Source organism: Nostoc sp. FACHB-133 (assembly GCF_014698055.1).
Classification (GTDB): domain Bacteria; phylum Cyanobacteriota; class Cyanobacteriia; order Cyanobacteriales; family Nostocaceae; genus Nostoc.
Window position 1 is genome coordinate 1 of the sequence record NZ_JACJSH010000045.1, and the last position, 57,671, is coordinate 57,671.

Genomic DNA, 57,671 nt, shown 5'->3' on the forward strand with positions numbered 1-57,671 from the left:
CAGAGAAGGGAAAATATAGTACACAGCGTATAAGATTTAACTCCAATTCTTCTGCTTAATTTTTTGTTACATACTTATAAATTTTTCCCACGGCTTACTTACTTCTTTTTCTTTAAGAGAGGCTATGATTTTTTCCTCTGCTTGCTTATGCTCGGTGATATCTTGGTGGACAGCTACAATAACGCTTCCATACTCAGGATGCCCAAAGATGGAAGCGTTTGACCTACACCAGAATGGGGTGCCATCTTTCTTAACATTATGAACTTCATAAGTAGCTTCACCATGTTGCAAGATAGCAGTCCTAATTGCCTGATTCACTTCTTCAGGTGTGGTATGTTCGTCTCCGTAGTTGACAATCGACACATGCTGACCAGTTAATTCATCAGGTTCATAGCCAAACATCTGCTCAAATTTAGGATTGGTGTAGACGAACACGCCATCTGTAGCACGAACTAGGCAAATTCCTTCTGCCATGTTGCGGGTAATTACTGCTTGCAACTCTAACATCTGTTCAGCACGTTTGCGATCGCTGATTTCAACTATCACAATGCCTATACTAATGGGTTGATCAGCTTCAGACTGAATCGGAAAATAGGAGGCTAGCCAAGTTCTGATGACACCTGGGAGTTTTGGGGTTTCTCCAGTGATTTCCAAATCCAGAATCGGTTCACCCGTTGTCGAAACATGGTGCAACACCTGCTCCAGCTTTGGTGTCAAATTGGGGAGGATTTCTGGCAGTGTTTTGCCAATATGTGCTGCTGCGGGAATGCCATTAATTTCTGCCAATGCTTCATTAACAAATGAAAAACGCAGTTCTCGATCAAGAATGCTTACGCCAACAGGTGCGCTATTGATGAAGGCATCCAATAACTTTTGCTTGTGAGCCAGTTCTCGCTCCAGAACCTTGCGATCGCTAATATCAATGATCAAGCCCAGCATCCGCACAGGGTCGCCTGCTTCGTTGTAAACGCCGCGTCCTTTCCCAGTCAGCCAGTGAACACTGCCATCGGGGTAAATCACTCGATATTCACCTCGAAAATTAATATGTTCTGCCAACGCATTGAATACAGCCTGTTCAATTCGCTCAACATCCTCTGGATGAACACGATCGCGCCATAGCTGATAGCTGGCTGCTGATGTTTCTGGCTCTAAACCTAACAAACGAAAATGGTTGTCGTTCCAGATAACTTCGCCTGTTTCAACATTCCAATCCCAAAGACCAATGTGGTTAAATTCTAAGGTTAGCCTTAGTTGTTCTTCACTTCTAGCTAAGGCAGCTTCGGCTTGTTTGCGTTGTGTAATATCTAGAACATATCCTAACAATTTAACTGCCTTCCCTTGAGGATCGTAAGCTATCTCTGCTTTCGCCTCAAGGTAGCGAACTGAGCCATCGGATAAAACAACTCGATACTCAACATTGAGAGGGGTTTTTTGAGCGATCGCTCGTTCAAAATTGGACTGGAACAGTTCCCTATCCTCTGGGTGAAGAATCTGGAGGAATTCCGGCTGGGTGGGTTCGCTTTGAGTTGGATTTAGACCAAAAATGCGAAAGGTTTCCCTTGACCAGCAACGCTTTTTCGCTTCTAAGTTCCATTCCCAACTGCCTATATGGGCAATTTGTTGAGTAGTGGCTAGTTGCGCTTCACTTTGGCGCAAGGTTTCTTCCGCTTTTTGGCGATCGCGTAGCGCAATTTCCCGTTCGGTGACATCTTGGGCAGTACCATAAAGGCGAATCACCTCTCCATCGGCGTTGAATTCTGCATATCCAATGCCCTCAAAATATCGATTAGAGCCATTCTGGGGGACACGGAGAATTTGTTTGTAGGACTCACCAGTGGCGATCGCCCGCTCAACTGCTTGGTGCAATTTCTGTCCATCTTCAGGGTGATACAATTGCAGATTTTCCTCATAGCTTGGTTCAAGAAGTGCGGGTTCTCGATTGAAGAGATCAAAAAGCCCCTTTGACCAGGTAATTTTGCCACTGCTAAGGTCAAACTCCCAATTACCAAGGCGAGCAACTCGCTGTGATTCTTCTAGCAGAGCTTGACTTTTGCGTAAGGTTTCTTCACTGTTTTTGAGATCGGTGACATCTACCACTAGTCCATCCCAAGTCACACGCCCATCCTGCAACTGGCGTGGTGTAGAACGAAAATGAAACCATTTGAGTTGACCACTAGGCGTTCGGATTCTTAGTTGAATATCAAAGATAGACAGATTTAGCCGGGACTCTTCAACGGCTTCCTGTAGACGGGGAATATCCTCTGGGATAAACTGCCGATAAAGCAGAGATGAATCTCTGAGTGCATCTTCTACTTTGATTTCCATCAGTCTTTCAATCCCCGCACTCAGATAGGAAAAGCGATCGCTCCCATCCAGTTCGCGGATCACCCGATAAACTGCACCATTGGGCAGATTATCTCCAATCAAGTGCAACATCACTTTACGCTCATGCAAAGCGAGTTCGGTTTGTTTGCGTTCAGTGATATCTCGCCCTTCTGGAATCAACAAAACGACTTTACCTGTCTCGTCTTGAAGCGGACGCAGTGAAAAATCGATTGTTGCTACTCGCTCATTTGCGCCTAGAACGTCAACTTCATAGCGGACAAACTTTCCCTTTGCAGCATGAGCGATCGCTTGTTTTAATTCTTCTTGAATTTGCGGTGAAATTGTCCACCAATGTGCTTCCCAAAAAGGGCGATTGATCACATCTTCCAGCTGAAGTCCGCCAAAGCTAAGTGCAGTCTGGTTAGCCTCCAGTAAAATACCAGATGGCGTTAGCAGTCCTGTAAATTGGAAAGTGTTATTAAAGATAGCGCGGAATCGGCGATCGCTTTCTTGCAATTTCGCAGTGCGTTCTTGTACTTTGGCTTCTAACTCAGTGTTGAAGATTTGGAGGTTGTGATAAAGTTCGGCTTGTTGAATAGCGATCGCTAATTGTACAGTCAGTTGGTTGAGCAATTCCACCTCAAATGCCTGCCATTGCCGGGGAGCAGAACATTGATGCACAATAAATAGCCCCCAAAGTTCAACTGCTGAAGTTGCTATGTTTTCTACCAGAATGGGGACAATTAAATTCGCCTTTACCTGAAACTGTTCTAATAATTGCAGATGGCATTCACTTAAACCCGCTTCGTAGATGTTCGTATTTGTCCAAATTTTTCCTTGGCGATATTTTTCCCCCTGGCTTTCTTGAAAACAGGTATCTTCAATCTCTAGTCCCAAGCTTGATTTCCATTCAGGTAACACCGACTCTGATACAATGCAACCCTGCATAAGGGTAGTCAATTTATACACCACTACCCGATCGGCACCCAATAACTGGCGGACTTCTTGAACACTAGTAGTCAGAATGTCTTGAAGCTGCAAAGATTTGCGGATATCCAGAGCGATCGCTCCTACTAGGCGCTGTTGTTCCTGTTGCCTTTCTAGCTGCTGCATTAGCTGCTTGTGCTTGATCGCCCCATGAATCGTTCGGCAAAAATTTTCTCGGGTCAGTTTTCCTTTAACTAGATAATCATTTGCCCCACTCTTGAGAGCTTGGACTGCGATCGTTTCGTCTCCCTGTCCAGTCAGCATAATTACTGAAATTTGGCTGCTGGCAGTTTGCCTCTGTAACTTAGTGAGAAATTCTAACCCGTCTAAATCTGGTAATAGATAGTCCAACAAAATCACATCCGGTATTTTCCCTTGGCAAGCTTGTAGCGCCTTATTTCCAGACTCAAATTCGTAAATATTATAAGTGTAGCGCTCGTCCCGCTCTAGGAAGCGCCGATACAAAGCTCTGTCTTCAGGAGAGTCTTCTACAAAAAATACAGTTATTGTATTGACTGTCATGTATATCAGCTCCTCAGAAAGCTGCGGCAGTAGGAGAGAAGAATGAATAATCAATAATAGCCAATACCCAATGCCCCATTCCCAATCTCTAATTTAGGAAATCCGGATTTTTTCTTGATTACAGACTACTATTTTTAGTCGCATAAACGCATAATAGAATAGTGACTGATCTGTTCGTCCCTTTACAATCTCTCAAACAAGGTGACTGGTTCAAGCTCATCTGCGGAGCTAGCTTCCAGCATTTGCCGGCAGTCAGAAATTTAACGTTAGCCTATACTTTGGCGGGCGCTGACTGCATAGATGTTGCAGCTGATCCAGCAGTGATCGCAGCAGCGCAAGCAGGGCTACAAGTAGCTAAAACTCTAGCTAAAGATGCCCAACAGCGAGGCTTTGACTACAAAGGCAACTTACCCTTTTTAATGGTCAGCCTAAACGATGGAGAAGACCCCCATTTTCGCAAAGCAGAATTTAATCCTACTGAGTGTCCTAGAGACTGCCCTAGACCCTGTGAACGGATTTGTCCGGCACAAGCAATCGTATTTGACAATATCAAAGAAGATTTTTCAGGAGTAGTATCCGAAAAATGTTATGGCTGCGGTCGTTGCATCCCAATTTGTCCTTATGATATAATTTATACAACTTCATACGTGACAACGCCAGGAGCGATCGCGCCATTAGTAATGTCAACAGGAGTAGATGCCGTAGAAATCCATACACAAGTAGGGCGGTTGGCAGAATTTCAGCGATTGTGGCAGGCAATTTCACCCTGGGCCGATCAATTAAAGGTACTAGCCATCAGCTGTCCCGATGGCGAGGGGATGACTGATTACCTAAGAGCAGTGTATGACCTGATTGCCCCACTCAAAAGTGCTTTAATTTGGCAAACCGACGGTCGTTCTATGAGTGGCGATATTGGCGATGGTACTACAATAGCCGCAGTGAAATTAGGGCAGAAAGTTTTGGCAGCGAAATTACCGGGATATGTGCAGTTAGCAGGCGGCACAAATGGCTATACCGTTGCTAAGTTAAAGGCAATGGGACTACTCCAAGAGGCAGAGAGGCAGGGAGCGGGGGGCAGAGGAGAAGAATTTTTCCCCCTGCTCCCTGCTCCCTGCCCCCCCTCCTCCATTTCCGGGGTCGCCTACGGTAGTTATGCCCGTGTACTGCTGTCACCAATTCTCGAAAAGTTAGAGAATAAGGAGGTAAGTAACACCAATATGAAGGCGACTGTTTGCCTAGAAGAAGATGAAGTATTACTTTGGCAAGCTGTAGAACTTGCCCATTCTCTCGTTTCCCAGATAAAGTCATCTCAGAGAAGGGAGAGTGAGCATTAATTAAGCATAATTACTAGGTACCAGAAGATACTGTAATTTATGTCTAATTTATGTTTGTATAGTCAAGGTAGGAGGTTTGAGCATTGAATGAGCGCTTGAGAACAGTTAGAAGCTGAAAGTATCTGATTTACTGTTGTTTCCGTCACCATAGAAAGCATGACGATTACAGACGATCTCCAAAAGTTATTAGACATTTTGCCCCAAGACCTGCAACAAGTACTAGAGAGTCATCCCAAACGAGATATTTTAGTAGAAGTGGTCTTGGATTTGGGTCGTCGCCCAGAAGCTCGCTTTCCTAATCAAGCTGAGTATCTGAGCGAAATACCCGTTACTCAAGAACAGATAGATGATTGCATTCAACGAGTCGGAATTTTTGGCGGAGATAATCGAGCAGGAATTGAGCAAACTTTGCATCGGATCAGTGCGATCCGCAACCGTACTGGTAAGATTATTGGCTTGACCTGTCGCGTTGGTCGGGCGGTATTCGGAACCATTGGCATGATCCGCGATTTGGTAGAAACTGGTAAATCGATTCTCATGCTCGGTCGTCCAGGTGTGGGCAAAACTACTGCCTTGCGAGAAATTGCCCGTGTTTTGGCGGATGATCTGCATAAGCGAGTGGTGATTATTGACACCTCCAACGAAATCGCTGGAGATGGTGATGTTGCCCACCCCGCCATTGGTCGCGCTCGACGGATGCAAGTGGCTCATCCAGAACAACAGCATCAGGTGATGATTGAGGCAGTGGAAAACCACATGCCAGAAGTGATTGTCATTGATGAAATTGGCACGGAACTGGAAGCTTTAGCGGCTCGTACTATTGCTGAACGGGGCGTACAGTTAGTAGGTACTGCCCACGGGAATCAGATCGAAAATCTGATTAAAAACCCTACCTTGGCTGATTTAGTTGGGGGTATCCAAGCTGTGACGCTGGGAGACGATGAAGCCAGACGGCGAGGCTCTCAAAAGACTGTTTTGGAGCGGAAAGCCCCTCCTACCTTTGAAATTGCTGTGGAAATGTTGGAACGCCAACGGTGGGTAGTACACGAAAGCGTTGCTGACACAGTAGATAATCTGCTGCGAGGTCGTCAGGCTACCCCACAAACGAGAACCGTTGATGACCACGGCAAAGTTGCGGTGACAAGGCAGTTAGCTGTTGTCAACGGTCGCGGTGGACAGTTAGGGACAGTGGAAGAATCTTTCCCACCGGCACGACCGTCTAATGGCTGGCGTTCTTCGGGACAAATGGTTGCACTGCCGCAATTGCCTGTAGAACGGGTGACTGGGCGTAGTGAGTTTGATCGATTGCTGGATGAATCCTTCAATTATTCTGAGAGCATTGATTTAGATGCTGCGACTAGACAGCCAGGGCCAAATGGTGAAGATTTGCCACTGCACGTTTACCCTTATGGCGTTAGCCGCCATCAACTAGAACAGGTAATTAGCGTGCTAACTTTACCCGTGGTATTGACAAAAGATATAGATAGTGCAGATGCGATTTTAGCACTGCGATCGCACGTCAAAAACCACGCCAAATTACGCCAGATGGCCAAAGCCCGTCATGTACCCATCCACATGATTAAGTCCAGCACTATTCCGCAAATTACCCGTGGCTTGCGGCGGTTGCTGAACATGGACGACCCAGAAATGACCGATGACCTCGAACTGCAACTGTTTTTGCACAGTGGTAGCGATGATGAGATGGATGCCTTGGAAGAAGCTAGACTTGCTGTCGAGCAAATTGTGATTCCTAAAGGACAGCCAGTTGAGTTATTACCGCGTTCTCCGCAAGTCCGCAAAATGCAACATGAGTTGGTAGAACATTATCGCCTCAAGTCGCATAGTTTTGGCGAAGAACCAAATAGAAGATTGCGGATTTATCCGGCATAACTTCACCCCTTACCCCTCTTTGCAGTGCAAAGAGGGGTAAAGGAACAAACCCCAAAGGACGCATTCGCGCAGCGTCTCGTCAGAGAAGAGCGCAAAGGAAGTACATATTTCAGCAATGCCAAAAAACCCGGTCATGAAGACCAGGTTTTTGTGGGGCCATATTTCCCCAAGGCTAGTTATAGAAGTTATTTATAAATCAGTGTTCTGGTAATTACTACCAAACTTAGATTATCAATTTCGGAAAATCATCGCTCAATTATCAAAATTTTCTCTCACTCACGTGTGCGATGCCTGAGTTGGGCTAGGACTACGATCATGTCTGCTATTAGCTTGATATCAGTGCGTAGGGGCATTGCTCTCTACTGATTGAAATTTAAATCACAACTTCTGTCTGAGAATTTTGCTATTATTTGCTACTTTAAAATATATGCAAATAATTGAAATTTCTCCATTCCAAGCATTTCGCCGGAGTGTGACGACGGTGATGCAAGTAGTTCCAAAGGAGCTACGCTATGTGGCTATTTTGACATTACTGGGTGGTGCAGGCCCAGGGATCGCCATTTGGCTCAACAAGACGATCATTGATGAAATTACCCGCTTATTGAGTACGGGAACAACGCAGAATGCGATCGCCCTGATACTTTCCCAATCTCTGCTACTCTCCAGTATTGCAGGTTCATTGCTGGTGAATTTGGTAAGTGATGCGATCTTAGCCCGCCGTAGGCATCGCTCCCGTTAGAAGATTTGCGATCGCGGATTGACGTAGTGATGCAAGATTACGCTCGTTTCCCGACTACTGTGCGCGAAAATGTTGCCTTTGGGGATTTACCTAAAATGCAGGATGATGAGGCGATTGGGGAAGCGATCGCTGAGGCTGGTTTAACTAGAGTAATTGAGAAGCTAGATCGAGGTTTGGAAACCCTCTTAGGCAAACAGCTAGAGGGTGGCATTGATTTATCAGGGGGACAATGGCAGAGATTAGCGTAGGCGTAGCCCGCCGCAGGCATCGCTCGTGCCTTGTTGCGACTGTCTCCAGCCGAACTCCTCATACTTGACGAGCCAACAGCGAACCTTGACCCCAAAACAGAACATGAGATTTACAACATTTTGCGTACCCTGGCAATGGGGAGAATAGCCGTTGTAGTCAGCCATCGCCTCGCCTTAGCAAAACTAGCAGACCGAGTAGTAGTACTAGAACACGGTCAAATTATCGAAGTAGGCACTCATGACGAACTCATCGCACTAGGGGGACAGTATCACCTGATGTTTACTCGTCAAGCTAGTAGTTACAACTGAGTGGGGAGTGGGGAGCATACTTCTCTACGAGAGGCTGCGCCAACGACTGCGCTCAGTAACCAGGGGAGCAGGGAGAGCAGGAGGAGCAGGGGGAGCAGGGGAAGAAGAACTATTGCCCAATTCCCAATTCCCAATTCCCAATCCCCAATCCCCAATTTTTATTCTGGTAACTTATATTGATCAACAATACGCTTGGCAAACTCTGGAACGTGCGCTTCTAATTTCTCTGGATGATTTCGCTTTACATATAAATAATTGCGAGTAAAGTGAGAATCAATGGAAAAACGCGCATATTCCAAACCTTTGGGGCCGATTTTTTCGATCACCACACCCATCAGTTTCGCTGCCCACATGGGGAGGGTAACGCCTTTATCGTAAGCGGGAATACTTTGCTGTACAGCTTCCTTGCGGTTGCCTTTAGACGTAACTGGTTGGGTGTCTAACTGGTCTTGTACCAAATCTAACATTTCCTTACCAGTGTCATTTCTAACTACAATCCATTGCCAGCCGAAAGGTGCGCCCATGTAGCCAACAACTAAATCGGCTAGGGAGTTGACGTAATCAAAGCAACTCATACAGGATGGGGCAAAGACATTTTTGAGTTTATTGGTCTTCAAGCCAAAGAAAGGCACTGTTTCTGATGAGCCATCCTCATGTTTGAAGTGAACCCGGAAGTCTTGCATGAATTCGTAATGCACAACTGTCTCTGGCGATCGACTGGTGGTTTCTAAGAATTTTTGTAGTCCGGCGCGGTTAACATTATCTACGCAAGGTGTACCCAAAACATACAGCTTTTCTAAACCCAATTGTTTTTCTACGGCTCGTAGCGCCTGGATTTGGCAACCAACACCAATTACCAACAGCCGCTTCATCCCCGATTTTTCTATCTGTTCTAATACGGAAAGGTTAGGGGAAAGTGTTGGTTTATTTACCCGCGCTGCTAGTATTTCTTCTGGAGTTCGGGCAATGATGGGCATGGGTTGAAAGCGGTCTTCTTTGGTGTTTTGCACACAGACGACACCTTCAACTAAGCCACGATTGAGCATTTCAATGGCGATGCTGCTAACAATACCCGTCCATTGTGCGCCTTCGATGGGCTGCTGTTTTCGCGCCGCTATCATGTCTTGGTGGACACCAAAGTATAGCTCATCAGGGTTGTCGAGATGGCGCGATCGCGTGTGGGTTTCTGCTTCAAGTTCGCCTATTTGCTGATTAATAAAAGCGCAGGCTTCCTTGACATAGTGAATATAGTATGTATCGCATAGTCCGCACTCGCTACAAAGTTCTTTAGCAGGGCGGCGGCTAGTAGGTTTTAAGGCTTTGGCTTTTTTGTGAGGAGAAACTGAGGTCATATAAATTTTTTGTTTTATCCAGTAATCGCTTTTATTACAATACCTTTACTGGCTATGAATTCTTTCAACTCTCCTCCTCAAAAAGAAAGCACTCAGAAAGGGAAGAACTGGAGCAAGACTGAGCCAAGGCTTCCCAAAAAGTCAACGAAACTGGGTTTCCCAGGACTTACCTTATCATTTACAGGTGTTTGCAGTTCTTTAATAAAGGCTTGGGCTGTTTGTGTTCCAGGGCCATTGTTTTGGGATGTAAACAATTTTTCAGCAATTTGGGCATCTTGGAATGCACCTTGTCTATCTAGTATTTGGTAACGGGCGACACCACGAGCTAAATAAGCACCAGCATATTCTGGTTTAATAGCGATCGCTTGATTAAAATAACTGATTGCTTGCTGTTGGTTGCCTTTTTGACCTTCCGCTATACCCAAAGCATAAAATTCTTCTGGAGAAGCAATTTGTGATGGTATGCCAACTGCACCTTGGAAGTTAGCACCATTCAAGTAAGCACCCTTCATTTCTGCATTTGCTAGATAAGTATTTCTCAAATCAGCACCCGCCAAATTTGCCCCGCTAAATTTAGCTTCGCTCAGATTAACACCAAATAAACTAGCGCCACTCAAGTTTGCACCCCGTAAATCTGCGCCGCTCAAGTTTGCACGGCTAAGGTTAGCATTTGTAAGATTAGCCCCGCTCAAATTAGCTCCAGATAAGTCAGCCATTACTAAACCTGCATTAGTCAAATCACAGTTTTGGCATTGCTTAGTTGCCAATAATTGGCTAATATGTTCAGAATTTGCTGCTTGTACGCTTGTTGTCAAACTAATCGTGGTTAAAAATGCGGCTACACCTAGAATTCGGTTCTTCATATTCGCGTAATATTTCTTACTCAATATTTAACCTTGACTGAGATGGATTTATACCTCAGCATTATGATATGAGCAATCTTTACAATTTGACCTCTGTAGTTACCTATATCACTTGTAAATTTGGGTATAAGGGTTATACGTTAGGTTTAATACAACGTGTTTACCGGGGTATACCTTCTGTTGCGCCTGGTATACGATCGCATTTCTCTATTTTATAAACAAGCGATCACATTGTAGAAAAATAACCAAGCTATGACTATCAAGCAAAATGATGTACCTTCACAATAGTCAAAAATGAGGTAACAACCCTAAACTCAGTGCAAAATATCTCTTTAAATCAAGCATCTGTGACATCCAAATAGTTAGGATTTCCTTCAAGAAAGTAAATCAGTGGAGCCGTATACAAGTCAAGGGGCAAAAAGAAAGATTTGCTTTTGTATTCCCCGATTTTAAATAAATATGAGACTATAGAAACATTAAAGCAGTCAGAAAAACGTGAGTCAGCAAGACAAAATTTTAGACAAAATTCTCTCTGGGACTTCTGATACAGACATCCCTTTTGCCCAACTGTGGCAACTCTTATATAAACTAGGCTTTGAAGAACGTATTCGTGGCGATAATCGTATTTTTGTCAAAGCCGATGTTGAAGAAATATTGAACCTGCAACAGAAAAAAGGCAAAGCCAAAAGCTATCAAATTAAACAAGTTCGGGCAGTGATTCTCAAGTATAAGCTAGGAACTAAAAATGATGTTTCGGTATGAAATTATTCTCTACTGGAGTGAATTAGATCAAGCCTTTATTGCTGAAGTACCAGAATTATCAGGCTGTGCTGCTGACGGTGATACTTATCAAGAAGCCCTGCATAATGTAGAATTAGTTATGCAGCAATGGATAGAAACGGCTAAGGATTTAGGGCGTTCAGTTCCTCAACCTAGACCACGTTTGATGTATATTTAATTGATATAAAAACCAAGTCAAACTGATTTTTTAGTATTATCAGAAATATTTGACTCCATCTACCATAATTGATGAAAATTTAGATCCCCGACTTCTCGAATAAGTCGGGGATCTAGACACCGCAAAGTGTAATTGAAAAGGTTAGCTACTACTGGCAATCTTACAAATTACCATGATATGTGATTTATATTTGTCAGTACTATATTGAATAAGTTGCAGCCCAGAACGTTCTAGTTCTTGTAAAAGTTTAGGCATCTCATGTTTATGATGTCGCCAAATAGTAATTTCTTCACCTTCAGAGATTTTAATATTTTTATCTATCCCCATCCGGCTGAAATTTATAGTGTAATCATGATTAAATTTCATATTAGCAACTATACTATCGGTTTTTAAATCATACTTTCTCACTAATTCGCAATCTTCAGATTTAATCCCAACCTTGTTTTTAACCCATCCATATATTTCTTCTACATGATACTTACAGCCACCTCTGACGTTTCCATCCCATTTAGAGTTAGAGCCAATTTCATTAGTGAACACTAAGAAATCATTTTTGCCCATGCTCTCTCTAAAATTTTTAAATACCTCATCTCTATTTTGATGGTTTCCAATAGTAACACCTAAGTGTAAAAATATTTTTGCTGTATTATCAATTTCAAGATCAGCTTTATTTTGAAATAAGGTTTTTGGTACACAATTATTTTCTATGTCAATTGTATAACTGATAAATTCGACCTTGGGAAACCATTTTTTAAAATTATTCTTTGATAAATTAAGTAATTCTTCACTAATATCTAAGGCAACATATTTATTGACCTTATTTAATTTATTAAATCTTTGAACAAAGTGTTTAACTGGATAGGAGTTTCCTGCACCAACATCTACTATATTGATTTTCTCGCCACTTTTAATATTGTCATTAAAATATTTAAAATTATTTTTTAAAAGCTCAATTTCAACATTGGATGTTCGATACCATCTAGGAATGATATATTTTTGATAAAAATCATCCCAAATTTTTGCACCTCTCCCTTTATAAGAATACTTTAATGGGATTTCTCGTCTCATTTCTAAAGCAAAAATGATTCCTAAAATTTCTTCTTCCGAAAAAATAGAGTAGAACTCAGAACTTGGCTTTGCTGTGCGACTGATAGCAGTTGACATCTCTGAGGAAACTTGGGAATTGTCATGAAAATTTTGAGCCATTATTCTTGTTCTTTGGTTTTCTTCGGTATTTGCTTGCCAAAGATGTATCTTCCCATGCCGTTGTCCCCAAATTTGAACCGAAATTTAAACTTTTCATCATAAATAGATCCCATATTTCCCATTGACCAGTTGTTTTTTTACAATCAAAGTGCGAGATAATTTTCCAAAGATAGAGGGGTGAATTCTAGTGGTTCAGCAACCAAAACTCCAGGAAACTTCGTCGATACAGTCAATGCAGCGTGTGCTGAAAAGTTTAAGCACTTACCGATGGACTTCGCTAGGAGCATTGGTCAGCCTGTTACTGTTGACGATCGCAAATGCCCTTACCCCACAACTATTTAGATGGGGAATCGATCAGGGTATTACCCAAAAAAACCTCCAAGTTGTGCTATACAGCGCCGCCTGGATGGTACTTGCCGCGATCGCTCGTGGTTTATTTAACTTTGGACAAAGCTATTTAGCAGAAGCAGCCTCTCAGGGTGTAGCTTATGACCTGCGAAACAAGATTTTCAGCAAAATTCAAAATCTCAGTTTCAGCTATCATGACCAGGCGCAGACTTCCCAACTCTTAACCCGTGTCACCAGCGATATTGAGCAGATCCGTACCTTTGTTGGTACTAGCTTAATTCAAGTCATTGGTGGAGTTGTCACACTGGTAACTATTGCAGTAATTTTGCTGGTGATGAACTGGGAACTAGCACTGATTACCCTAACAGCAGTGCCCATATCAGCATGGTTGATGGCAAGATTTGTCGGTCGGAATAACAAACTTTTTCGGCAAGTACAAGAGCAATTAAGCGACCTCAATGCTGTATTGCAAGAGAACTTGTTAGGAATACGGGTAGTGAAAGCCTTTGTCCGAGAATCAGCCGAAAGGTCGCGTTACACAACCCTAAATGATGGTCTAGTTAGGGCAAACATGAAGACCATTAGTGCCATCCATAATACCTTTCCATTTATCTTTTTACTGAGTAACTTTGTCACACTCGCGGTTTTCGGCTACGGGGGAGCGCAGGTAATTGGGCGTAGATTTTCCATTGGCGAACTGGTGGCGTTTAACTCCTACCTAGCGTTGATTCTCCAACCTATTTTGTTGATTGGATTTGCTGCACCTGCGATCGCTCAATCAGCCGCTTCTGCTGAACGAGTCTATGAAGTTGTCGATGCAGAAGTAGAAATTCGCGATCGCCCCGGTGCTGTTCCATTTGAAAACTGCGTTGGTAGAATCACGTTTGAAAATGTTTCCTTTCGCTATCCGGGAGCCACCACTGAAACTCTCAAAGAAGTTTCCTTTGAAACAAGGCCCAAAGAGCTAATCGCCGTTCTCGGAATGACTGGTTCCGGGAAAAGCACAATTATGAACTTGCTTGCCCGTTTTTATGATGTCACAGGGGGAGCAGTTCGCATTGACGGACGAGATGTCAAAGATTTCACACTCAAAAGCCTGCGATCGCGGATTGGCATTGTATTTCAGGAAACCACCCTTTTCTCTGGCACAATCCGCGAAAATATTGCCTACGCTAAACCCGATGCAACCCTAGAACAAGTAATTGAGGTTGCAAAAACCGCCCAAATGCACGATTTTATTATCAGTTTACCCGATGGCTACGAGACAATTGTGGGCGAACGGGGCGTAGGCTTATCTGGTGGACAGAAACAAAGAATTGCGATCGCTCGAACCTTACTAACCGATTACAGTATTCTGATTTTGGATGACAGTACCTCAGCCGTCGATGCCAAAACTGCTGCCCATATTCAAGCCGAACTAGATGGCTTAATGCGCCAAAAAGCTTGTACAACTTTTGTAGTAGCTCAACGCATTAGCACCGTCAAGAATGCCGATCGGATTTTTCTCATGGATAAAGGTCGATTAGTGGCCCAAGGTACTCACGAAGAATTGATGGAAACCAGCCCCCTCTACGGTGCAATTTTGGAATCTCAGGTAAAGGCGAAAGAAAAAAACGATACAAAACTAAGATAAGTAGTATTGCTTGAGAGTATTGCTTGAGATTTTTATAACAACCTTAGTAATCCAAAATCCAAAATTTAAAATTGCTATGAGAAGCACTATTCCCGTTGTTGCATCTGAGCAGGCGAGTAAGCAACTTTCTACCCTGCGGCGCTTTTTGCAATACCTGCTACTTTATCGCAAAGAAATTCCCATCGCCCTGACATTAGTATTTATTGGTGCTGTAACCCAGGCAATTGGGCCATTTTTCCTGGGTTGGTCAATCGATCGCCTAATTGAAAAAGGTAATTTACAGGGACTCCTACTGTTATTAGGGCTACTAGCCCTGAACTACGGACTTGGCGTTTTAGCAATCCGGGGTCAAATTATTCGAGTCGGCTGGATTATGCAGCGATTGCTGGCTCAACTGAGGCAAGATATTTTTCTCAAAATCCAAAGTCTGCCCCTCAGCTTTTTCGATCGCAGCGAAGCGGGCGATTTAATGAGCCGTCTGCTGAATGATGTCAATACTGTCAATCAGGCATTTGGACTGACGATCGCCCAAATGCTGGGCAACATTTTCAGTTTGGTTGGTATCATCATTGCCATGCTCTCAATCAACCTGCAACTTGGTTTGTTGAGCAACCTGGTTGTGCCACTGATGATTTTTACCACAAGTTTGTTTGCACGTTGGGCAAGAGCCAGGTTTCGCGTTACCCGACAGACCATTGGGGAGCTTTCCGCCAAGTTGGAAGAAGATATTGGCAGTGTCAGAGAAGCACAGGCATTTAATCGGGTACAGACAAACATCGCCCAATTTGACGTTCTTAACGCTGCTAATCGTGATGCCAACGTCGAAGCTGTAGCAATTACTTCAGCCTTTTTGCCCTCCATCGATTTTCTCAATACACTTGCAACCGCAGGTGTACTGGCTTATGGTGGCTATCTTGCCGTCACTGGGGCTGTAACAGTGGGTGTGGTGACATCGTTTTTACTTTACGTCCAGCAGTTCTTTCGCCCTATCCAGATTCTCAGCCAGTTTTACACCCAAGCTCAATCTGCCTTTGCCGGGTTAGAGCGAATCTTTCTATTACTAGATGAACCGTCAGAACTCAAAGATGCACCCGATGCGACAGAAATGCCGCCGATTCAGGGGGAAGTGAGATTTGAGAATGTCAAGTTTGGCTATAACCCAGATCAATTGGTTCTCAAAGGGGTGAATTTGCACGCCTATCCAGGGCAGATGATTGCATTAGTCGGGCCGACCGGTTCGGGAAAAAGTACAATTATTAACTTGATTTTGCGCTTCTACGATGTATCTGGTGGTGCAGTAAAAATTGATGATATTGATGTGCGTAGTGTTACCCAAGCAAGTCTGCGCCGTCAAATTGGCATCGTTTTACAAGATAATATTCTGTTCAGTGGTACTGTCGCCGAAAACATTGCCTTTGGCGCTCCTCATACTACCCAAGCTGACATTGAAGCGGCTGCACAACTGGCAAATGTACATGAGTTCATTACCTCACTACCACAAGGCTATACAACCCAATTGGGTGAACGAGGAGCGCCCCTGAGCCAGGGACAACGACAACTGATCAGTATTGCTCGTGCGGTATTAATTAACCCACGAATTCTGATTCTTGATGAAGCCACCAGCAGCATTGACACGCGCACAGAAGCGCTAGTACAAAGTGCGATCGCTCGTTTACTACAAGGTCGTACCAGTTTTGTAATTGCTCACCGCCTCAGCACAGTTACTCAGGCAGATCAGGTATTAGTAATTCAGCAGGGACAGATTGTAGAGCAAGGTACTCACGCCGAACTCATCAATCGGCAAGGTGTATACGCCAACCTCTATGGTCTACAACTGGGTGCAGCAGATACAACGGTTCTTCAAAACGAAAAGTAAAATATATATAGCTCAAATTTATCAATTGTCAGAAAAGGAATGAAGCTACCTAACCTCGATTCAGAAACTATAAATCGCATTATTGAGATGGCATGGGAAGATAGAACATCTTTTGATGCGATTGAGGCTCAGTTTGGACTGCTGGAGAAACAGGTAATTGCCTTAATGAGGCGTGAAATGAAAGAATCTAGTTTTCAGATGTGGCGAAAGCGAGTTACCAAACGCAATACAAAACATTTATCTAAGCGAGAATTTATTGCAGGTCGGTTTAAATCGCACAATCAAAAAACGTAACTAATTGAAAGTAAAATGACGAAAGTTACGCTCTATATTGCAGCTAGTTTGGATGGCTACATTGCTCGCAGCGATGGCGGAATTGATTGGCTATCAATCCTTGACATAGAAGAGGAAGACTACGGTTATGGTGCTTTCTACTAATCCATTGATGCTATTGTTTTGGGCAGCAATACTCATGAAGTAGGACTTGGTTTTGATAAAATCGAAAAAGCCTTAACTGAGCAGTATTGCACTTCGTTCTGAAGTTGAATGCAAAACTAACCAAGAAACCGTTTGCGAAAGTGCAACTAGGGTTTTAGAAAAGCTGGAAAAGTTTGGTTATATAGTTATGAATGTTGATGAATTATGAGTTAAAGCAATTTTTTAACTCATAACTCTTACTACGATGCCAATAATTGCCGAATCAATCTAGCTACAGCTTTTTGCGTGAAGCGGTTGGCAATTTGTTGACCTAAACGTTGTACATCTGAATTTACCAATAACTGAGAAATTTGAGTCGCAAGTTGCAGTGGGTCAAAGCCTCGTGTTTCTCGGAGAATACCTAATATATGTTTGATATGCTCTAAGGTTTGTTGTTGCTCAACTGTCGCTGCTGGAGTTTCATTAACTGCTGTCAATCCAACTCGTTCCCGTAATAGGGAGGTGAAGTTATGCAAAACGTTTTTACTTAAAGCATCGAGTCCATTAACAGATTCATCTACTAGCTTGTCAAGGATGAAAGCACCACGTTCTGATGACAGAAATTCTATTCCCTGATTCAGCACTAAATTCAAGTCGTAGTCTTGACTGTTACGTGCATTACGTAACAAGTTCTCTAAGCGATTCCAGCGAAATCTGCCATCTTTAAAGAGCAAATCTTGCAATGATGCTCTTAATTGCGGTGCTTGGTCTGTTAACAGGCGTTTCGAAACGTAGGGATAAGCTTCGCTGAGGACTTTAAAGTTGGGATCTATAAATATTGCAATCCCTTCGAGAGTAACAAGGGAACGAATAATTAAGGCGTAGTAGGGCGGTACGCGGAAAGGATACTCATACATCAAAGCCGATAGTTCATCGGTGATGCTTTTAATGTTAAGGTCGGCAACGCTGGCTCCTTGGGCATCAGCAAAGACTCTGGCAAAAGCTGGGATAATTGGTGTTAAATCGGTTTCTGGCGATAAGAAGTCTAATTTAACGTAGTCTTTTGCTAATCCTTCAAAGTCACGGTTGACGACGTGGACGATCGCTTCAATTAAACCATAACGCTGTGGTGGCTTAATTTCGCTCATCATTCCGAAGTCGAGATAAGCCAATTTGCCATCTGGTGTTGCTAATAAATTACCAGGGTGGGGATCGGCGTGGAAAAATCCATGTTCTAGCAATTGGCGCAAGGAACACTGGACACCCACTTCAATGAGATAACGAGCATTTATACCTTGGGCACTAATTTCTTCTGTCTGGGTTAATTTAATACCGTTAATCCATTCCATCGTCAAAACGCGACGATTGGTATATTCCCAGTAAATTTTTGGTACGTAGATGTCTTTTATGTGACCGTATAACTCGAAAAATCTTTCGGCATTTTCACCCTCGTGAATATAGTCCATCTCTTCAAAGATGCGATCGCCTAATTCATCGAGAATCCCAACTAAATCACTTCTTACCCGTTTGACTGTTTTCTGCACCCAGGCGGCGATGTTACGCAAGATATACAAGTCGATGGTGATCCGCTCTCTTAAGTCGGGGCGTTGGACTTTTACGGCAACTTCTTCACCAGTTTTTAGCTTACCTTTATATACTTGTCCCAAGGAAGCCGCAGCAATTGGCTGGGCCGAGAGTTCGGCGTAAACCTCTTCTGGAGGTGCGCCTAGTTCTTCTTTGATAAACTGGTAAGCAAGTTCGTTAGGAAAAGGTGGTAATTGGTCTTGTAGCTTAGTTAATTCTTCTAGATATACGGTAGGAACGAGATCCGGTCTAGTGGACAAAGCTTGTCCAATTTTGATATAAGCAGGCCCCAGTTGAGTCAGCAATACTCGAAGCTGAGTAGCTCGGCGGCGGTCATTTTTGACGACAATTCCCCGTTTACTATCCGACCACAACCCAAAAGCAAAGGATAAAGTCGGCCCCAACACGGCGAAAATCCGCCGTAAAACTTGCAGGGGTCTGTTTTGATAATGCTCCGCTATGCTTACGGGATCGTAAAGCGTCTCAGGTTCGGCTGTTGCCCCGATCTTTTGGGCTGCTAAGAGTCTTGGCGAACGTACAACTAAGCTCGGTGTACCATTTTCTTCTGGCACTATATCTATAACGTCCAGTTCACCTCGGCTATCTGTGCCGTTGCTACTGTCCTCCTGAATCGGTCGGGAACTAGGGGGAAGTGTCTTAACAATCATGAAAAAGGCCACCAGTCAGAACGATCACATTAAGTATTGTAACAATATCTTTACGAATTGGGAATTAGAAATGGGGCATTGGGGATTAGAAATTAGCAGGATTCAACTAATTTTTTCTATTACCCATTATCCATTACCCATTACTCAAAGGTTTGCTACACTTAAACGGGCATACTAGTTCAATAGTATTAGGTATTGCTAGTTGCTGGAAAATCATACTTATTGTCTTGTAAATTAGAAGTATCCGGCATCTGCCCTTATGGAGAATTTGGCTTGATGTTGCTTTGCCTGCGAATTGAAAACTTTGCCTTAATTGACCAACTGGAATTGGAATTTGGCGCGGGACTAAATGTGCTGACAGGTGAAACCGGCGCGGGGAAATCGATTATTTTGGATGCCATTGATGCCGCTTTAGGCGGTAAAGTCTCTAGTCGAGTCATTCGCACAGGGACAAATCGAGCGATGGTAGAAGCAACTTTTACCTCAAATGCCCCCCTAGCCGCTTGGTTGACTGAACAAGAAATAGATTTGCTTGATGAAAACTCCGTAGTTATTAGCCGAGAAATCACAGCCACTGCTACTAATATCCGCAGTCGATCGCGGGTGAATGGTGTGTTAGTAAATCGGCAGATTATGGGAGGAATGCGCGATCGCTTAGTAGAAATCACAGCCCAAGGTCAAACGGTACAAGTGGGACAATCAGCCCAAGTCCGCGACTGGTTAGATTTATATGGCGGCGACTCTTTAATGCAGCAGCGCCATAAAGTCGCTACGAGTTTTAATACTTACCAACAGGCGCATTTAGCATTAGAAAAACGCCGGACATCAGAACGGGAACGGTTGCAACAACTAGATTTGCTCACTTATCAAGTGCAGGAATTGGGAGCAGCTAATCTCAATGAACCTAATGAATTGGAACAGTTGGGACAAGAACGGGAACGCCTGAATCATGTCGTCGATTTGCAACAGATGAGTTACAAGGTTTATCAGGCTTTGTATCAAAACGATCATGAAACCCCAGCCGCAGGAGATTTACTGGGAGATAGTGAGGCGATATTAAATGACATGGTGGAGTACGATACCCAACTGCAACACCTGTTGGAATTGGTTAGGGACGCGCAAGCTGCGGTAATGGAAGTGGGAAGGCAAATTAATGCTTATGGGGATGGTTTGGAAGCCGATCCGCAGCGATTGGAAGAAGTGGAAGAACGGATTCAAGAATTAAAGCAAATTTGCCGCAAGTATGGGCCGACACTTACCGAAGCGATCGCTTATTATCAACGTATTCAAGGGGAATTAGCCCAGCTTAACGACAGCGAACAATCTATTGAAAATTTAGAACAGCAAGAAAAAGCGTGTTTTGAAAAACTCACCCAAGCTACTAATCAGTTAACTCAATTGCGGAGTAAGGCGGCGGCCAATTTAGAATCACGTTTGATAGCTGAACTCAAGCCTTTAGCGATGGAAAAGGTGAAGTTTCTGGTTGAGATAGTGCCTGCTTTCCCCACGGTTATGGGAGCAGATAAAATAACCTTTACATTTAGTTCTAACCCTGGAGAACCACTGCAACCTTTAACGGAAGTTGCCTCTGGTGGGGAAATGAGCCGCTTTTTACTAGCGCTGAAAGCTTGTTTTTCTCAGGTTGATGTGGCTGGGACAATGGTTTTTGATGAAATTGATGTTGGGGTTTCGGGAAGAGTTGCCCAAGCGATCGCGGAAAAATTACACCAGCTGAGTCAACGCAATCAGGTATTGTGTGTTACCCACCAGCCTTTAGTTGCGGCAATGGCCGATCGCCATTTCCGCGTCGATAAGCAAACTATCAATCAAGGCAAAGGTAAAAAAGCTAACAATGAGAACGCTGAACAGCGTACCGTTGTTAGAGTTACGACCTTGGATAATTTAACCAGTCGCCGGGAAGAATTAGCACAGTTAGCTGGTGGTAAATCTGCAAGTGATGCGATCGCATTTGCCGAATCTCTTTTACTACAAGCTGCTAACCACCGTCAAAAAAATTAAAAATTAAAGATAAATCACTGGTCTGTCAACTTAGTTTTGAGCGGTAAAGGAACGAACCACATAGACGCGGAGCGGCTTCCCGCAGGGTAGAACGCATTCGCGTAGCGTCTCGTAAAGCCTGCGTTTAAAAAAGATGTTTTAGGGACAATTTTTCAAGTCTGATTTATACCAATTTAAATGAGTTTAACCTGCAAATTCCAGTAGAAAAAGTATCTAAATATTGGACATAAGCATCTAAAGATTTTTCATTGTAAAAATCATTTAATTTTTATATGTTTTTTCAAGTAATTAGCGTTAATTAAAGGTTTTTTGGAAAGTAAATTTTATGAAACCACTATGCAATACATTCCAAAAATCTCAAGATTAGCAATTAAAAAACAGAACAAAAGTTACTAAGAAAGCTTAAGTGTGCTTCCTTGGCATTTCTTGATTACACAAAATTTATGTACTAATAGGAGGATTGACTCTAATGGAATTTGATGCAAACTCTTTTCCTGGTAATGCCTTGGATAGTCTTTATCCTGGCAACCTCAGTGATCCGTTTGCACCTGGAGGAGCATTCGGCATACCAACGGCTGCTAGCTTCGACCTTGCTAAGTATGGTATTCCAACTGATGGCAACTTTAATTTGGGTAGCTTTGGTATTCCAACTGATGGCAGCTTTAATTTGGGTAGCTTTGGTATTCCAACTGATAGCAGCTTTAATTTGGGGAGTTTTGGTATTCCAACTGAGGGCAGTATCCCAAATTTTGGTGCTGATGCGGGCGGGGGAGGTTTTCCGATTATTTAGTACCAATTCTATAACTTTTAGGGCGAATTGAAGTCAGATACAATCTCAAAACTTTGAGTTTGTCTACCTTTTAATTACGTAATCTGCAACTTGCGCTAAACAAAAATCCCACTCTATGCAAAAGCTACGAGATTGTGATTCTTATCTCTTGCTGCGGTGGGACAAATATTATCTATGGAAAATAGATAAGTATTTCTATTTATATTCCTGTAAAGCTCCTAACTTACGGATTCCTGGCCAAATCATTGCCGTAGCAATCACCACTACAATTGTGCCAATTCCACCACCCACAACGGAAATCACTGGGCCAAATAAAGCAGCAGTCAAGCCTGACTCAAAGCCCCCCAACTCATTGGAGGCACTAATAAACACGCTATTAATAGCAGCAACTCGACCACGCAAATGATCTGGTGTTCTGATTTGAACCAATGTATGGCGAATCACAACGCTAATGCTATCCAGTGCGCCACCAAGGATCAGCATCAACATAGATAGCCAAAAGGAACGAGAAAGTCCAAAGATAATTGTGACAACTCCAAAGCCAACCACTGACCACAATAAGGCTGGGCCTGCTTTGCGTAACGGTGGTAAATACGCCAGGGTAATGGCCATAGTCAAAGCACCGATGGAGTGAGCTGCTTGGAGATATCCCAACTCCACTGGCCCCACGTGTAAAATATCTTTGGCAAAAATCGGCAGAAGCGCGATCGCACCACCCAACAATACAGCAAACATATCTAATGTAATCGCTGCTAAAATCAACTGATTCTGCCAAACAAACTTAGCACCAGCTGCAAGTGCTTTAAATGAAATTGGCTCAGTTGCACGAGTGACTTTTTGCTGTTTGATCGCCAGCGTTAAAATAAAACACAGCAATGCTGCGATCGCTGCTACTACATAAACTCCTGTAGCACTTCCTAATAGCGCAATTCCAAATCCCCCCAAGGCTGGGCCGATAACTGCGGCTAACTGAAAACTACTACTATTCCAGGTGGCTGCATTGGTAAAAGCTGTGACAGGTATTAATTGCCACATCAAAGCATCACTGGCAGGTTTGAGGAATGCCCTAGCGACACCTGTTAATACTAAGCACGCATAAATTAGAAAAATTGCACCCTGAGTATAGGAAAGCACCCCTAAAGCTAGGGAGCAGAGGGCTAGCAACATTACCGAGAGTAACATGGTCACTTTGCGATCGCGGCGATCGGCAACATCTCCGGCAATTAAGGTGAGAATAATCATCGGTAGGACTTGCGCCAGCCCTACACCGCCTAAAGCGATCGCTGAGTTAGTCCGCTCATAGAGTTCCCAGCCAATCGCTACAGTTTGCATTTGCGACCCCACGAACAGCACCAGCCGTCCGATGGTAAATAGCCGATAGTCTCGAAACTTAAAGGCTGCAAAGGGATCGTGCTGTGCAACCTCAAAGTTATGGGGCTTTGAGTTCTGTTTTCTCGAAGACATTTTTTAGTAGAGTTAAGCCTTCTTCAATGTTGGAAATTTGGTCTTCTGAAAGACCTTTCAGCAAATCGGTAATATGAGCGCGAGTTTGATCTTGGGATTGCTTGAGATGATGTTTTCCATCTTCAGTTAAATTGAGCAGCACCCGCCGCCGCTCTTGAGGATGAGCAATCCGTTTCACAAAGTCGCGTTGTACTAAGCGTTCTATGGTTGCTGATGCCGTGGCAGAGGTGACACCTAAATGCTCTGCTAAATCAGATAATGAAGCACCAGGATTACGGTTGATAAATGCTAGCGATCGCAATTGAGGTATAGATAAAAAAGCGGCACTATGGGCACGCATATCCGCTCGGATAAACCGCATCACTAATGGAACTGTTTCCATTACTCTAGCGGCACATTCTTCGGAAGTTGCACCTTGATTAGGTTTATCCAAGGTCATGGGCTTGTTGTTCTCCTAGTTACATGGCCACCCGTGGATAAAGTTTTCCACCAAGGATGGCCAAAATTATTAATGTGAATAAGAGAATTGTACAATCCAGACCAAAGCCATAGATGCTAGTGCCATTCAACAGCATGGTGCTACGTAACCCGTCAACCAGATAAGTCAACGGATTTAAATGGGAAATGAACTTTAACCAACTGGGCATTAAAGAAATCGGATAGATGGCATTGCTCGCAAAAAATAACGGCATGGTTAACAATTGTCCAATACCCGTCATCCTTTCTCGGCTTTTCACCAAACAGCCAATAATTAATGAGAAAATACAAAAGGAAGCCGCTCCCAGTATGACTAGCAGCAGTACTTGGAGAATAGCTAGGGGATGAAGATTTAGTTTGACACCTAATAAAAATGCTAATCCGTAAATGAATATTACCTGAGATAAGCACCTCACTCCACACGCCAGGGCTTTGCCCAACACCATCGCCACGCGAGGCGTAGGACTAGCTAAAAATTTATGGACAATGCCTAAATCTCGCTCCCAGATTAGCGTCATTCCACCACTAAAAATTGCCACGAACAGAATACTCTGAGCCAAGATGCCGGCAGAAATAAAGTCTAAATAGGGTAAGTTCCCTGTAGGAATCGCGCGAGTCCGGGAGAAAACTTGCCCAAAAATTAGGAGCCATAATGCTGGTTGCACAGCCCGAACAACTAAATCAGTGGGATCGTGGCGGAGTTTACGTATTTCTAATTCTGCGATCGCCAGGGTTTTCGTAACTAGCTCTTTAATTGCAGAGATCAAATTTACTCGGACAGTGGGTGGTGCTTTAACCCAACCGTTGAGCAGTACGTCTGGTTCTTGCTGTGTCACGGTAGTTGACTCCTGATGTTAACTGGTCGCCTGTATAGTGAATAAAGACATCATCCAAAGTTGCATTTGGGTTATTTAAAGAAGCTTTTAAGTCCCTTGGTGTACCTGTAGTAACGACTTCACCTTGCTGCATAATCGCCACTCGGTTACATAAGCTATCCGCTTCTTCTAAAAAGTGGGTTGTTAAAAATATAGTTGTGCCGTAATCAGCACAGAGTTGTAGTACAAGCTGCCATACTTGAGTTCGAGCGATGGGATCTAGCCCGACAGTCGGCTCATCAAGAAACAAAATTTGGGGTTGATGGAGAACTGATATGCCAATTTCCAGCTTGCGGATCATCCCACCAGAGTAGTTTCGTACCAAGCGTTTCGCCGCATCTTGCAAACCCATGTATTCTAGAATTTCATAGATGCGGCGATCGCGTCCTTTGGCAGGTATTCCATACAGCTTGGCGAAGATTAAGAGATTTTCGTAACCGGTCAGACTACCATCAGCAGAGAGCGCCTGGGGTACATAGCCGATAGCCCGTCTCACAGGATTGGGTTGACGAGCCACGTCATAGCCAACTAAGGTTGCTTTCCCTGCACTGATAGGCAGTAAGGTTGTCAACATCTTAAGAACTGTACTTTTCCCTGCACCATTAGGGCCAAGCAATCCAAATACTTCGCCCTGTTCCACAGATATGCTCAGGTTATTAACTGCGGTTAATTTACCAAAACGGCGTGTAAGTCCCTGAGTTTGCAGAATTAGCGGTTTTGGTTCGCTAGGAGGTTGCGATCGATTTATCTTTCCCGTCAGTATTGTCACAAGTTTGATGCACTTCTATTAATTAGTAAATCTAACTATTAGCTTCTCAATAGATTTACTAGAAGTCAATAGACTTCTGGCATAAAGTTGAATCAGAGTAAAAAAAAACTCAGTAGGGTGGCGGCGAGGTTATTGATAGGGGAAGTATCACTGACAAATTAACCGCAAACACTTGCTAGGGATGGTTAATAGGTAAAAATTTTCAGAATGCCTGAAGATGGTTAATGGCGGCGAGGTTATTAATGGGTGAAGTATCACTGACAATGATCACAGTCTACCCATCGCCCGTAAGTTTTCTATATCTTGGTCAAAATCCTCGACCCCATAATGCACTGAAATTTGACGACTTGCGAGTAGATGCTGAAATGCTATACGATTCATGCCTGCAAATCGGCTGGCTTGAGCAAGGGTTAACTTTTCTTTTTGAAAGAGCATCACCGCAATTTCCTGCTTCATTTTGCCTTCAGTCATCCGAGTTGCGGTTAATATTTCATTAGGAATGATGACGTTCATAATTATAATCCTCTCTATCACTACTATTCTAAGCAGCTTGGGCATCGCCAAGTGATAATCAGGTAAATAAACCGAACCGTATCCTTTTTATAAATCTTGTTCATGTCATAATGTAACGCTTTGTTCTGGTTTGGGAACCCTAAGAATAATACTTGAGTACTGAATACAGTCTACATGACAATAAAGGATGTTCTTGCAGATTTCGAGGGAGATGATTTCGTCCCTCCCAGAATTATTCGTGCTGCTCGCAGTTTTAATGGTCAAGGTACTTCACTTTATTACTATATTGATGGTAAAGATTCTGATGGGCTTGTTGCTGGTCTAAAACTAGACTTCTTTAAAGAAGTTCGTTTTACTAACTTTAAGAAACCTCATCCAACAGAGAAATATAAACCTTATTTTGATAAATTCATTTCTGGATGGTCTTGTAGCCATGATGATGTGTTGCAATGTTTTACATCATCGAATTCAGTAACAAAAGTGCAATTAGACAAGATGGCTAGACATTGGGAAATTTCTGTAGAGCAATTTATCAATACCTTGTTACTTGCATATATGTTGTTGTGCGATGCTGAAGATGATGGCTGGCTTGATGGATCTGATTGGGACGGCGGAGACTTCGGGGGTTTTTTGCCTCCACCAAAGCGATGAAGCATTAATAAAATTGATTTATATTTTTAAATATCCTCAGATTACTAAACAGCATTGAGTTACATATCTACTTTTAGCCTAGATTAAGCTCATATCTATCTATAAGAAATTGCTCGTTTCCCTTTATAGAATCTAATTGTCTGGTCAACAAAAAATGGATGCTAATGATAACATCCATTTATCGCTTTCATTTCATTAATTTCATGATTTTGGAAAACATACATTACAGACTAATACAATTCTCTCAAAAAATAATTAGATAGTGAGTGAATTATATCAATATTGTTCCTATATGAATTCCAAAGCTTTACCTATGCTATTTCTAGTCATGGCTTACTATTGGTCAAGCCTAAAACCTAAAACTAGGATGGGAATTTGATCCCCATCAGCAGTGGTCAGATTCCCGGTTATTCTAATATCAGGATTACCTTGCATATCACGATTACGTCGCCTTCTTGAAAATAATTGTCCTCCAGACAGATGTTGCTGTTGGTCTGAAGGTATCTCCACAAATAACTCTTGTTGTTTGGCTATAATTGACATAATTACCTCACTTACGTACATAGGTATTGAATACCTATATGATTCTTTATAAGGATATTTATTTGAAATTAAATTATCCAAAAGTAATAATTTTGAAACCTATGTATACCTTGATTTTTTCATCTAAAAGCATTAGAGCGCATCTAGCGGTTAGGGGATGGCAAAGTAGAATATGGAAATAAGTTATCAAAAGCGTCCATTCACCCAAGCCAGTCGTAAATATAACAAATGATTAAAACCAGACTCACTCCATCACATTCCAACACCTTTAAATCTTGGCGTTCATCAACCATTTACAAGCACTTTCAACTCATGCCACTTCCCAACAGCAAATTCTACTCAGTAGAAGAGCAACAGGTACAGGTATCTGTTGTAACGTTCATTAAGTGACTCTGCAAGAGTATCGCTCATCGCAGCAAAGTATACTGACCATGAATGCAACTTGGTAACAGCGACACTGATGTCCATTCCTGGTAGAAATGCTACATAATAACGCTGATTATAGTGATCGGTGCGATCGCATTAAAAATTATTCAATCATTGAGCGCTTGTAAAAAAATCCTTCTTGGTAATCAGAATGTAATTACTGAAAATTATGAATTATAAATTTTCTAAACATCTCTGGTTATCTTCAACATTTTATTTCCACCAGGCTGTAGCTCATATTCAACATTTTCAATATCGATCTTGTAACCCATTGAAGTGTAATATTTTACTATTTCATCTAAATGTTGAGAATGTTTCCACATTAAAGTTATCAGGGGAAATATTCTGATTTCTTTAGCAATACGTAGCATCTCGCCTACAGAATTTAGGTGAAAGTTGTAATCTAGATGGTCTGAATATAAAAACAATAAATGTGAACACAGGGCTATATCAAACTCTTGATCTTTAAATTCTAATTTTGGAAATTCATCAACTATATATCTGTTGCTTTTTTTGCCATTTTCATAATCAGAGAGAAATTCTTTAATAACTTTGACTCGATTGTGTCGCAAATCATCTGGAGATTTATGATAGCTCCATACCCAATCTTTCGATGTAGCCTTGACTTGGCTAATAATGTTATCTACCACTTCATTAAATCGTTGCAATATCTCATCACCAGAAAATTGGTATAGTGGATCAACAGAAACTACACTTTTACCCTGACGTGTCATTTCTGCATTAAAGCTTGCCGGGCCATCCCCAATTCCAAGGATTTTTTTATTTAAATCTGCGTCTGTTAAATTGAATATTTTTATATATTCATCCATTGATCTCCCAAAAGGAACTACTTTATCTAAAACCATTGCCATAGAATTTACCTCGCCAAGAGACTGATTAAACAGGTTGATAGCAAAATCAAAAAACTTTATGTATTGCTAGACGGCAATCATTTAGAAGCAATTCAAGTTCTTTTACAACTTTCAACGGATTTCTACCTATAAATACAGCAGCTAATGCAGCTTCATAAGGATTTCTACCTGTTTTCTTGACAGCAGCGATTGCAGCTTGATTTGATAATCCTCGGACACTAACTAGCCATGCCGCTAATACATGTCCAGTACGTCCAACTCCACCAGAACAATGTACAACGACTTTCTCATTTTGTTTATCTGCTTCTATTAAGAAAGGAAGTATTTTTTGTGTGAGGGTTTCTAAATCAGATAGATGTAAATCTACAATTGGTGCCCAACATACTAGCTGATTACCAAATTCCTGTTTGTAGCTATCCAGAAGATTAGAATAATAAGCTAGCTGTTGATTGGGAAGAAGGCAACAAACTCGCTTAATATCTTGGCACTTCATGAATTCTATCCAATCCTGAACCTTATTGTTAGTGTATCCAGGTCGCGCAGCACCAAATACTATTTGCTCGTTCTCCCAAGCCGGGGCAAACTTATACATCTTTAAGTAAGTAGGCACAAATAATTAATTTGATAACACCACATCTTTACGCAATTTGAGATTTTGAATGCGAGTATCTTCTGCGGGTGGCACATCCCCTTGAGAAAAGGGAATCTGCTTAAAGTTAGCAGCTAGATATTCGGCTAATGTATCTTGCTCGGAACCATCAGCAGCAAAGGTGGCTAAACCTGTGCGTTTGTTCTTATCAGCATCTTTTGATATCAAATCAACCCGTTCTGTTTTCGGAAAAGGATAGCCATCGCCACCAGTTGCAAGGAAATTGAGGGTAACAGTGCGGAAGATCCGATGAGGATCACCCACTAACTCGGCATTTTTAACTACTACATCAATAATTTTGCCCTTCTCATCCTTGATAGCAAGGGATTTGACGCGCTTACCTGCTGGCAAATCTGGGTCAAAGCTAAAGGTTAATCCCGCTACTTGGGGAAAACTGCCAGGGGTAGCGCTGGGTGCGATCGCTGCTACGCTATGTTCAATGACCGCTAGTAGTTCTTTTGCACTCAGAGTAACTAAAGTCAAGCCATTGTTGAATCGTAGCGCATTGGTGATATCAAGTTGGGAAATTTCTTTTGCTTTCTTACCTGCTACAGGATTTGCTTGAGGTGGTAGTTTGATAACATCTTGTGAGCGAGTCGAACCAGGGGGAAAGGTGTAGATACCGATATTGTCACGGATACCACCGCCATTTTTGATGGAAATGACTGTTTTAGGATCGTATCGTTTAGCGATCGCTAAATTAGCTTCGGCTGTCAAATTCCCTAAATTGGTTTCTTGTGTGCGGACATCACCGCGCCAGCCATTGAGGAAGACGTTGGTTTTCCCAAAAATTTTACCATCTTGGGCAATAATCACTTTTTGAAGTGCCTCTGTAATGGCGACAATTTTAGGATCGGGTTTCCCGCCGACAGTTGCTACACCTTTAGAATCAGTCGCATAAGCACCACTGATTTTGGAGTCAATACTAAACGGAATAATCACTCCATTGGCATCAAAGTTAACTACTAGACGACCAACATAACGATAGTTTCCATCGGTATTAACTACGGCTATCGGATTACCATCTGCTGCTTTTGTGAGGATTGGATAAGTTCCAGCAGATTTATCACCGACTCGTAGACGGTCTGTTTTGTCGGCTAGTAAGGTATTAGAACCACCAGCAACAACGATATCTACTCCTTTGAGTAATTTTGCTAGCTTTTGCTCAATAGCAATTTGCTGCATGTGCGCCAACAGAATAACTTTATTAATATCTGGGTTTTTTGTCAGCAGCGCATCGACAGAAGTTTGAATTTCAGCAGCTAAGGCGGCGATGTCTGCGGCATTACGATTGTTAAATTCTTTAGGCAACACAGTCACATTACCGGGAGAAGAAATCGTCCGCAGAGTGGGAGTTGTCGCGCCAATTACACCAATCTTTTCACCATTGAGGGTAATGATGGTACTACGGGCAATTTTATTAGGAATTTTACTTGCCTCTTGTCCATCAGCAGTAACTAATTTTGCCAGGTCTTTATCAGTGCTGAAGTCTAGATTTGTGCTGAGATAAGGGAAATTTGTACCTGGGTAATCTTTTTTAGCACCGAGTAAATCGGCAACAACACCCGTACCTAAGTCAAATTCGTGATTACCAAAGGCGATCGCATCAAACCCTAGAGCATTTAAAATTAAAATATCTCCTCTTCCCTGTCCACCAAAAACTGGATCACTAGCAAATAAGAAGGGACTGGGAATATAGGCATCTCCAGATGAAAGGATTAAGGTATTAGGATAATCAGGCTCACCGTCACGATTAGCATCCTGATTTTTGAGTGCATTCAACACTGCCGAAAAGTTTGGTGCATCCTTCAGTGCTGGAACACCTGCTTCTTGGTCGGAAGTATGTAAAAGTTGCAGTGTGAATTCCGGTTTAGGTGTTGTTCTGACTTGCGCTACACCAATACTAGTTCCCAGAGAGAATAATATACCAAATATAACTAACGAACTTAACTGGTTAGTACTTAAATTTAGGCTATTAAGCTTACCGAAAAATATATTTTTGGAATTTAACAAAGGCATAATAACTTTTAAACGTGTTATGTTAACTTGTAACATTATTCGGAATTCAAAAATCATTCTTCATTAATTATTCACTTTTCATGGCCAAACAATTTCTTTAACTTTGATTTCTTTCGGGATCAACTTAATTTTGTAGAAGGCATCTGCAATCTCTTGTTGTTTAGTAATCACTTCATCTGTGAGCGGAAGTACATCATATTCATGTCGCTTTTCTGCTATTTCCAACACAGGAGCATCTATACCCAAAGCAGGGGAAAGAAGTTTAGCAACTTCAGTAGGATTATTTTTTGCCCAGTCACTAACTTTCTTCACCCTATCCAAAACTATTTTCAAAACATCAGGCTTGGCATCAACAAAAGATTTTGCAGCTAGATAATAACCACGATTGGGAGCTAATTCCGTTGCGTCTGCTAAAATGCGTGCGCCTGTTGCTGCTTCTGCTGCGGCTAAATATGGGTCCCAAATTTCCCAAGCATCAACCTTTTTTCCTTCAAAGGCAGCACGAGCATCGGCGGGTGGGAGAGTTGCTGCTTGGATGTCACTGTACTGTACCCCTGCTTTTTCGAGCGCTTTTACCAATAGGTAGTTAGCATTAGAACCTTTGGCAAAAGCAACTTTTTTACCCTTGAGTTCAGCCACACTTTTAATAGGTGAATCCTTGGGTACTACGATGGCTTCGGCTTTCGGACTCCAAGGATCATAGGCAACATAAACTAGAGGAATAGCCCCAGCTTGGGCAAATATTGGTGGTGATTCTCCGGTATAGCCAAAATCAATGCTACCTGCATTCAATGCTTCTAGCATTGGAGGCCCAGCCGGAAATTCTGACCAAGTTACGGAAGATCCTGAAGTTGCAAAGGCTTTTTCTAATTCTCCTCTCGCTTTCAGTGCATAGAGGACAGTTGACGCTTTCTGGTAGCCTATACGAATTGTAGTACCGCTAGCTACAGCGCTGGGGCTAGCGATTTGAGTTGTTCCATTGTTACTTGCGCTTGGAGAGCAAGCAGAGATAGCCAAACTTAAGCTAAGTCCTAATGCAAATAATAGGGAAAAGGTGTGGATTCTTTGCTGTTTGAACCTTTGAAGGAATGCAAAAGCCATACCCAAAAATCGACTTGAAGAGAACTTAGTAAACATCTTCATTCTGCTTTCAGGGGTAAATAAATATCAGATTTCAGCTACTTAACGGTGAATCTACGATAAGTTTATTGATTCACCGTATTATTATGTAATGATAAAAATATCACATAATTACAGATGAAATGCAAGTTTATTCATTGAAGAAAAAATCTTACTGAAAGTCATAGCAATGTCAAATATAAATTCAATCGGATCAGAAAGGACGCGATGACAGATAATATTCTTCAACAACAGATTGAGTACTATCGTGCTAGAACCAATGAATATGATGAGTGGTTCTATAGGAAAGGACGCTACGATCGCAGTCCCGAAATCAACCAGCGCTGGTTTAATGAAGTAGCTGTGATAAAAAATACATTACACCAAATTGGTTTGATGGATGATATTTTGGAGTTAGCATCTGGAACAGGTATCTGGACGCAGGAGCTTTTAAGGATCGGTAAAAAGATTACTGCGATCGATGCCTCTGAAGAAATGATTGCAATTAATCGCTCGAAGTTGAATTTACTGAGTGTTAAATATCACCTAATTGATTTATTTACTTGGCAACCCGACACTGAATATGATTTAGTGTTCTTCGCCTTTTGGCTATCTCATGTGCCACCAAAATTACTCGATTCTTTTTTGACGAAAGTCTACCAATCTGTTCGCCTTGGTGGGGAAGTATTTATCATTGACTCTTCCTTTGAACCGACATCCACAGCTAACAATCATATCCTTGAAGACGACGGAAACATATATAAAACCCGTAAATTAAATGATGGTCAAGAATTTCAGATTGTCAAAATTTTTTATCAGCCAGATGAACTTAAGGATAAGCTAAAAAAAAGCAGGCTTTCAGGCTGAGGTAAAAGTGACAGATAATTATTTTATCTACGCACAGGGAAAAAAATTTGAAACAATTCGTAATTCAGAATCTGTAATTATTTAAACTACACCCGATGTATTACTAATTAAATACTATGGGAATATCAGACGTATTTTTTCTTGTAGAGACATTAATTCAAGATGGCATCAGAAAACATCTTCCTACTATTTTCTCTGACATACTCCTAAAACTAGGTACTGTTGCAAAATCTATGTATATATATTGGTTATAGCTATACAGATGACTTATGTGGGGCTAAAGGAGTAGAAATGAAATGTATTTTGATTGACTGCGAACAACATTATCAAGAGCTAGATGAACAGAGGATTAAAGACCTTTTCAAGTTGAAGATAGACTATTTCTTGATCAATCTTAGTTAACTATGATTGCTAAGTAAGCAAAATAAAATCCATTAGCTGCCTAATAGACAGTTTGCAATGCAAATTCTTAAAGTATTAACCAGAGTCTATCTTAGTCCGGTAGACTTGGATGAGGCGATCGCTTTCTATGAAAACCTTTTTACAGAAAAATGTTGGTTGTGGTTTCAATATTCCGAGGCCGAGTTAGAACTTGCAAGTGTGGGTTCTATTCTTTTAATTGCTGGTTCGGCAGAAGCACTCTCTCCATTCAAGAGTACACACGCAACATTTCTTGTGGACTCACTCAATGATTTTAAAGAAGCACTTATTCAGCAGGGTGCTGTGATTCTGGCGGAACCGAACAAAGTTACCACTGGAGCGAATATGCGAGCGATGCATCCTGATGGAACCATTATTGAGTATCTTGAGTTTGGATAATGGAATGGAAGGTTTCTAGTTGATGTGATATGAAGTAAGTGATTGATACTCATCGATTCCACAAAATTCTCGTGTTATGGAAAGTGCTTAGTTTACCGCCGTAGGCATCACACCAAAATATTATTGATATTTCTTTGGAAGAATTTGCTTGGTTAGCTTTTTTTGATCGCGTGTGAGTTTCTTCTTCAAGTTCGCCTATTTGCTTATTAACAAAAGCGCAAGCTTACCTGACATAGCGAATATAGTATGTATTGCATAGTCCACATTTGCTACAGAGTTCTTTCGTAGGGCGGTGGCTGCTAGGTTTTAAGGCTCTGGCTTTTTTGTGCCTGCTAGAATCAATTGAGGTCATATAAATTTTTTGTTTTATCCAGGAATCGCTTTTATTACAATCACTGCCTTACCTATGAACTTCACGATAGAGATTGAACAAGAAGAAGATGGACGCTTTCTGGCTGAAGTGATTGGTTTTCCTGGTGTACTGGCTTACGGTCAGACACCAGAAGAAGCAGTTGCTAGAGTTCAAGCATTAGCTCTGCGTGTGTTAGCAGATAAGCTGGAACACGGAGAAGTAACTCTAGAGTTAGTCAGCGTTTCATTTGTCGCAGCATGAGTGAGTGGTCTAGCACAAAGGCAAAGCGTGTCCTAGCTGCTTTGCTACGTATTGGTTGTGAGATTAAAGCGCCGATCAGACTATTAGGCTTTGGGATTTAAAAACTTGGGAACAATGGTGGGAAATATTAGGACTAAATCAGAGTGATAATGTCAACTTTGTTAAACTTGCGTATCGTCGATTAGCAAGACAATATCATTTTGATATCAACAGTTCTGCATCGCAAAACCTTTAATGCAAGCAATTAATCAAGCTTTTGATACTTTCAGGTCTAAAGATGCTGAGATTATTTAATCAACGAGCCAAGCTACTCCGTGTCTTTACACCTCTCTGTGAGACTTAATTACTATTCTTAGACATACTTTTATAAACACCTCATGTCATCTGCCAGTGGGGTAAAAAATTTAACCCTTCAGAAGTATTGACATTTGAAATTTTTCAAGAATTCATCTTGCATATTCTGAAAAAAAGTTATAAATTATTATTCTATAGGGGAATAATCTGACCTCTTAGTGTCAAAAACTAATTCTGCTCAAGTAAATATACTGCAACCAGTTTTAACTTCACACAAACCATAAGCAGCGCTGAAGATATATTTTTGTTTGGTAAAGCAAAGCTTCTGGACATGAAACAGAACAATAAATAATCTAAAAATATATCTTGTGTGACTGTTTGAAGAATTATATTACTACTCTGGGTGAATAAAAACAACTATAATTCACCAATGCAGTAATCGATTATAGGGCAATTAACTAATAATAATGCTGTAAAAATTTCAGCAGATTTATTTCTTGTTAGTTGATTAACTTTCTCCAAATTATGCTATTCAAATAATCCTTTTTGTTATGCTGAGAATAGCAAAAATAAGGAATGAAGACGCATCTACCACAAATTCACAACCCGAATGGAGTTATTCTGGCGATGCACCTAAACGAATTGGAAACTACTGAAAATTTGAAAGAAGTGGAAGAAGCGTGGCTAACACTAGAAAAATCAATTCTCTATTATCAAGGCCGCCCCGTTGGTACTGTAGCCGCTTATGATGCATCTGTAGAGGCTCTCAATTATGACCAGTGCTTTGTTCGGGATTTTGTCTCTTCAGCTCTGATTTTTCTGATCAAAGGTAGAACAGATATTGTTCGTAATTTCTTAGAAGAAACCTTAAAGTTACAGCCTAAAGAAAAGGCATTAGATGCCTATAAGCCTGGACGAGGATTAATACCAGCTAGCTTCAAAGTTGTATCAGACAATGGGCAAGAATATCTAGAAGCAGACTTTGGCGAACATGCGATCGCTAGAGTTACACCTGTTGATTCTTGCCTATGGTGGATTATTTTGTTACGTGCCTATGTCGTCGCCACTGAAGATTTTTCTCTGGCTTATCAACCTGAATTCCAAAATGGCATCAGGTTAATTATGGAAATCTGCTTGGCGAATCGCTTTGATATGTACCCAACGCTATTGGTTCCAGATGGTGCTTGTATGATTGACCGTCGTATGGGCATTTATGGGCATCCTTTAGAATTGCAAGTTCTTTTTTACACGGCATTGCGTGCATCTCGTGAACTGCTAATTTGTCAAGGGAATTCCGATATTGTTGCAGCCATTGATAACAGGTTGCCTCTTTTATGCGCTCATATTCGCCAGCATTATTGGATAGATATTAATCGCCTGAATGAAATTTATCGCTTCAAAAGTGAAGAATATGGTAAAGGTGCTGTGAATCTGTTCAACATATATGTAGATTCTGTTCCCTATTATGAATTAGATAAGTGGTTGCCAAAAAAAGGTGGCTATCTAGCGGGTAATGTCGGGCCGTCGCAGCTAGATACTCGCTTCTTTTCACTCGGAAACTTAATGGCGATTATTTCAGACTTAGCCACCGAAGAACAGTCACAAGCAATTATGACTCTCATTGAGGATCGATGGGATGATTTGGTGGGAGATATGCCAATGAAAATTTGTTTCCCAGCTTTAGAACATGAAGAATACAGAATTGTAACTGGATGTGACCCCAAAAATATCCCTTGGTCGTATCATAATGCTGGTAGTTGGCCAGTTTTAATGTGGATGTTGGCAGCCGCGGCTGTGAAAACTAACAAAATAAGTCTTGCACAAAAGGCTATTCAAACTGCCCAAGGACGGCTCAGTACAGATCAATGGCCAGAATATTATGACGGTAAGAAAGGGCGACTGATTGGGAAACAAGCTAGGAAATATCAAACTTGGACAATTACTGGGTTCTTATTGGCGAAAGAACTGATGGCAAACCCCACTTATTTGCCATTAATCAGCTTTGGTAAATTACCAGCAGAACAGGTTTCTAGAGCATGTGAGTTTGAAATCGCTAGTGTAGACCCGTATATGCAATAATTCGTAATTCGTAAAGAGTTGGGAGTTAGAATACAAAAGCCTCCTGACTCCTGATTCATGTTTCCATGACAAACCCCCGTCAACTAGCTTTTATCACTCTGCGAGATGTTCATAAGGGGGCTTATGCTGATGTTGCCCTAGATAGAGTACTGCAAAAAGTTAATTTGCCCGATCACGATCGCCGCTTGGTGACAGAATTGGTTTATGGGAGCGTCAGAAGGCAGCGCACTCTTGATACTCTCATAGATCAATTCGCCAAAAAGAAATCTCACCAACAACCACAAGACCTCCGCACCATCTTACACTTGGGTTTCTACCAGCTGCGCTATCAAGAGCGTATTCCCGCCTCTGCTGCTGTTAATACCACCGTCCAACTCGCTAAAGAAAACGGTTTTTCTGGACTTACGGGTTTTGTTAACGGTCTATTACGCCAGTATCTTAGAAAAGCAGAGGGACAGAGGAGCAGAGGGACAGAGGAGCAGAGGAGCAAGGGAGCAGGGGAGCAGAGGAGCAGGGAGACAGGGGAGACAAGAGGACAAGGGGACAAGGGGACAAGGCAAATAATCAATCCCCAGTCCCCAATTCCCAGTTCCCAATGCCCAGTTCCCTATTTTGATCCGTTACAACTTCCAGAAAACCCAGTGGAACGCTTGGGTATTTTACATAGTTTTCCTGACTGGATTATTCAAATCTGGTTAGAACAACTGGGTTTGACCGAGACAGAACAACTGTGTGAATGGATGAACCAATCACCAACAATTGACTTGCGTATCAACCCACTTTGCATTTCAATCGAAGAAGTTGAGGCGGCTTTGCAATCTGTTGGTCTTTTGGTAAGACGGATTCCTGATTTACCCCAAGCTTTAAGATTCATGGGTAATACTGGATCAATTCAAAAACTACCTGGTTTTAAAGAAGGTTGGTGGACTGTACAAGATGCTAGTGCCCAATTGGTAAGTCATTTGCTCGACCCCCAACCAGGTGAGGTGGTAATTGATGCCTGTGCTGCACCAGGGGGTAAAACAACCCACATTGCTGAATTGATGGCAGATAGCGGGAAAATTTGGGCTTGCGATCGCACTGCTTCTCGTCTTCGCAAACTTCAAGAAAATTCTCAACGCCTAAATTTACAATCTATCCAAATTTACACTGGCGACAGCCGCCATTCTAACCAATTTCAAAACACCGCAGACCGCGTATTATTAGATGCTCCATGTTCCGGGTTAGGAACCATGCACCGTCATGCTGATGCTCGTTGGCGACAGACACCAGAATCTGTCCTGGAACTTTCGGTGCTGCAAAAAGAATTGTTAACACATACATCAACTTTTGTCAAAGCTGGTGGTGTACTAGTTTATGCCACCTGTACATTGCATCCAGCAGAAAACGAAGAAGTGATTTCGGCATTTTTAGCTGAGTCTCCTCATTGGCAAATTGAGCCTCCAAAGGTCATTGAGTTGGCTGCTTCTGCATATAGCACCCCTCAAGGTTGGTTTAAAGTCTGGCCCCACCGACAGGACATGGATGGCTTTTTTATGGTTCGCTTAAGAAAAACCAATAATTCCGAGTGAATACTGTTTGGGATTGTACGATTTGATGGTGGCCTGAATCTACCAGAGGAGGCAGCAATGGTTACCCCTTCCAATGTCAAAAACTTAGTTAAAATCCTGATTGGAGCAGCCTGGATTGATGGCAGAATCCAGCCAGAAGAACGGCAATATCTCCGCGAAATAGCTCAAGCAAAAGGTTTGGCTAACGATCCAGAAATTAAGCCTTGGCTATACGAATTAGTTCCTGTACAGCCAAAAGAATGTTATGACTGGGTGCGGGAGTATTTAGGCGATCGCCCCAGCCTTGAAGATTGTGAAAATCTGATTGAAGCCATCAGTGGCTTAATTTATAGCGATGGCGAAGTCGCCGTCGAAGAAGCTAGACTCTTGACAGAATTACAAGATATAGCGAAGCCAAATGATTCAACTCAACCGATTCAGACTAAACTTCTCAAACAAATTCAAAAGCTTTACCGTCGTTGGGTTGACGTACAAACCTAATCATAGTCAAAAGTTCATAGTCTAATGACTAATGACTCTCACGGGTGATGCCTCCGGCACGCCAAGGGCGAACGCCAGTCACTCATGGGGGAAACCCCCAAGACCGCGCTGGCTCACTAATGACTAAATTATGACTTCGGTTTCCCCACACCCGGAGTTTCTTCTTTATCAACTTTAGGCACAAAATCAGGACGCTCTTTGCTTTCCCAACCTGCGGGGCGTTTCGAGTTGTACCAAGCTATTGAACCAATGCTTACAGCAGCAATAAAACCAACGACATACACCAAGGTGAAAGCAAAGGGAAAATGACCACCACCTGTTGCAACTGAATCGGCTGCCTGCATCAATATATGCATGAGTATATTCTCCAATGTTAAGTAACACTACTTGACACACTATAGAATGAGCGTATCACTTAACATCCTCCCCTAGTTTAGTTTGAGCAACTTCATATTGCAGAGAAAAGGGCAGAGGGGCAGGGGGCAGGGGCAAGGGGGAGAATTCGTAACTCCTAACTCTTCACGGGCTAAACCTTAGCTATCCGCTAACGGAACTGTTTTGCCCAATGCCCAATGCCCAATGCCCAATTCCCAATTCCCACTCTTCATTAATTAGAAGGTCTAAGTCTTTCGCGCCAAGATGGTTGTGGCGATGAAGAACCGGAATTATTGTCAGGAGAGGAAGAACGGCGAGTTCTGGGAGGTGAGGGAGAGTCAGATTCTACTCTTCTAGAGCGCCGCCGGGAAGTAGATGATTCGGAAGAAGAGTTACTAGAATTTGATTCTTCGCTGCGATCGCGCCTTCTCCGTCTTGGGGTATAGTTTGACTGTTCTTCTTGAGAATAGCTCCTTCTCCTACGTCTCCTTGATGAACCACTCTCCTCAGAATTTCTAGCACTTTCTCCTTCTGAGTCATCATTAGAGGAAATAGAACGATTCAGCACTTGTTTGGGCTTGATGGACTGGGCTTTGATTGTACCTTTGCGACCTTCTAACTTTGGCCGTTTGGGAAACTTTTCGACAGGCATCCCCTCTGCCGCTTTCTCCATAAATTCGTGCCAGGTGTAAGCGGCGCTGCCACTGCTGCCATAAGTGGGGCGGTTATCATCATTACCTAGCCATACCCCTGTCACCATTTGGGGGATGTAGCCAATAAACCATAAATCGCGGGCTTCATCGGAAGTACCTGTCTTGCCAGCAACTGGTCTCTCACCTAATTGGGCAGCAGCACCAGTCCCCTCTTCTACGACGTTACGTAGCATCCAAGTCATGATGGCGGCACTGTCAGCGTCAAGGGCGCGTTTAGATTTAAAATTAGCTGACCAGATTACCTTACCTTGGCGATTGAGGATGCGGGTAATACCATGAGGTTCTGTGTGTAATCCCTGAGTCGCAAAACTGCCATAAGCGCTGGTCAACTCCAGTAGATTTACTTCATTTGAGCCGAGAGCCAAGGAGTAGGTGGGCTTGAGTTCAGATTTTATGCCCATATCATGGGCAAGTTTAATTGTTGGTGTAAATCCGACATCAATCAACACCTTCACCGCAATTATATTAATAGAGCGGGTGAGGGCATCTCGGATGTTCATTGAACCCCGAAATCTTTCACTATAGTTTTTTGGTTCGTAGCCGTCTACTACAAAGGGTGCATCCTCGTAGCTATCGTAAGGGCTTTTACCACTAGCGATCGCAGTGGCATATACAAACCCTTTAAATGTCGATCCTGGTTGCCGTTGTGCCTGGGTAACTCGATTAAACTGGTTTTTACCAAAGTCTTTTCCCCCAACCATTGCCTTAATTTCACCGCTCCGGGGGTCAATGGCAACCATTGCTGCTTGTTTAAAGTTCTCCCAGCGTCCTTGATTTCGCAGTGTTTTGGCAACCGCCTCTTCTGCCACTTTCTGCCAAGTCGGATTCAGCGTGGTTTCCACTACTAATCCCTCACTTGCCAGCACCTTAGCAGGAACGTACTTCGGCAATTCTTTTTGGATGTAGCTGGTAAAGTAGGGTGATTCTACTTGTACTCGCTTGGGTAAACTGTTTTTAAGGGTTAGTGGCTCTTGGAGTGCTGCTTGCCTTTGCTCTGGTGTAATCACTCCATCCTCTTGCATCCGTTGCAATACCAGATTTCTTCGCCGGATTGCCGCTTCGGGATTTTTGTCTGGGGCGTATAAGCTAGGAGCGGGGGCTAATCCTGCGATCGTTGCCATTTCCGCAAGAGTAAGCTGGTCTGGCGATTTACTAAAGTATACCCAGGCGGCATCTGCCACACCATAAGCTCCACCTCCCAAATAAACCAGATTCAGGTAACGCTCTAGAATCTGATCTTTGGTTAATTCATGCTCCATTTTTTGTGCTAGGCGGACTTCCTTGAGTTTGCGCCAGATTGTCTGTTCTTGTTTCAAAAAGAGAATCCGCGTTAACTGTTGGGTGATGGTGCTACCACCTTCTACCACACCTTGCGATCGCAAATTATTCAAACCCGCCCTAACAATCCCTTGTGGGTCAAATCCGTTGTGTTGCCTAAATCTTCTATCTTCTGAGGCGATGAAAGCTTTTTTTAAATTATCTGGTATTTGTTCCAGTTTTAACTGTTCTCTAGTTGCTTCACCTTGTTGTTGTAATATAGTTCCATCAGAGGCTTTGATCGTCAGTGTTTGCTCTCTCAGCACGGCATTTAACTCGGCCTGATCTGGCAAAGTGCGGTCTATTAGACTGATGCCATAGATCAAGGCAACTATCCCACCACCTACACCCAAGCCTGCCCAAAACCATAAGCGACGATAGAGTGGTTTACCGCCAGTTGCCTGATTGGTCTTCATCCTAGATGGTAAAATTTTCATTTGCTCAGTAACTGCCTCGCCTGTGCCATATATGCTCGTGGTAAGCTCTCATTTGTTCCTCCTTGTCCAGAGTCACTCAAGTTAGTTGGTCTTCGCTTGAACCAGGAGGTAAGCTTCCCCACGTCAGTTCCTCGCTCAAAGTAGTAACTATAATAACCACCATCAATCAGCTTTGGGGTTAGCACACCACCATTGTGTTAGTATAATATCCTATAAATAATTAACTAAATTCACCATAAAATAATGTTTTTTAGATTTGGTTAATTTAGTTTTGTAAACTTCTGGTCATTTTTGATAGCTATTGGAATACGCAAACTGTTGGCATTTTTTGGAACAAGTAAAGCGAAGTATCCATACAGACAGCCCGAAAAAGGCTTAATTAATGAGATTGCGATGGCTGCGGCTGGTTACGCAGCAATAAAGCCCAGACGAAGCGCCGTTGCCCTTGGTAGTAATATCGGCGATTCCCAAACAATTTTAGAAGCAGCTATCAAAAGTTTAGCCCAAACCCCAGGTATTCTCTTAGAAGCTAAATCCAGGTGGTACAAAACTAAAGCTGTGGGGCCACCACAGCCAGATTATCTAAATGGCTGTGTGACATTGCAGGTAGAGATGCTACCCCAGCAGTTATTAGAAATTTTGTTAGGAATTGAACAACAATTTGGGCGTGTGCGTCAAGAACGCTGGGGGCCACGAACTCTAGATTTAGATTTGTTATTATTTGATGACTTTATTGTAGATACACCAAATCTCCAGATTCCTCATCCACGAATGCGGGATCGGGCCTTTGTGTTAGTACCACTGGCAGAAATTGCCCCCGATTGGATAGAACCAGTATCCGGGTGTGTTATTAAAGAACTGCTGAAAGAGGTAGACTGTTCTGATGTACATTTATCGATGGGCAATTAAAATTACCATCTTTAAAACACAGAAAAGACTGATATCACCTCTGTACTTAACAGATAATCAGATTTTACTATGCCATTAGGTAGAGAATTACCACAACTGCTAAAACAACGCCTGTTTTATAAAGGACGTAAGTTTGATTTTGAAGTCAATCGCTTGCGTTTGCCTAATAAAGCGGAGGGAGAATGGGAATGTGTTCGTCACCCTGGTGGTGCTTTAGCAGTACCTGTGACACCAGAGGGCAAACTTGTGCTGGTGCGCCAGTATCGTTTTGCGATTCAGGGACGGATATTAGAATTTCCGGCAGGAACTGTGGAAGCAAATGAAGAACCTTTAGAGACAATACAGCGCGAAATCGAAGAAGAAACAGGCTATAGTGCCCAAAAATGGGATAAATTAGGCGAATTTTTTCTAGCACCTGGTTATTCTGATGAAATTATCTATGCTTTTCTGGCGCGAGATTTGGAAAAGCTAGAGACACCACCAGCACAAGATGGAGACGAGGATATCGAAACTGTGTTTTTGACTCCCGAAGAATTAGAGAAAGCTATTCTGGAAGGAGAGGCGGTAGATGCTAAATCAATTGCTAGCTTCTTTCTGGCGCGTCCGTTTTTAGTTTAATACCCTTATGCTGCTAGAGTTAGCGATTGCAGATGCCTACGGTGCAGGCTTTGAATATGCTGATGAGATGATCGTTAACAACGATTTGAGTCGATACGTCGAACATCCCCGTTTTCGACTCATCCCTGGCAGCTATACCGATGACACCCAGATGAGCATTGCCATTGCGGAAGTGATTGTTGCTCAAGCACCGTGGACACCAGAAGTTTTAGCCAATAGCTTTGTTAGAGCTTTTAAACGCGATGAGAGAGAAGGTTATTCTCGAAACTTCCACCATTTTCTGCTAGAAATTCAGAATGGGGAAGAATTTTTAACCAAAATTAACCCTGATAGTGATAAAAGCGGGGGTGCAATGCGTGCAGCACCCATTGGCATCTATCCCACACCAGAAAAAGTCATTGAGGCGGTAACAATTCAAGCGGCAATTACCCACAATACACCTGATGGAATCAATGCTGCTGTTGCCGCTGCTTTGATGTCACATTATTTTATCTACCAACTGGGAGCAAAACGCAAATTAGGAGAGTTTCTCCAAGGTTATGTATCTGGGGAATGGGCTAAACCTTGGGAAGGTAAAGTCAAATCTAAAGGTTGGATGAGCGTCAGAGCCGCGATTACTGCCGTGATGCGAAATGACAGGATGAGCGAACTTTTACAAGATTGTATCGCTTTTACAGGAGATGTGGATACAGTAGCTGCGATCGCCCTGGCTGCTGGTTCTTGTAGCGAAGAAATTACACAAGACATTCCCAATCATCTTGTCACAGGCTTAGAGAATGGAACTTACGGTAGAGATTACCTCATCGACTTGGATAAGCAGCTGATGAGTTTGGCAAAAAATATCAGCTAAATATAATACTCGGTTGCAAGCATTGCCTCTCCATCCATTTCTGGTAAAGATGCTGTCGCGTATAGCCTTCAAAAACTGTCATTGCTGCTTGCATTGCTTCCTGTCAAATTTCCTCAATGATTATATTCTCCATCCTTGGGCAAGTTTCCTAATTTTTAAGATTGTGAGGCAAACTTACCTTTTCAAATACTACGGTTTTTCGATATCATTACAGTGATTTAGGTAAAAATAAAGCTACATTAGCCTTCACTATCTCCAAGTCTGGGTAGTAAAGTACACATTGGCTGCTTACCTATATACTTGTATGTTGAAAACATTAACCTATCATTGAGGAATTTACTACTTATTTTTCACATGTCTAGAGTGATATGAAAATTGACTTAGAGCCAAAGTTATAAGAGCATAACGGCAAGAAGCTTACAACTCCTAAATATGTGTCTCTGTGCCAGACGCATACATGTTTTACACAGATGATAAAAAATAAAACTTTTAACAGTGCAGGTAAATTGACTGCTCTTTTGTTCCTGATAACTCTCTTTCTCACACCTTGTGTGATCGTAAATGCAGGAGAACGGGGTGTATTAATGAAATTTGGCGAAGTGCAAAACCAGATATTAGGAGAAGGACTTCACTTAATTATTCCTGTAGTCAATACTGTGAAAAAGTTGAGTATTCGAGTCCAAAAACAGGAAATTTCGGCTGAAGCTTCTTCCAAAGATTTACAAAATGTTTTCGCCGACGTAGCTCTAAATTGGCATATTATCCCCCAGGAAGCAAATGTCATTTTTCAAGAAATTGGAGATGAACAAGCTGTAGTCATGCGGATTATTAACCCAGCCGTTGAAGAAGTATTAAAAGCAGTAATAGCAAAGTATACTGCTGAAGAAATTATTACTAAGCGAGGAGAAGTAAAAGGTGCAGTAGATGATGCGTTGTCTACACGGCTAGGTAACTATCACGTTGCAGTTGATGATATTTCTCTAGTTCATGTCCATTTTTCAGAACGATTTGGTGAGGCGGTAGAAGCGAAGCAGATTGCGGAACAAGAAGCAAAACGAGCAGAGTTTATCGCACTCAGAGCAACAAAAGAGGCTGAAGCAAAAGTTAATTTAGCCAAAGGAGAGGCTGAAGCACATAGATTATTACGTGATGGTTTAACTCCAGAAATACTACAAAGGCAAGCAATAGAAAAATGGAATGGTAAGCTACCATTAATCGTAAGTAAGGAGGCTCCAAAACTATTAAATTTAAGTGAATTTTTAAAATTTGATTAAAATTGATCTTATTGTGTAATTATTTGCTCTCTACTGAGAAGATCAGATCCCAAACTTCTTCAAGAAGTCGGGGATCTTTTTGTTCTATAGAAACGCAATCAACTAAATTAACCGTTGGCAAATAAAATTGGAGAATCGAGGATCTTCAACTGGATCAATAGTATAATCAAGAGAGTATAAGCTGTTGAAGAAATTAAACCCGTGAATAATTCTTTTTTGAGGTTATGCTCTTGAGGTTCTTTTTGAAAAATGTCCTTAGAACCAAATTGCATCAAGAGAATTCCCACAATATTAGAGAGCCAATATCCTATAATTGAACAAGGTAGAAGTAATTTTGGGGAAAGTAAACTACATATATACCCAAAACCATAAGCTATCGGCAGATTGAATAATAGGTCATTCCACCAACATAATGGTGACAATAAATATCCTAGTACCAGAAAAAATCCACCTCTGAGTTTTTTAAAAATGTCTTTTTTTAACTCTTCTGGAGTCGATTGTTGCAAATCCTCTAGGGCTTTGTCTCCTGTTACATTTAACTCTTGACTGACATTTTGGATGCTTTCCATAAAAACCCACTATTCCTATCGACTTAGTGTATTATAGTATGTAAACTAAACCCAAGTCTAGTATAGGAGTGAGAAAAATTTGGCTTTCTGATGCTGAAAGTTTTACAGATAAATAGTTTCAGCAAAATAGTAAAAAATAAAATTTCCGTTTAACTCAGATGTAAATTAATTTTTATGATTGCACATATAGCAGTCCTAAATCATGCGGGAGAATTTGAGATAATTGTAAAACCCTTGTCATCTCGCCGATACTTTGGGGGACGACGTTAGCCAGAGGGTGAATTCTCTTACAAATCATTTAGGATTGTTATAGTAAGGACACAAATTTAGACTAATAATAGCTACAATAAAAATATTGAGGTATCTTAATAGTCGTATGACAGATATAACTCCAAATAGCACATTTTTAATAGCAGGAATTGTTTTTGTAACGATTGCTATAATCGGGCAGTCTAAATTAGGTTTTATTGAAATTAATCCCGGTTGTTTTGGTAGACTTTTGGCTCTTTTTATCGGGATTTCAAGCCTATTATATGCTTTGGGGTTGCTCAATTTTTCAGGCGCAACTATTGACTTCTTGAGAACTTCTTTAACAGAACAAGTTAAACAGAGTATAAGTTCAATCAATGAGCTTTTGCAAGGATCGTAGTAGGCCTGGAAAATTATTTATGGTGTATTTAAATACCTTTTAGTTAAAAGTTTGTCTGAAAAAGGTTTAGTTGTGATTTAAGCACTCATTAATGTACTCCAGCTCTAAAAAAGGGGGAAAGCGGAATCAAATTCCCCCTTTTTAATGGGTATTTAAGAGGATGTAAAAGTCTTTTAGCAGATATAGCATCACTCCTCATTTATCAACTCTTTTTCTTCAGGCAGTAAGGTAGTTTCATTCTTGGGGAGTTCGCTATCTACGGTTTTGACTTTAGTTATATACGGTTTGATAATTAGACTGACACCAATTGTCCAACCTAATGTAACCATCCAACCTGCGAGAATGTCACTGGGAAAATGTACCCCTAGATAGAGACGACACCAGGCAATAGCTATTATGTATAGGCTGCCGAAGGTGAGAACCAACCAGCGCCAAGAGCTAGCCCAAGCTAAGGATAGCAAAATTGCTACCAGAGTTATACTCGTCATAGCATGACCACTGGGAAATGCAAAACTAGACTCAGGCGCAATGGACTGCCACAATTGTGGACGCACTCGATGCATTAATTCCTTGGCTGTGCGGTTGATAATCACACTTCCCAGTGAGACGGTGAGCAAATAAGCTAGCGATCGCCAGCGTTTTTGTAGTAGTAATATTAGTGCGATCGCACCCAAAATCGGTATCGCCATCCAAGGCAACCCAATGATAGCCAGCGTCACTGCTAAAACATCAAGCTGTGGGTTTGCTGTAGAATGAACTGCTAACAGAATCGGCACATCCCACGGGAAGCCTGCTTGATTTTCCCATATCTCCACTGTCAGAATTTCAAAGACCTGCAAAGGTAAATAAACTCCGATCAAGAGGAGTAAGAGCGATCGCCAACGAGCAATCAACAGATTTTTGAGAAAAGAAAGCGGTGACTGACTTTCCTTATTGGCTTTTTCCATAATCTAAGTTAAAAATACCGATTAACTACTCACTGATTACAAATTACTGGTGGAATTTTGAGAAGTTCCACAATGCTTACAGTACGACAAATGTTTATAAGTAAGATTATGACAGTTTTGGCATTCAATATATTGGTAATAGCTACAGTGCGGACAGTAAGTATCAATCTGTCGAATTTTCTTAGCGCAATTGACACAGCGTGATTTTTGGACTCTATTAGCTGCCTGAACTTTAGTATTAAAGACAACTTTTTGAAAAAACTGGATAATTCCAAAACCAATAATTGGAATCAGCAAAATATAAGCATAATTTATCAGAAAAACTAACCCACCAAAAAGGGTGCTGATGATATTAAAGAAAAATTGAAATATTGCACCTATTTGTAGAAATTCAAATACTTTAACAATTAGTGGAATAAAAAATATAACTAACAAATGCCAGCTAATTAGTGATACAAGTCCATATCCTCTTCTTTGAGCAAATTTGTTAACTGATAAGGCAATGATAATTAGAGGTAGTAAAAAAAGTGACTGAAAACCAAGCTGTATACTTGGATACCAGAATGATGCCTGCTGATAACCTTTGTCAACTTCTCGGAATTGATTGTCATCTTTCAGAAAGGCGATAAAACTAATGCTTTCTGGTTTGGCTAGCAATTCATTTTTAAGAGTAGAAATTTCTTGTTTAAGAAGAGAAATTTGGCGATTATTTTGTTCTAATGTCTGTTTAGCTTTTTCAGCACTAACTTGATTAATGGATTGTTGACGACCCTGACCTGCAATTTTTTCTAAGAGCGTTGAGTCATATTGGGCTTTGATAGTGCTATTGGCTTGTTCAAGTGTACTGATTTTCGTTTGTTTCTGATCAATAGTTTTGATGATTTGCTGCTTTTCAGGATTGTCAAGTTTATCCTTGTAACTGGCATATTGTAAACACGTTTGAGAAACCTTACCCAAATGTCCGGCTTCAGCTTTTTGATAGTTTTCCTGAAAACTGAGTTGATTATTCTGGTAAGCTGGCAATGAAAGTCTCACAATTTCATAGTCTTTATCTTTAGTGGTTTTTGCCCGATAATTTTGCCACTCTGAATAACATGGATAAGCCTCGGTCGGGCTGATATGCCATCTGCTAATATCATCCAGTCCCGCAAAAACATTTATCAAGATAAAAATATCAATTAAAATAATCACAATCAAACTCACTTTATTCAGTGGTTCGTTGTTGATTGTTCTTGATTTACTAAAAAATTGACTCAAAATTCGGCGGATTCTGGCAAACATATTAGTTGTGAATAAATGGAAATTCAATTCGAGTCAATTCTATATGAGAAGTAGTAATTAACTGAACAAAAATACATCTATTTATCTGAAGATTTATTAATTGATGATTTTCACGAAAATATCCAAAATATCACCGAGGCTATTTAGATAAATATTTTACATAATATAAGATGGTCAATACTTAATCTTAATAAGTATGGGATTGATTGCGGTGCTTCTGATCGTCGGCTTATCACTTGCCTTAATCAAACTGTGGTCATCTCAACCACGGAACAAGGTTTCTAAGCCATACTTCAGTGACCCGAAAAACAGAAAACTGCAAAAACGTTTACTTGTTTTACTTAACGATGATGCGACAACAGCCGAACGACTACTCAAACAGCAGCGCCAGGGCATCAAGGTCAATCGGATAAATGGTATTTGGAGAAAGTGATTTATGACTTGGAACGCGATCGCCGTTACTAAACCTCAAAACAGAAGAGCAATCTTTGAATCCGTTGTAGGGACGCACATCTGTACGCCCCTAGTAAAAACTATTTAGCAGCGAAGTAGGCTTCTAATGCCTCAGAACCACCAATTAATTTACCATCGATAAAGACTTGGGGAACTGTTGTCGCCCCTGTAACGGCTCGTAAAGAGCGTGTGGTGACATCCTTACCCAAAGTAATTTCTTCGTAGTTAATGCCATGTTCCTTGAGCATAGCTTTAGCACGGGCACAGAAGGGACAACCCACTTTTGCAAACAGAGAAACTACTTCGGGCTTTACTGCTTGGGGGTTGATGTATCTAAGCATTGTTTCAGCATCGGATACCTTAAAGGGATCTCCTGGCTCGTCTGGCTCAATAAACATTTGGTTAATGACACCATCTCTTACCAGCATCGAGTAGCGCCACGATCGCTTACCAAAACCCAAGTCTGATTTATCTACCAGCATTCCCATGCCTTCAGTAAATTCACCATTTCCGTCAGGAATTAGTGTAACATTTTCTGCTTCTTGATCTTTTGCCCATTCGTTCATGACAAAGGCATCATTAACAGAAATACAGATAATGTCATCGACACCATTTTCTTTGAAAATCCCAGCCAACTCGTTGTAACCAGGAAGATGAGTGGATGAACAAGTTGGAGTATAAGCACCTGGTAAGGAGAAGACGACCACTGTTTTATTAGCAAACAATTGATCGGTTGTCACATCCACCCACTGGTTGTCCTTACGAGTATGAAAAGTTACGTTAGGAACTCTTTGTCCTCGGCGATTCGTTACCATGTTCTTGCTTCCTCAAGTAATCAATTCCAGTCATAACCTAGCATGGGAGGACTAGTATAATGTAACTATCAATCAGCTAAGAGACTTCGTTAATAAATGGTGCGATCGCTGCTACAAATTCAGCAGTGGATTCATAAGGCAAAACATTACGCCCATTTATTTTTATACCTCTACTTTGAGGAAAACAGGCGAGGTAGTTAGCCAAGCGCTCGTCTGGCGTTTCTTTTCTATTATTTTGGCTAATACTCGATGCAGTTTCCCCTACAACCGCTAATGTTGGTTGCTGAATGGAGGCAATAAAATTAGTATAATCCTGCCGCCAAAATCCTGCTAAAAAAGAAAACACTGCATGACGACTAGCAGGATTTTCTGCACCTGCAACTAATGCATTCAACCACTCTGCATCTACAGCACTCTCAGAAGCAAATAGTTGGCGAGTTGAGAAAGAACGTAAAAACTTAGGAGTGCGTGCATAGCGATAAAAAGGAATCCCGAAAGGGGAATCTAACACATTCCAAAGAAATTTTTGCTGCCATTCTGGTGGTTTATTTGTCATCAAAGCCCACGTTGGAGGCCCAGAAAGTACAAGTCTGGAAATTAAGTTTGATTCCTTTTGGAGTAATGCGATCGCAACTGGTAATAATGCCCCTTGTACAACTACAATCACAGGTTGCTGTACTACTGTTTGTAAAAAGTACTGCAACTGTTCTGCCCAATCACTAGGAGTATAAGCCAGATGAGGCATATCACTTTGGCCACATCCTAGTAAATCAGGGTTGTAAATGGAATTACGCTGACCTGAATTATACCATTCACGACAAAATCGCTGCCAAAATTGCCGCGACAATCCGACACCAATAGGATGAATCAACAGTAAGGGAATACCCTCAGATGTTGTGTTGGTTGGTTGATGAACTTCGTAGGCACAACGATAATTCTGCCAAGTGTAAAACTGGCTAGGAGATGCTGTCAAATTAATTGTATTAGTCACAGCAGATGGTTGCATAATTCCTAGTTATAATACTTGCTAAAAAATCATCTGTGGATGAATTAACTGGTATCCAGCCTCTTTCAGCTTTTCATTCGATACCCAAGCATTATATGGGCGAGTACTCTTAATAGAAGTATCCCATATAACTTTGGGTAAATTATGTTTTTCAAATAGACTATCTAGCAAGTCTCGGCTAGTAAGATGTGCATCATCTACTAAATTATAAATCCCTTGCAAACGACGGTGACGGGCAAATTCTATCGCAGCAACAATATCATCCAGATGAATCCAATTTGTGATATCCTCGCCGCCGGGACGGTTTGTACCAGAATATCTCCTAAATATTTTCAAAAGTTCTCTACCGGGGCCATATATTCCTCCTAAGCGGAAGATACAAACGCGGAGATTTTCGCTAGATGCTGATAATAATATATCCTCTGTTTTTCGGAGAATTTGGGCATTTAAATTAGCGGGTGCAAGTGGTGTTTCCTCATCTACCCATACACCATTTCTGTCACCATATACTGCATAACTACCTGTATATATTAATTGTTTCACACTCTGAATTTGCTGCAAGCATAAAACTAAATTTTGGGCAGTTTTTAGATAAGTTTCTTCATAAAAATCTGCACCTTTTGCACCAACACTCAAAAGTACAACATCTTGATTATGCAAAACTGATTTTAGACTATCTAGGTCATTTCCGCAGGTAACGACAACTCTTTGGGCTACTGATTGTAGTGTAGAGACACGCTCAGAAGAAGTTGTGGTTGCAGTGACAAAAAAATTCATTGTTTGCTGCCAATATTGAGCAACTTGATAACCAACATAACCACAACCAATAATTGCAACATTCATGACAAATTAAACACAAATAAATTAAACTACTACTTGAGACACTATTCTCAAATTAAGGAACTGGGCGTAAATAAATTTAACCGTCCAGGGCTAACAGTCAATAGTACAAAAATTTTGATTTAGTGACTGATGACTATTTTGCTAGTTCTTTTTCAATTATGGCAATTATTTCTGGTGAATTGGGTTGCACACTACTATTAAATCTAGCTATCACTTCACCTTGTTTGTTAACTAAAAATTTTTCAAAATTCCAAGCAATAGTTCCTGTTGGCTCAATGGCTTTGGTAAGTCGCTCATAAAGTGGATGCTGCTGTGAGCCTTTTGCATGGACTTTATCGAATAGTTCAAAGGTAACACCATATTTACTTGTGCAGAATTGCACAATTTCTTCATTGCTTCCTGGTTCCTGCGCTCCAAAATCGTTACAGGGGAACCCCAAAATCTTTAATCCTGCTTCGCCATACTTCTGGTTCAACTTTTCTAACCCCTCATATTGAGAAGTATAACCGCAGTAGGAAGCCACATTCACAATTAAGAGTACCTTCCCGGTATACTCGTTTAATTGCTTATCCTTGCCGTTGATCGTCTTAACTGCAATGTCCGAAATTGTGTTGTTCATCTTGAATCTGATTTATAGGGAATATTGCCAAGTCTCCCATATTACAGGTACTGTAAACCCTCTTTTTTTAAGGAAATTAGGTTTATTAGCCTTGTTTCCTCCTACGGTTCTATTTAATTCAGGCTATAAGCTTGTATAAGAGTTTCGATAGATGTTTCCTCATTTGGTAGTTAATGAGCAAGGCTATGTCTAACGACAACCCAGAAGGTGGAGAGTCTTTGATCAGACATCTTGCAAAAGTAACAAATGCCAAGATGTTGGGGAAAGGTTAAAGGGTAAAGGGTAAGGGGAAATTTCATCCCTTTCCCCTTTACCCCTTCCCCTTTCCCCACTTCTGCAAGAAGTCTATTAACTAGCGCACCCAATCAATTAAGATAGCGATCGCCTGTGAGTTTACCTGAGTGATAAATCTTCTGTAAATAGCTCAACCAATCCAATATCTCAGGATCGGCTTGGAAATCTGCGTTGCTTTTAATACAAATATTTTCGCAGGGATGAATTATGAATTATGTTAACCTTGGTGTTGAGTTTATCTCTACAACCGTCACTTTTATCAACAAAATTTGATGGTGGAGGCTGCGGGCAACTTATCGCTTATTTTACCAGATGGTAGCTTCTAGATTACACCCAGTAGTCGGTTGAAAGGAGAATTACTATTCTTTAAGGTATAAAGTAACAAATAATTAAATTTTTGTATAAAAAATTAATTATATTCATAATTGTCATATCCTGAAATCGGAAATTACCTACCTATAAAGGATATAGATGCTTTATTTGTTTCATCACTAGCTATTTGCAATAAAAAAACCAAAAAATGTATTCTACAATACAGACAGTTTTTTGGTTTGAGTAAATAAAATCTCTTGTTTTTTCTCAGCGATCTCTGTGCCTCTGCGGTTTAAAAGTATTTTTTCTAACCACAGAGGCGCAGAGTACACAGAGTATAGAGCTTAAAGAGGAATCTATTTACCAAAATTTTTAAGCACCTTGAAAGGCTAGTCCTACTTTATTATTTTAGCGATCGCAACCAAAAATACTAATACCACTATCTCTCTTCTTTTCCCTTGCCTCTTTAGACAAATCTAGAGACGGAATATAGCAGGATGCTTGCGAGTATTGACCGAATAATGTCAGGATGAATCTGCCTGATCTGAATCAAAGTTAAAACTTATTTTACCTTGTAAAAATTTTATGGTTAAAGAATTGAGAGTTGGTATGCTGCTATTGGCAATTGTGGGAAATCTGGCATGGTCGTTGAGTGCCAAGGCAAATTTTAACGGTAAACTTACCCTAGAAATTGATGGCTTAAAGAATAAAGAAGGACAAGTCTGTACCAGTATATTTGCTAGTAGTGAAGGATTTCCTAGCGATCGCGATCGCGGCTTACAAAAGCAGTGTACCAAGATTAGTGACACTCCCTTATCCATTACCTTTGAGAACTTGAAAGCAGGTAATTATGCCGTTGCTGTCTTCCACGATCAAAATAATGACCGCATTCTCAACAGTAATGTTTTTGGTATACCAAAAGAAGGCTTTGGATTTTCCGGAAATCCAGAAATTCGCACAGGTGCGCCCAAATTTAGCGAAGCAGCATTTTTAGTAGCAGGCCCAAACACTAATATCCAAATTCAGTTGAAATATTTTTAGGCTTATTCTCGTACATCGTTGTGTGAATCTTCTGGTAAACCTTGTTGTTCCGGTAAGCCACGCATTCGATTCATCTGAGTTAAAGCATATCGTGCTGTTGCTTGCACTTCGGCATCTGGGTCTTCTAATGCATGGCGCAACATCTGACTCATTTGACCCATCATGTCATAAATGCGCGTCAAGTCTCGGATCGCATTTTGCCGTACTTGGGGACTTTCATCTTGCATTGAAATTGCTAAACCCCGGTTCATCGGTTTGAGTGTGCGGATACCAATTTCTGCCAAAGCTGCTAAAATCAAGCTGCTTTCTTGAGAATCAGCATCAATCATTAGATCAACCATTGGCTGAATCGCCCGCGAATCTCCCTGCTGACCCAAATCCCAAATAGCCTTGCGTCGCTTCGTTGGGTCAGAACTGCGTAAGTCTTGAATTAATTCGTCAACGATATTGAGTTTAGCAAGCCGGGAAGTTTTTTCTGGTATTAGTAATTGTGTGGGTAGCGGCGGCGTAGCTTTTTCTGGACTAGTTACAGTCTCTGGTGGGGGTGGTATCATCGTTTTTTTGTTAGCTTCACTCAATCTTTTAGTATCTGATATTTCGGACTTTTGCACTTGTTTAATCTGACGAAACCACCTCATCAGGTAAATAAGTGCGCCAATACTTCCTAAAACTCCGATGGCAAATATAAACCACCAGATGAAACCTTTCTCAGGTGGCTTGGGTTTTGCAGTCGGTTTGGGAGTTGGATTAGGAAAAGTGACTATTGGAGAGGTGACGGTCTGATTTTTGGCAACTAAAGCTGCTTGCAGCCTCCTCCTAGTTGTTAGACCAGCAAGTCCATCTACTTTTAAACCCTTTGCTTTCTGGAATTTAGCTACAGCGATTTCTGTACTAGCGTTGTACTGTCCATCTACCACGCCATTGTAGTATCCCAACTGTTTTAATTGGGTTTGTAATCTCTGCACATCTGATTTTTGACTACCATATCTCAATACAGCGGGACTAGCGGTAACTGTCGAACTAGCTTGTGCCAGTTCTAAAATTTCAGGCGCTAGGTTAGGTGTGGCTGTACTTGCACGATTTGGGTAAAAACCCACGCAAGAAAAACAGGTAAATATCAGAATTGAGGAACGGCATAGCCTCATATTGAAAGTTTCAGCCTGAACGTGCTTTTGAAGTCTTCGATACCACAATACCTTCTAGATGACAAAATGTTAACTGTCATTGGGCATTGGATGTTGTCTCTAATCACCCTCACCTATACTTAACGAGTTAGGGTTAAATTTCTGGTTCAGATTCTCTAACTGCTAGGCTTACAGGGTTCAATTTTTTAGCAGATGAATCTAAAACTGGTTGCTTTATATTAGCTATTTCGCCGACAGTAAGTGTGTCGTTTTGCGCTCCTAAAGCATCACGTTGGTTAATGAGATAGATGCTAATTAAAGTGAGGAAAACACCTACCCACTGCACCGGACTGAGGACTTCTGAGAGAAAGAGATTGCCGAATAATAGGGCAAAGACGGGTGTAAGGAAGGTAAGAGAACTAAGACTAGTGAGACTGCCACTAGAGGCAAAGTAGAAGAATAACCCGTAGGCGATCGCACTGCCAAAAACAGTAGCATAACTCAAAGCCACTAAATCAGATCCTCCCAGATTCTCCCACTGCTGAGATTCGACAACTGATGAAATTCCCCATAATGGTAATCCACCTAAAATCATGTGCCATCCCGTAGCGGTTACTGGGTCAGCATATCGGCACACAAACCGAATCAACACTGTTCCCACAGCCATTGATAAGGCTGCCAATAGCATCAACCACTCACCGCTAGCAAACAAGTCTTGCCAGTTGCCAATTGTGATATTTGCGCCTGAGTCGAGAATATGTAAAATCCACTCATCAGGTAAGCCAATTAAACTAATGCCTGTGACTCCCAAACCTAACCCCAGCCATCCCCAAAAACCAATGTGTTCTTGGAATAGCCACAACGACAGCAATGCTACTGCCAAGGGTTGCGAGTCAATCATTACAGACCCTAACCCTGCGCTGGTTCTGACTAATCCTTCAGCCAAAAAGCCTTGAAATAACGTCCCATCTATGAGGGCAAATAAGGCAATCCACAGCCATGCAGCCCAACCCTTGGGCTGGGGTTTACCCATGAATGCTGCTGCAATCAGAATTAACACCCCTGCTGGTATCAGGCGCACTCCCGCCATGAATAGCGGTGTGGTATGGGGTATCACTCCTTTCATGGCTACCATTGCCGTCCCCCATAGGAAAAAGGGCGCAATTAACAAGAGAGGGGCGAAGGGAAGTCGAGATGCACTGAGTTTCAGTTGCATGGGTTTGCTGATGCCTTTGTTTAACAAGCACAAAAATTGCTTTACCCAATTTTACCGAATTATGTAGTTTTGCGATCGCTTCTGGCGGGTGCTTTACAACATCGTGTAGCGTCTCAATGAACAGGGAAGAATACCAGGTGTAGCTTAGGTTACAGGTGGTTGAATATGTTTTTAATTAGACAGATAGCTTGAAAAAGCTTTATCAGTTAACAAACACAAATGCTTAAAATCAAGCAGATAGCACTGTTTGTATGTATAATACAGTTATATTATTGGTTCCAATGATGGGCTCAAAGAAGTAGCAATTTGCTTGAGATTTTAAATTCAGCCAGAGAATAATCGGAAGTTAATATATTTATTGCTCTGAAGTTTTTTACTATAAACAAATCGGTTAATTTAGGCTTGAGATAAATTAAGATATACTCCAATCTTCTAAATGTAAATTAGGCAATTTTTCAAAAAGTTCAGTATTTTCCTTTTTTTATATCTGTGTCGCGCACTCAGATAAGCAAAGGACTTGCTTCTCTACACCTGAAGCGGTTTAATGCAGAAAAACATGCAGTCTCAACTGCTTTCTTGAGATTTTATATTATAGAAGGATACCTAAGTTTTCCCGGCTTAGGTATCCAATAGCAACATAACCTATTAAATAGATTGTTGACTATATTCTAATTACTAATTTTAATTTTTAAATGCTTCTTAGGACACTTTATAAATTGCTCCTTAAGTAGGATGCCAAAATTAGAGATGAGGTTTACTTGAACTCTGAAACCATCTTTATCAAAATAGAATTCAGGAGACAGGAGTCAGAATTATGAATAAATTCTGACCGAACAAAGGG

General features: G+C 41.5%; 52 protein-coding genes and 2 pseudogenes. 27 read left to right on the forward strand and 27 right to left on the reverse strand.

Annotated elements, in window-relative coordinates; translation table 11 throughout:
* Positions 1–66: 66 nt before the first annotated feature.
* The gene (locus tag H6G86_RS27350; protein ID WP_190936949.1) at positions 67–3,834 is read right to left on the reverse strand and encodes a PAS domain-containing protein; all 3,768 of its coding nucleotides are present in this window, start codon (positions 3,832–3,834) and stop codon (positions 67–69) included.
* 161 nt (positions 3,835–3,995) lie between these two features.
* On the opposite strand from H6G86_RS27350, the gene ldpA reads away from it, so the two are divergent.
* The 5 genes from ldpA to H6G86_RS38245 all read left to right on the forward strand — a co-directional run bounded on the left by ldpA (position 3,996) and on the right by H6G86_RS38245 (position 8,354).
* A complete protein-coding gene (ldpA, locus tag H6G86_RS27355) occupies positions 3,996–5,168 on the forward strand; it encodes a circadian clock protein LdpA (protein WP_190936950.1) in 1,173 nt (390 codons plus the stop codon).
* A gap of 156 nt (positions 5,169–5,324) precedes the next feature.
* A complete protein-coding gene (locus H6G86_RS27360; RefSeq protein ID WP_190936951.1) occupies positions 5,325–7,058 on the forward strand; it encodes a R3H domain-containing nucleic acid-binding protein in 1,734 nt (577 codons plus the stop codon).
* A 427-nt stretch (positions 7,059–7,485) separates the two neighbouring features.
* Positions 7,486–7,797, forward strand: coding sequence for a hypothetical protein (locus tag H6G86_RS27365; protein WP_190936952.1), 312 nt, complete (start codon positions 7,486–7,488; stop codon positions 7,795–7,797).
* A 26-nt stretch (positions 7,798–7,823) separates the two neighbouring features.
* Entirely contained in the window at positions 7,824–8,045 is a 222-nt protein-coding gene (locus H6G86_RS38240; protein WP_199338440.1) for an ABC transporter ATP-binding protein, read from the forward strand.
* Positions 8,046–8,075: 30 nt separating this feature from the next.
* Entirely contained in the window at positions 8,076–8,354 is a 279-nt protein-coding gene (locus H6G86_RS38245) for a hypothetical protein (protein WP_199338441.1), read from the forward strand.
* A gap of 158 nt (positions 8,355–8,512) precedes the next feature.
* Here the strand turns inward: H6G86_RS38245 and H6G86_RS27375 are convergent, their stop codons facing one another.
* A complete protein-coding gene (locus H6G86_RS27375) occupies positions 8,513–9,706 on the reverse strand; it encodes a Coenzyme F420 hydrogenase/dehydrogenase, beta subunit C-terminal domain (protein ID WP_190936953.1) in 1,194 nt (397 codons plus the stop codon).
* A gap of 92 nt (positions 9,707–9,798) precedes the next feature.
* A complete protein-coding gene (locus tag H6G86_RS27380) occupies positions 9,799–10,569 on the reverse strand; it encodes a pentapeptide repeat-containing protein (protein ID WP_190936954.1) in 771 nt (256 codons plus the stop codon).
* A gap of 495 nt (positions 10,570–11,064) precedes the next feature.
* Between H6G86_RS27380 and H6G86_RS27385 the strand changes: the two genes are divergently transcribed.
* Together H6G86_RS27385 and H6G86_RS27390 are read left to right on the forward strand one after the other, a co-directional pair.
* Entirely contained in the window at positions 11,065–11,331 is a 267-nt protein-coding gene (locus H6G86_RS27385) for a type II toxin-antitoxin system HicA family toxin (RefSeq protein WP_190936955.1), read from the forward strand.
* On the forward strand, positions 11,315–11,527 hold the full coding sequence (locus H6G86_RS27390; protein ID WP_190936956.1) for a type II toxin-antitoxin system HicB family antitoxin: 213 nt from the start codon (positions 11,315–11,317) through the stop codon (positions 11,525–11,527). The genes H6G86_RS27385 and H6G86_RS27390 overlap by 17 nt, the downstream gene beginning before the upstream one ends.
* Positions 11,528–11,668: 141 nt before the next feature.
* Here H6G86_RS27390 and H6G86_RS27395 read toward each other — a convergent pair whose 3' ends face one another.
* Positions 11,669–12,733, reverse strand: a complete 1,065-nt coding sequence (locus H6G86_RS27395) for an L-histidine N(alpha)-methyltransferase (protein ID WP_190936957.1) — start codon at positions 12,731–12,733, stop codon at positions 11,669–11,671.
* Positions 12,734–12,920: 187 nt separating this feature from the next.
* Between H6G86_RS27395 and H6G86_RS27400 the strand changes: the two genes are divergently transcribed.
* The 4 genes from H6G86_RS27400 (at position 12,921) to H6G86_RS39675 (ending at position 17,028) form a co-directional block, all read left to right on the forward strand.
* Positions 12,921–14,714 (forward strand): ABC transporter ATP-binding protein, encoded by a 1,794-nt coding sequence (locus H6G86_RS27400; protein ID WP_190936958.1) that lies wholly within the window; start codon positions 12,921–12,923, stop codon positions 14,712–14,714.
* A 76-nt stretch (positions 14,715–14,790) separates the two neighbouring features.
* Positions 14,791–16,590, forward strand: coding sequence for an ABC transporter ATP-binding protein (locus H6G86_RS27405; protein ID WP_190936959.1), 1,800 nt, complete (start codon positions 14,791–14,793; stop codon positions 16,588–16,590).
* Positions 16,591–16,629: 39 nt separating this feature from the next.
* The gene (locus tag H6G86_RS27410) at positions 16,630–16,884 is read left to right on the forward strand and encodes a TIGR03643 family protein (protein WP_114083097.1); all 255 of its coding nucleotides are present in this window, start codon (positions 16,630–16,632) and stop codon (positions 16,882–16,884) included.
* A gap of 15 nt (positions 16,885–16,899) precedes the next feature.
* Positions 16,900–17,028, forward strand: coding sequence for a dihydrofolate reductase family protein (locus H6G86_RS39675; RefSeq protein ID WP_277883671.1), 129 nt, complete (start codon positions 16,900–16,902; stop codon positions 17,026–17,028).
* 239 nt (positions 17,029–17,267) lie between these two features.
* On the opposite strand, the gene H6G86_RS27420 is transcribed toward H6G86_RS39675, so the two are convergent.
* Positions 17,268–19,259, reverse strand: coding sequence for an ABC1 kinase family protein (locus H6G86_RS27420; protein ID WP_190936960.1), 1,992 nt, complete (start codon positions 19,257–19,259; stop codon positions 17,268–17,270).
* A 276-nt stretch (positions 19,260–19,535) separates the two neighbouring features.
* On the opposite strand from H6G86_RS27420, the gene recN reads away from it, so the two are divergent.
* Together recN and H6G86_RS27430 are read left to right on the forward strand one after the other, a co-directional pair.
* Positions 19,536–21,278, forward strand: coding sequence for a DNA repair protein RecN (gene recN / locus H6G86_RS27425; protein ID WP_190936986.1), 1,743 nt, complete (start codon positions 19,536–19,538; stop codon positions 21,276–21,278).
* A gap of 469 nt (positions 21,279–21,747) precedes the next feature.
* Positions 21,748–22,068 carry a hypothetical protein gene (locus H6G86_RS27430; RefSeq protein ID WP_190936961.1) on the forward strand — a complete coding sequence of 107 codons (321 nt, stop codon included), beginning with the start codon at positions 21,748–21,750 and terminating at the stop codon, positions 22,066–22,068.
* 195 nt (positions 22,069–22,263) lie between these two features.
* Here the strand turns inward: H6G86_RS27430 and H6G86_RS27435 are convergent, their stop codons facing one another.
* The 5 genes from H6G86_RS27435 to H6G86_RS27455 form a co-directional block, all read right to left on the reverse strand.
* The gene (locus H6G86_RS27435; protein WP_190936962.1) at positions 22,264–23,532 is read right to left on the reverse strand and encodes an MFS transporter; all 1,269 of its coding nucleotides are present in this window, start codon (positions 23,530–23,532) and stop codon (positions 22,264–22,266) included.
* A complete protein-coding gene (locus H6G86_RS27440; RefSeq protein ID WP_012410989.1) occupies positions 23,498–23,971 on the reverse strand; it encodes a MarR family winged helix-turn-helix transcriptional regulator in 474 nt (157 codons plus the stop codon). The genes H6G86_RS27435 and H6G86_RS27440 overlap by 35 nt, the downstream gene beginning before the upstream one ends.
* 19 nt (positions 23,972–23,990) lie before the next feature.
* On the reverse strand, positions 23,991–24,845 hold the full coding sequence (locus H6G86_RS27445) for an ABC transporter permease (protein ID WP_190936963.1): 855 nt from the start codon (positions 24,843–24,845) through the stop codon (positions 23,991–23,993).
* Positions 24,802–25,653, reverse strand: a complete 852-nt coding sequence (locus H6G86_RS27450; protein WP_190936964.1) for an ABC transporter ATP-binding protein — start codon at positions 25,651–25,653, stop codon at positions 24,802–24,804. The genes H6G86_RS27445 and H6G86_RS27450 overlap by 44 nt, the downstream gene beginning before the upstream one ends.
* 267 nt (positions 25,654–25,920) lie before the next feature.
* A complete protein-coding gene (locus H6G86_RS27455; protein ID WP_190936965.1) occupies positions 25,921–26,166 on the reverse strand; it encodes a UPF0175 family protein in 246 nt (81 codons plus the stop codon).
* Between the two features lie 174 nt (positions 26,167–26,340).
* On the opposite strand from H6G86_RS27455, the gene H6G86_RS27460 reads away from it, so the two are divergent.
* Complete coding sequence (locus H6G86_RS27460; protein ID WP_190936966.1) at positions 26,341–26,817, forward strand: hypothetical protein; 477 nt, start codon at positions 26,341–26,343, stop codon at positions 26,815–26,817.
* A 336-nt stretch (positions 26,818–27,153) separates the two neighbouring features.
* Here the strand turns inward: H6G86_RS27460 and H6G86_RS27465 are convergent, their stop codons facing one another.
* The 5 genes from H6G86_RS27465 to H6G86_RS27490 form a co-directional block, all read right to left on the reverse strand.
* Positions 27,154–27,360: a hypothetical protein gene (locus H6G86_RS27465; protein ID WP_190936967.1), complete on the reverse strand. Its 207-nt coding sequence runs from the start codon at positions 27,358–27,360 to the stop codon at positions 27,154–27,156.
* A 611-nt stretch (positions 27,361–27,971) separates the two neighbouring features.
* Positions 27,972–28,658 (reverse strand): SAM-dependent methyltransferase, encoded by a 687-nt coding sequence (locus tag H6G86_RS27475; protein WP_163928875.1) that lies wholly within the window; start codon positions 28,656–28,658, stop codon positions 27,972–27,974.
* Between the two features lie 46 nt (positions 28,659–28,704).
* On the reverse strand, positions 28,705–29,250 hold the full coding sequence (locus H6G86_RS27480; protein WP_190936987.1) for a protein-tyrosine phosphatase family protein: 546 nt from the start codon (positions 29,248–29,250) through the stop codon (positions 28,705–28,707).
* Positions 29,251–29,274: 24 nt separating this feature from the next.
* Positions 29,275–31,326, reverse strand: a complete 2,052-nt coding sequence (locus tag H6G86_RS27485) for a bifunctional metallophosphatase/5'-nucleotidase (protein ID WP_242064999.1) — start codon at positions 31,324–31,326, stop codon at positions 29,275–29,277.
* 78 nt (positions 31,327–31,404) lie between these two features.
* Entirely contained in the window at positions 31,405–32,463 is a 1,059-nt protein-coding gene (locus tag H6G86_RS27490; RefSeq protein WP_190936969.1) for a sulfonate ABC transporter substrate-binding protein, read from the reverse strand.
* 210 nt (positions 32,464–32,673) lie between these two features.
* On the opposite strand from H6G86_RS27490, the gene H6G86_RS27495 reads away from it, so the two are divergent.
* Both H6G86_RS27495 and H6G86_RS27500 read left to right on the forward strand, forming a co-directional pair.
* Positions 32,674–33,312, forward strand: coding sequence for a class I SAM-dependent methyltransferase (locus tag H6G86_RS27495; protein WP_242065000.1), 639 nt, complete (start codon positions 32,674–32,676; stop codon positions 33,310–33,312).
* A gap of 459 nt (positions 33,313–33,771) precedes the next feature.
* Entirely contained in the window at positions 33,772–34,131 is a 360-nt protein-coding gene (locus tag H6G86_RS27500) for a VOC family protein (protein WP_012410959.1), read from the forward strand.
* Between the two features lie 160 nt (positions 34,132–34,291).
* Here H6G86_RS27500 and H6G86_RS38935 read toward each other — a convergent pair.
* Positions 34,292–34,483: pseudogene (locus tag H6G86_RS38935) on the reverse strand (Coenzyme F420 hydrogenase/dehydrogenase, beta subunit C-terminal domain); the annotation flags it as partial.
* Between the two features lie 54 nt (positions 34,484–34,537).
* On the opposite strand from H6G86_RS38935, the gene H6G86_RS27505 reads away from it, so the two are divergent.
* The 4 genes from H6G86_RS27505 (at position 34,538) to H6G86_RS27520 (ending at position 39,168) form a co-directional block, all read left to right on the forward strand.
* Positions 34,538–34,744 (forward strand): type II toxin-antitoxin system HicB family antitoxin, encoded by a 207-nt coding sequence (locus tag H6G86_RS27505; RefSeq protein ID WP_190936970.1) that lies wholly within the window; start codon positions 34,538–34,540, stop codon positions 34,742–34,744.
* A 921-nt stretch (positions 34,745–35,665) separates the two neighbouring features.
* Positions 35,666–37,117 (forward strand): glycoside hydrolase 100 family protein, encoded by a 1,452-nt coding sequence (locus H6G86_RS27510; protein WP_190936988.1) that lies wholly within the window; start codon positions 35,666–35,668, stop codon positions 37,115–37,117.
* A 65-nt stretch (positions 37,118–37,182) separates the two neighbouring features.
* Entirely contained in the window at positions 37,183–38,688 is a 1,506-nt protein-coding gene (locus H6G86_RS27515) for a 16S rRNA (cytosine(967)-C(5))-methyltransferase (RefSeq protein WP_190936971.1), read from the forward strand.
* A 57-nt stretch (positions 38,689–38,745) separates the two neighbouring features.
* Positions 38,746–39,168 (forward strand): tellurite resistance TerB family protein, encoded by a 423-nt coding sequence (locus H6G86_RS27520; RefSeq protein WP_012410962.1) that lies wholly within the window; start codon positions 38,746–38,748, stop codon positions 39,166–39,168.
* 128 nt (positions 39,169–39,296) lie between these two features.
* Here the strand turns inward: H6G86_RS27520 and psb35 are convergent, their stop codons facing one another.
* Both psb35 and H6G86_RS27530 read right to left on the reverse strand, forming a co-directional pair.
* Positions 39,297–39,524: a photosystem II assembly protein Psb35 gene (gene psb35, locus H6G86_RS27525; protein WP_114085228.1), complete on the reverse strand. Its 228-nt coding sequence runs from the start codon at positions 39,522–39,524 to the stop codon at positions 39,297–39,299.
* A gap of 251 nt (positions 39,525–39,775) precedes the next feature.
* Positions 39,776–42,039: pseudogene (locus H6G86_RS27530) on the reverse strand (transglycosylase domain-containing protein).
* Positions 42,040–42,403: 364 nt separating this feature from the next.
* Here H6G86_RS27530 and folK point away from each other — a divergent pair.
* From folK to H6G86_RS27555, 4 genes are all read left to right on the forward strand, one after another.
* Positions 42,404–42,919 carry a 2-amino-4-hydroxy-6-hydroxymethyldihydropteridine diphosphokinase gene (folK, locus tag H6G86_RS27540; RefSeq protein ID WP_190936990.1) on the forward strand — a complete coding sequence of 172 codons (516 nt, stop codon included), beginning with the start codon at positions 42,404–42,406 and terminating at the stop codon, positions 42,917–42,919.
* Between the two features lie 69 nt (positions 42,920–42,988).
* Positions 42,989–43,537 carry an NUDIX hydrolase gene (locus H6G86_RS27545; RefSeq protein ID WP_190936972.1) on the forward strand — a complete coding sequence of 183 codons (549 nt, stop codon included), beginning with the start codon at positions 42,989–42,991 and terminating at the stop codon, positions 43,535–43,537.
* A gap of 7 nt (positions 43,538–43,544) precedes the next feature.
* The gene (locus tag H6G86_RS27550; RefSeq protein WP_190936973.1) at positions 43,545–44,387 is read left to right on the forward strand and encodes an ADP-ribosylglycohydrolase family protein; all 843 of its coding nucleotides are present in this window, start codon (positions 43,545–43,547) and stop codon (positions 44,385–44,387) included.
* A gap of 470 nt (positions 44,388–44,857) precedes the next feature.
* Complete coding sequence (locus tag H6G86_RS27555; protein WP_190936974.1) at positions 44,858–45,661, forward strand: prohibitin family protein; 804 nt, start codon at positions 44,858–44,860, stop codon at positions 45,659–45,661.
* 107 nt (positions 45,662–45,768) lie between these two features.
* Here the strand turns inward: H6G86_RS27555 and H6G86_RS27560 are convergent, their stop codons facing one another.
* The gene (locus H6G86_RS27560; RefSeq protein ID WP_190936975.1) at positions 45,769–46,230 is read right to left on the reverse strand and encodes a DUF7980 family protein; all 462 of its coding nucleotides are present in this window, start codon (positions 46,228–46,230) and stop codon (positions 45,769–45,771) included.
* A 376-nt stretch (positions 46,231–46,606) separates the two neighbouring features.
* Here H6G86_RS27560 and H6G86_RS27565 point away from each other — a divergent pair, with 376 nt between their 5' ends.
* The gene (locus H6G86_RS27565; protein ID WP_242065002.1) at positions 46,607–46,879 is read left to right on the forward strand and encodes a hypothetical protein; all 273 of its coding nucleotides are present in this window, start codon (positions 46,607–46,609) and stop codon (positions 46,877–46,879) included.
* 188 nt (positions 46,880–47,067) lie between these two features.
* Here H6G86_RS27565 and H6G86_RS27570 read toward each other — a convergent pair whose 3' ends face one another.
* Both H6G86_RS27570 and H6G86_RS27575 read right to left on the reverse strand, forming a co-directional pair.
* Positions 47,068–47,826, reverse strand: a complete 759-nt coding sequence (locus H6G86_RS27570; RefSeq protein ID WP_190936977.1) for a phosphatase PAP2 family protein — start codon at positions 47,824–47,826, stop codon at positions 47,068–47,070.
* 36 nt (positions 47,827–47,862) lie between these two features.
* Positions 47,863–49,107: a hypothetical protein gene (locus H6G86_RS27575; RefSeq protein WP_190936978.1), complete on the reverse strand. Its 1,245-nt coding sequence runs from the start codon at positions 49,105–49,107 to the stop codon at positions 47,863–47,865.
* A gap of 211 nt (positions 49,108–49,318) precedes the next feature.
* Between H6G86_RS27575 and H6G86_RS27580 the strand changes: the two genes are divergently transcribed.
* Complete coding sequence (locus tag H6G86_RS27580; protein ID WP_242065003.1) at positions 49,319–49,540, forward strand: hypothetical protein; 222 nt, start codon at positions 49,319–49,321, stop codon at positions 49,538–49,540.
* Positions 49,541–49,640: 100 nt separating this feature from the next.
* On the opposite strand, the gene H6G86_RS27585 is transcribed toward H6G86_RS27580, so the two are convergent.
* The 4 genes from H6G86_RS27585 to H6G86_RS27600 form a co-directional block, all read right to left on the reverse strand.
* Positions 49,641–50,375 carry a redoxin family protein gene (locus H6G86_RS27585; protein ID WP_190936979.1) on the reverse strand — a complete coding sequence of 245 codons (735 nt, stop codon included), beginning with the start codon at positions 50,373–50,375 and terminating at the stop codon, positions 49,641–49,643.
* Positions 50,376–50,451: 76 nt separating this feature from the next.
* Positions 50,452–51,381, reverse strand: coding sequence for an alpha/beta fold hydrolase (locus tag H6G86_RS27590; RefSeq protein ID WP_190936980.1), 930 nt, complete (start codon positions 51,379–51,381; stop codon positions 50,452–50,454).
* A 21-nt stretch (positions 51,382–51,402) separates the two neighbouring features.
* A complete protein-coding gene (locus tag H6G86_RS27595; RefSeq protein ID WP_190936981.1) occupies positions 51,403–52,224 on the reverse strand; it encodes an SDR family oxidoreductase in 822 nt (273 codons plus the stop codon).
* A gap of 133 nt (positions 52,225–52,357) precedes the next feature.
* The gene (locus H6G86_RS27600; protein WP_190936982.1) at positions 52,358–52,843 is read right to left on the reverse strand and encodes a glutathione peroxidase; all 486 of its coding nucleotides are present in this window, start codon (positions 52,841–52,843) and stop codon (positions 52,358–52,360) included.
* 1,191 nt (positions 52,844–54,034) lie between these two features.
* Here H6G86_RS27600 and H6G86_RS27605 point away from each other — a divergent pair.
* On the forward strand, positions 54,035–54,490 hold the full coding sequence (locus H6G86_RS27605; RefSeq protein WP_190936983.1) for a DUF2141 domain-containing protein: 456 nt from the start codon (positions 54,035–54,037) through the stop codon (positions 54,488–54,490).
* Positions 54,491–54,492: 2 nt separating this feature from the next.
* On the opposite strand, the gene H6G86_RS27610 is transcribed toward H6G86_RS27605, so the two are convergent.
* Positions 54,493–55,635, reverse strand: a complete 1,143-nt coding sequence (locus tag H6G86_RS27610; protein ID WP_190936984.1) for a peptidoglycan-binding protein — start codon at positions 55,633–55,635, stop codon at positions 54,493–54,495.
* 133 nt (positions 55,636–55,768) lie between these two features.
* The gene (locus tag H6G86_RS27615; RefSeq protein WP_190936985.1) at positions 55,769–56,830 is read right to left on the reverse strand and encodes a DMT family transporter; all 1,062 of its coding nucleotides are present in this window, start codon (positions 56,828–56,830) and stop codon (positions 55,769–55,771) included.
* Positions 56,831–57,671 lie beyond the last annotated feature (841 nt).

Excerpts from the sequence above, each read along its gene's own strand:
- H6G86_RS27565 (WP_242065002.1), top strand. The coding sequence starts at position 46,607 with ATGACAGATATAACTCCAAATAGCACATTTTTAATAGCAGGAATTGTT.
- H6G86_RS27420 (WP_190936960.1), bottom strand. The coding sequence starts at position 19,259 with ATGATTGTTAAGACACTTCCCCCTAGTTCCCGACCGATTCAGGAGGAC.
- H6G86_RS27555 (WP_190936974.1), top strand. The coding sequence starts at position 44,858 with ATGATAAAAAATAAAACTTTTAACAGTGCAGGTAAATTGACTGCTCTT.
- H6G86_RS27560 (WP_190936975.1), bottom strand. The coding sequence starts at position 46,230 with ATGGAAAGCATCCAAAATGTCAGTCAAGAGTTAAATGTAACAGGAGAC.
- H6G86_RS27485 (WP_242064999.1), bottom strand. The coding sequence starts at position 31,326 with ATGCCTTTGTTAAATTCCAAAAATATATTTTTCGGTAAGCTTAATAGC.
- folK (WP_190936990.1), top strand. The coding sequence starts at position 42,404 with ATGGCTGCGGCTGGTTACGCAGCAATAAAGCCCAGACGAAGCGCCGTT.
- H6G86_RS27395 (WP_190936957.1), bottom strand. The coding sequence starts at position 12,733 with ATGGCTCAAAATTTTCATGACAATTCCCAAGTTTCCTCAGAGATGTCA.
- H6G86_RS27585 (WP_190936979.1), bottom strand. The coding sequence starts at position 50,375 with ATGGTAACGAATCGCCGAGGACAAAGAGTTCCTAACGTAACTTTTCAT.
- H6G86_RS27435 (WP_190936962.1), bottom strand. The coding sequence starts at position 23,532 with ATGTCTTCGAGAAAACAGAACTCAAAGCCCCATAACTTTGAGGTTGCA.
- H6G86_RS27605 (WP_190936983.1), top strand. The coding sequence starts at position 54,035 with ATGGTTAAAGAATTGAGAGTTGGTATGCTGCTATTGGCAATTGTGGGA.
- H6G86_RS27610 (WP_190936984.1), bottom strand. The coding sequence starts at position 55,635 with ATGAGGCTATGCCGTTCCTCAATTCTGATATTTACCTGTTTTTCTTGC.
- H6G86_RS27390 (WP_190936956.1), top strand. The coding sequence starts at position 11,315 with ATGATGTTTCGGTATGAAATTATTCTCTACTGGAGTGAATTAGATCAA.
- H6G86_RS27475 (WP_163928875.1), bottom strand. The coding sequence starts at position 28,658 with ATGGCAATGGTTTTAGATAAAGTAGTTCCTTTTGGGAGATCAATGGAT.
- recN (WP_190936986.1), top strand. The coding sequence starts at position 19,536 with ATGTTGCTTTGCCTGCGAATTGAAAACTTTGCCTTAATTGACCAACTG.
- psb35 (WP_114085228.1), bottom strand. The coding sequence starts at position 39,524 with ATGCATATATTGATGCAGGCAGCCGATTCAGTTGCAACAGGTGGTGGT.
- H6G86_RS27510 (WP_190936988.1), top strand. The coding sequence starts at position 35,666 with ATGCACCTAAACGAATTGGAAACTACTGAAAATTTGAAAGAAGTGGAA.
- H6G86_RS27490 (WP_190936969.1), bottom strand. The coding sequence starts at position 32,463 with ATGTTTACTAAGTTCTCTTCAAGTCGATTTTTGGGTATGGCTTTTGCA.
- H6G86_RS27350 (WP_190936949.1), bottom strand. The coding sequence starts at position 3,834 with ATGACAGTCAATACAATAACTGTATTTTTTGTAGAAGACTCTCCTGAA.
- H6G86_RS27430 (WP_190936961.1), top strand. The coding sequence starts at position 21,748 with ATGGAATTTGATGCAAACTCTTTTCCTGGTAATGCCTTGGATAGTCTT.
- H6G86_RS27545 (WP_190936972.1), top strand. The coding sequence starts at position 42,989 with ATGCCATTAGGTAGAGAATTACCACAACTGCTAAAACAACGCCTGTTT.
- H6G86_RS27495 (WP_242065000.1), top strand. The coding sequence starts at position 32,674 with ATGACAGATAATATTCTTCAACAACAGATTGAGTACTATCGTGCTAGA.
- H6G86_RS27375 (WP_190936953.1), bottom strand. The coding sequence starts at position 9,706 with ATGACCTCAGTTTCTCCTCACAAAAAAGCCAAAGCCTTAAAACCTACT.
- H6G86_RS27500 (WP_012410959.1), top strand. The coding sequence starts at position 33,772 with ATGCAAATTCTTAAAGTATTAACCAGAGTCTATCTTAGTCCGGTAGAC.
- H6G86_RS27600 (WP_190936982.1), bottom strand. The coding sequence starts at position 52,843 with ATGAACAACACAATTTCGGACATTGCAGTTAAGACGATCAACGGCAAG.
- H6G86_RS27360 (WP_190936951.1), top strand. The coding sequence starts at position 5,325 with ATGACGATTACAGACGATCTCCAAAAGTTATTAGACATTTTGCCCCAA.
- H6G86_RS27465 (WP_190936967.1), bottom strand. The coding sequence starts at position 27,360 with ATGTCAATTATAGCCAAACAACAAGAGTTATTTGTGGAGATACCTTCA.
- H6G86_RS27505 (WP_190936970.1), top strand. The coding sequence starts at position 34,538 with ATGAACTTCACGATAGAGATTGAACAAGAAGAAGATGGACGCTTTCTG.
- H6G86_RS27455 (WP_190936965.1), bottom strand. The coding sequence starts at position 26,166 with ATGAACGTCATCATTCCTAATGAAATATTAACCGCAACTCGGATGACT.
- H6G86_RS27440 (WP_012410989.1), bottom strand. The coding sequence starts at position 23,971 with ATGACCTTGGATAAACCTAATCAAGGTGCAACTTCCGAAGAATGTGCC.
- H6G86_RS27365 (WP_190936952.1), top strand. The coding sequence starts at position 7,486 with ATGCAAATAATTGAAATTTCTCCATTCCAAGCATTTCGCCGGAGTGTG.
- H6G86_RS27460 (WP_190936966.1), top strand. The coding sequence starts at position 26,341 with ATGACAATAAAGGATGTTCTTGCAGATTTCGAGGGAGATGATTTCGTC.
- H6G86_RS27570 (WP_190936977.1), bottom strand. The coding sequence starts at position 47,826 with ATGGAAAAAGCCAATAAGGAAAGTCAGTCACCGCTTTCTTTTCTCAAA.
- H6G86_RS27595 (WP_190936981.1), bottom strand. The coding sequence starts at position 52,224 with ATGAATGTTGCAATTATTGGTTGTGGTTATGTTGGTTATCAAGTTGCT.
- H6G86_RS27590 (WP_190936980.1), bottom strand. The coding sequence starts at position 51,381 with ATGCAACCATCTGCTGTGACTAATACAATTAATTTGACAGCATCTCCT.
- H6G86_RS27480 (WP_190936987.1), bottom strand. The coding sequence starts at position 29,250 with ATGTATAAGTTTGCCCCGGCTTGGGAGAACGAGCAAATAGTATTTGGT.
- H6G86_RS39675 (WP_277883671.1), top strand. The coding sequence starts at position 16,900 with ATGACGAAAGTTACGCTCTATATTGCAGCTAGTTTGGATGGCTACATT.
- H6G86_RS27410 (WP_114083097.1), top strand. The coding sequence starts at position 16,630 with ATGAAGCTACCTAACCTCGATTCAGAAACTATAAATCGCATTATTGAG.
- H6G86_RS27520 (WP_012410962.1), top strand. The coding sequence starts at position 38,746 with ATGGTTACCCCTTCCAATGTCAAAAACTTAGTTAAAATCCTGATTGGA.
- H6G86_RS27615 (WP_190936985.1), bottom strand. The coding sequence starts at position 56,830 with ATGCAACTGAAACTCAGTGCATCTCGACTTCCCTTCGCCCCTCTCTTG.
- H6G86_RS27550 (WP_190936973.1), top strand. The coding sequence starts at position 43,545 with ATGCTGCTAGAGTTAGCGATTGCAGATGCCTACGGTGCAGGCTTTGAA.
- H6G86_RS27575 (WP_190936978.1), bottom strand. The coding sequence starts at position 49,107 with ATGTTTGCCAGAATCCGCCGAATTTTGAGTCAATTTTTTAGTAAATCA.
- H6G86_RS27515 (WP_190936971.1), top strand. The coding sequence starts at position 37,183 with ATGACAAACCCCCGTCAACTAGCTTTTATCACTCTGCGAGATGTTCAT.
- H6G86_RS27380 (WP_190936954.1), bottom strand. The coding sequence starts at position 10,569 with ATGAAGAACCGAATTCTAGGTGTAGCCGCATTTTTAACCACGATTAGT.
- H6G86_RS27405 (WP_190936959.1), top strand. The coding sequence starts at position 14,791 with ATGAGAAGCACTATTCCCGTTGTTGCATCTGAGCAGGCGAGTAAGCAA.